This is a genomic window from Veillonella sp. AS16 (assembly GCF_000517785.1).
GTDB classification, from domain to species: Bacteria; Bacillota; Negativicutes; order Veillonellales; family Veillonellaceae; genus Veillonella; species Veillonella denticariosi.
On record NZ_AZYX01000013.1, the window covers coordinates 57,672 to 106,803 of the forward strand.

Annotated in this window: 47 protein-coding genes and 1 other annotated feature (1 of these 48 running past the window's edge); of the genes, 8 read left to right on the forward strand and 39 right to left on the reverse strand. The window is 41.1% G+C overall.

All coding sequences use genetic code 11. From position 1 onward, the window contains the following. The 5 genes from rbsK to rbsB form a co-directional block, all read left to right on the forward strand. On the forward strand, positions 1-839 hold the 3' portion of the coding sequence (rbsK, locus tag HMPREF1521_RS05085) for a ribokinase (RefSeq protein ID WP_038116662.1). 52 nt of this gene lie to the left of the window's left edge; 839 of the gene's 891 nt are visible here — the last part of the coding sequence; the start codon falls outside the window, past its left edge; it ends in the stop codon at positions 837-839. Between the two features lie 289 nt (positions 840-1,128). Further along, positions 1,129-1,542 (forward strand): D-ribose pyranase, encoded by a 414-nt coding sequence (rbsD, locus tag HMPREF1521_RS05090; protein ID WP_038116663.1) that lies wholly within the window; start codon positions 1,129-1,131, stop codon positions 1,540-1,542. 139 nt (positions 1,543-1,681) lie between these two features. Further along, positions 1,682-3,163 carry a sugar ABC transporter ATP-binding protein gene (locus HMPREF1521_RS05095; protein ID WP_038116665.1) on the forward strand — a complete coding sequence of 494 codons (1,482 nt, stop codon included), beginning with the start codon at positions 1,682-1,684 and terminating at the stop codon, positions 3,161-3,163. Further along, positions 3,163-4,098 carry an ABC transporter permease gene (locus tag HMPREF1521_RS05100; protein WP_038116667.1) on the forward strand — a complete coding sequence of 312 codons (936 nt, stop codon included), beginning with the start codon at positions 3,163-3,165 and terminating at the stop codon, positions 4,096-4,098. Before HMPREF1521_RS05095 ends, HMPREF1521_RS05100 begins: the two co-directional genes overlap by 1 nt. A gap of 9 nt (positions 4,099-4,107) precedes the next feature. Continuing rightward, on the forward strand, positions 4,108-5,010 hold the full coding sequence (rbsB, locus tag HMPREF1521_RS05105; RefSeq protein WP_038116670.1) for a ribose ABC transporter substrate-binding protein RbsB: 903 nt from the start codon (positions 4,108-4,110) through the stop codon (positions 5,008-5,010). Between the two features lie 269 nt (positions 5,011-5,279). Here rbsB and HMPREF1521_RS05110 read toward each other — a convergent pair whose 3' ends face one another. From HMPREF1521_RS05110 to HMPREF1521_RS05140, 7 genes are all read right to left on the reverse strand, one after another. Continuing rightward, positions 5,280-7,037 carry an S-layer homology domain-containing protein gene (locus HMPREF1521_RS05110; protein ID WP_051435756.1) on the reverse strand — a complete coding sequence of 586 codons (1,758 nt, stop codon included), beginning with the start codon at positions 7,035-7,037 and terminating at the stop codon, positions 5,280-5,282. A gap of 686 nt (positions 7,038-7,723) precedes the next feature. Further along, complete coding sequence (locus HMPREF1521_RS05115) at positions 7,724-8,911, reverse strand: MBL fold metallo-hydrolase (RefSeq protein WP_038116672.1); 1,188 nt, start codon at positions 8,909-8,911, stop codon at positions 7,724-7,726. A 231-nt stretch (positions 8,912-9,142) separates the two neighbouring features. After that, positions 9,143-9,685, reverse strand: a complete 543-nt coding sequence (locus tag HMPREF1521_RS05120) for a hypothetical protein (protein WP_038116676.1) — start codon at positions 9,683-9,685, stop codon at positions 9,143-9,145. A 439-nt stretch (positions 9,686-10,124) separates the two neighbouring features. After that, the gene (gene leuB, locus HMPREF1521_RS05125) at positions 10,125-11,195 is read right to left on the reverse strand and encodes a 3-isopropylmalate dehydrogenase (protein WP_038116681.1); all 1,071 of its coding nucleotides are present in this window, start codon (positions 11,193-11,195) and stop codon (positions 10,125-10,127) included. A 374-nt stretch (positions 11,196-11,569) separates the two neighbouring features. Next, complete coding sequence (locus tag HMPREF1521_RS05130) at positions 11,570-12,061, reverse strand: 3-isopropylmalate dehydratase small subunit (protein ID WP_038116683.1); 492 nt, start codon at positions 12,059-12,061, stop codon at positions 11,570-11,572. A gap of 1 nt (position 12,062) precedes the next feature. Then, the gene (gene leuC / locus HMPREF1521_RS05135) at positions 12,063-13,322 is read right to left on the reverse strand and encodes a 3-isopropylmalate dehydratase large subunit (protein ID WP_038116686.1); all 1,260 of its coding nucleotides are present in this window, start codon (positions 13,320-13,322) and stop codon (positions 12,063-12,065) included. Continuing rightward, entirely contained in the window at positions 13,323-14,861 is a 1,539-nt protein-coding gene (locus tag HMPREF1521_RS05140) for a 2-isopropylmalate synthase (RefSeq protein WP_038116688.1), read from the reverse strand. It abuts the gene before it with no gap. 153 nt (positions 14,862-15,014) lie between these two features. Next, positions 15,015-15,216: a binding site (T-box leader), on the reverse strand. A gap of 156 nt (positions 15,217-15,372) precedes the next feature. Here HMPREF1521_RS05140 and HMPREF1521_RS05145 point away from each other — a divergent pair. Continuing rightward, entirely contained in the window at positions 15,373-15,888 is a 516-nt protein-coding gene (locus HMPREF1521_RS05145) for a DUF308 domain-containing protein (protein WP_038116690.1), read from the forward strand. A 168-nt stretch (positions 15,889-16,056) separates the two neighbouring features. Here HMPREF1521_RS05145 and HMPREF1521_RS05150 read toward each other — a convergent pair whose 3' ends face one another. Further along, positions 16,057-16,710: a hypothetical protein gene (locus HMPREF1521_RS05150; protein WP_038116695.1), complete on the reverse strand. Its 654-nt coding sequence runs from the start codon at positions 16,708-16,710 to the stop codon at positions 16,057-16,059. Between the two features lie 251 nt (positions 16,711-16,961). Next, entirely contained in the window at positions 16,962-17,390 is a 429-nt protein-coding gene (locus HMPREF1521_RS05155) for a VOC family protein (RefSeq protein ID WP_038116699.1), read from the reverse strand. 428 nt (positions 17,391-17,818) lie between these two features. Between HMPREF1521_RS05155 and HMPREF1521_RS05160 the strand changes: the two genes are divergently transcribed. After that, positions 17,819-18,166, forward strand: a complete 348-nt coding sequence (locus HMPREF1521_RS05160) for a hypothetical protein (RefSeq protein ID WP_038116702.1) — start codon at positions 17,819-17,821, stop codon at positions 18,164-18,166. Between the two features lie 76 nt (positions 18,167-18,242). Here HMPREF1521_RS05160 and HMPREF1521_RS05165 read toward each other — a convergent pair whose 3' ends face one another. The 18 genes from HMPREF1521_RS05165 to HMPREF1521_RS05250 form a co-directional block, all read right to left on the reverse strand. Beyond that, positions 18,243-20,702, reverse strand: a complete 2,460-nt coding sequence (locus tag HMPREF1521_RS05165) for a S8 family peptidase (protein ID WP_038116703.1) — start codon at positions 20,700-20,702, stop codon at positions 18,243-18,245. A gap of 9 nt (positions 20,703-20,711) precedes the next feature. After that, positions 20,712-21,665: an AAA family ATPase gene (locus HMPREF1521_RS05170; RefSeq protein WP_038116704.1), complete on the reverse strand. Its 954-nt coding sequence runs from the start codon at positions 21,663-21,665 to the stop codon at positions 20,712-20,714. A 146-nt stretch (positions 21,666-21,811) separates the two neighbouring features. After that, on the reverse strand, positions 21,812-22,285 hold the full coding sequence (locus HMPREF1521_RS05175; protein ID WP_038116707.1) for an HXXEE domain-containing protein: 474 nt from the start codon (positions 22,283-22,285) through the stop codon (positions 21,812-21,814). Positions 22,286-22,334: 49 nt separating this feature from the next. Then, entirely contained in the window at positions 22,335-22,961 is a 627-nt protein-coding gene (locus HMPREF1521_RS05180; RefSeq protein WP_038116708.1) for a GyrI-like domain-containing protein, read from the reverse strand. A gap of 56 nt (positions 22,962-23,017) precedes the next feature. After that, the gene (locus tag HMPREF1521_RS05185) at positions 23,018-23,707 is read right to left on the reverse strand and encodes a hypothetical protein (RefSeq protein ID WP_038116712.1); all 690 of its coding nucleotides are present in this window, start codon (positions 23,705-23,707) and stop codon (positions 23,018-23,020) included. A 212-nt stretch (positions 23,708-23,919) separates the two neighbouring features. Continuing rightward, positions 23,920-24,195, reverse strand: a complete 276-nt coding sequence (locus HMPREF1521_RS05190; RefSeq protein ID WP_038116716.1) for a type II toxin-antitoxin system YafQ family toxin — start codon at positions 24,193-24,195, stop codon at positions 23,920-23,922. Between the two features lie 4 nt (positions 24,196-24,199). Further along, on the reverse strand, positions 24,200-24,481 hold the full coding sequence (locus HMPREF1521_RS05195) for a type II toxin-antitoxin system RelB/DinJ family antitoxin (protein ID WP_038116718.1): 282 nt from the start codon (positions 24,479-24,481) through the stop codon (positions 24,200-24,202). A 244-nt stretch (positions 24,482-24,725) separates the two neighbouring features. Next, on the reverse strand, positions 24,726-25,466 hold the full coding sequence (locus tag HMPREF1521_RS05200) for an ABC transporter ATP-binding protein (protein WP_038116721.1): 741 nt from the start codon (positions 25,464-25,466) through the stop codon (positions 24,726-24,728). A gap of 1 nt (position 25,467) precedes the next feature. Next, positions 25,468-26,235 carry an ABC transporter ATP-binding protein gene (locus HMPREF1521_RS05205; protein ID WP_038116723.1) on the reverse strand — a complete coding sequence of 256 codons (768 nt, stop codon included), beginning with the start codon at positions 26,233-26,235 and terminating at the stop codon, positions 25,468-25,470. Beyond that, positions 26,228-27,742, reverse strand: coding sequence for an ABC transporter substrate-binding protein (locus tag HMPREF1521_RS05210; RefSeq protein ID WP_038116725.1), 1,515 nt, complete (start codon positions 27,740-27,742; stop codon positions 26,228-26,230). The genes HMPREF1521_RS05205 and HMPREF1521_RS05210 overlap by 8 nt, the downstream gene beginning before the upstream one ends. Positions 27,743-27,808: 66 nt before the next feature. Next, on the reverse strand, positions 27,809-28,618 hold the full coding sequence (locus HMPREF1521_RS05215) for an ABC transporter permease (RefSeq protein ID WP_038116726.1): 810 nt from the start codon (positions 28,616-28,618) through the stop codon (positions 27,809-27,811). Further along, positions 28,611-29,561, reverse strand: a complete 951-nt coding sequence (locus tag HMPREF1521_RS05220) for an ABC transporter permease (RefSeq protein WP_038116780.1) — start codon at positions 29,559-29,561, stop codon at positions 28,611-28,613. Before HMPREF1521_RS05220 ends, HMPREF1521_RS05215 begins: the two co-directional genes overlap by 8 nt. A gap of 222 nt (positions 29,562-29,783) precedes the next feature. Continuing rightward, entirely contained in the window at positions 29,784-30,410 is a 627-nt protein-coding gene (locus HMPREF1521_RS05225) for a hypothetical protein (RefSeq protein WP_038116729.1), read from the reverse strand. Positions 30,411-30,521: 111 nt separating this feature from the next. Next, entirely contained in the window at positions 30,522-31,280 is a 759-nt protein-coding gene (locus HMPREF1521_RS05230; RefSeq protein WP_038116733.1) for an SDR family NAD(P)-dependent oxidoreductase, read from the reverse strand. Between the two features lie 401 nt (positions 31,281-31,681). Then, a complete protein-coding gene (locus HMPREF1521_RS05235; protein WP_038116735.1) occupies positions 31,682-32,683 on the reverse strand; it encodes an electron transfer flavoprotein subunit alpha/FixB family protein in 1,002 nt (333 codons plus the stop codon). Further along, complete coding sequence (locus HMPREF1521_RS05240; RefSeq protein WP_084214629.1) at positions 32,683-33,759, reverse strand: electron transfer flavoprotein subunit beta/FixA family protein; 1,077 nt, start codon at positions 33,757-33,759, stop codon at positions 32,683-32,685. The genes HMPREF1521_RS05235 and HMPREF1521_RS05240 overlap by 1 nt, the downstream gene beginning before the upstream one ends. 4 nt (positions 33,760-33,763) lie before the next feature. Continuing rightward, positions 33,764-34,042, reverse strand: a complete 279-nt coding sequence (locus HMPREF1521_RS05245; protein WP_038116739.1) for a ferredoxin family protein — start codon at positions 34,040-34,042, stop codon at positions 33,764-33,766. After that, the gene (locus HMPREF1521_RS05250; protein ID WP_038116741.1) at positions 34,039-35,346 is read right to left on the reverse strand and encodes an FAD-dependent oxidoreductase; all 1,308 of its coding nucleotides are present in this window, start codon (positions 35,344-35,346) and stop codon (positions 34,039-34,041) included. Before HMPREF1521_RS05250 ends, HMPREF1521_RS05245 begins: the two co-directional genes overlap by 4 nt. A 386-nt stretch (positions 35,347-35,732) precedes the next feature. Between HMPREF1521_RS05250 and HMPREF1521_RS05255 the strand changes: the two genes are divergently transcribed. Continuing rightward, positions 35,733-36,194 (forward strand): helix-turn-helix transcriptional regulator, encoded by a 462-nt coding sequence (locus HMPREF1521_RS05255; RefSeq protein WP_038116743.1) that lies wholly within the window; start codon positions 35,733-35,735, stop codon positions 36,192-36,194. Positions 36,195-36,290: 96 nt separating this feature from the next. Here HMPREF1521_RS05255 and HMPREF1521_RS05260 read toward each other — a convergent pair whose 3' ends face one another. From HMPREF1521_RS05260 to HMPREF1521_RS05315, 12 genes are all read right to left on the reverse strand, one after another. Beyond that, a complete protein-coding gene (locus tag HMPREF1521_RS05260) occupies positions 36,291-37,352 on the reverse strand; it encodes an NAD-dependent epimerase/dehydratase family protein (RefSeq protein ID WP_232203192.1) in 1,062 nt (353 codons plus the stop codon). Between the two features lie 5 nt (positions 37,353-37,357). Continuing rightward, positions 37,358-38,077, reverse strand: a complete 720-nt coding sequence (locus HMPREF1521_RS05265; protein WP_038116744.1) for a 2-C-methyl-D-erythritol 4-phosphate cytidylyltransferase — start codon at positions 38,075-38,077, stop codon at positions 37,358-37,360. A 32-nt stretch (positions 38,078-38,109) separates the two neighbouring features. Continuing rightward, positions 38,110-39,036, reverse strand: coding sequence for a polysaccharide biosynthesis/export family protein (locus HMPREF1521_RS05270; RefSeq protein ID WP_051435757.1), 927 nt, complete (start codon positions 39,034-39,036; stop codon positions 38,110-38,112). Positions 39,037-39,046: 10 nt separating this feature from the next. Further along, positions 39,047-40,585, reverse strand: coding sequence for a lipopolysaccharide biosynthesis protein (locus HMPREF1521_RS05275; protein WP_038116746.1), 1,539 nt, complete (start codon positions 40,583-40,585; stop codon positions 39,047-39,049). Positions 40,586-40,607: 22 nt separating this feature from the next. Next, positions 40,608-41,723, reverse strand: coding sequence for an EpsG family protein (locus HMPREF1521_RS05280; RefSeq protein ID WP_038116748.1), 1,116 nt, complete (start codon positions 41,721-41,723; stop codon positions 40,608-40,610). 8 nt (positions 41,724-41,731) lie between these two features. Next, positions 41,732-43,084 (reverse strand): GNVR domain-containing protein, encoded by a 1,353-nt coding sequence (locus HMPREF1521_RS05285; protein ID WP_038116749.1) that lies wholly within the window; start codon positions 43,082-43,084, stop codon positions 41,732-41,734. Positions 43,085-43,111: 27 nt separating this feature from the next. Next, positions 43,112-44,107 (reverse strand): glycosyltransferase family 2 protein, encoded by a 996-nt coding sequence (locus HMPREF1521_RS08830; RefSeq protein WP_051435758.1) that lies wholly within the window; start codon positions 44,105-44,107, stop codon positions 43,112-43,114. 61 nt (positions 44,108-44,168) lie between these two features. After that, positions 44,169-45,083 (reverse strand): NAD-dependent epimerase/dehydratase family protein, encoded by a 915-nt coding sequence (locus HMPREF1521_RS05295; protein ID WP_038116753.1) that lies wholly within the window; start codon positions 45,081-45,083, stop codon positions 44,169-44,171. Positions 45,084-45,224: 141 nt separating this feature from the next. Then, positions 45,225-46,019, reverse strand: coding sequence for a phosphorylcholine transferase LicD (locus HMPREF1521_RS05300; protein ID WP_038116756.1), 795 nt, complete (start codon positions 46,017-46,019; stop codon positions 45,225-45,227). Between the two features lie 11 nt (positions 46,020-46,030). Beyond that, the gene (locus HMPREF1521_RS05305) at positions 46,031-47,032 is read right to left on the reverse strand and encodes a polysaccharide deacetylase family protein (protein WP_038116758.1); all 1,002 of its coding nucleotides are present in this window, start codon (positions 47,030-47,032) and stop codon (positions 46,031-46,033) included. Further along, positions 47,022-48,119: a glycosyltransferase gene (locus HMPREF1521_RS05310; RefSeq protein WP_038116761.1), complete on the reverse strand. Its 1,098-nt coding sequence runs from the start codon at positions 48,117-48,119 to the stop codon at positions 47,022-47,024. Before HMPREF1521_RS05310 ends, HMPREF1521_RS05305 begins: the two co-directional genes overlap by 11 nt. A 9-nt stretch (positions 48,120-48,128) precedes the next feature. Next, positions 48,129-48,890 (reverse strand): DUF4422 domain-containing protein, encoded by a 762-nt coding sequence (locus HMPREF1521_RS05315; protein ID WP_038116762.1) that lies wholly within the window; start codon positions 48,888-48,890, stop codon positions 48,129-48,131. Positions 48,891-49,132 lie beyond the last annotated feature (242 nt).

The window sequence follows — 49,132 nt, forward strand, 5'->3', positions numbered from 1 at the left end:
CGGATAAACGTCCTGCGGCAGGCGAAACCATTATGGGCAACGAATTGCACATCGCTCACGGCGGCAAAGGTGCCAACCAGGCGGTGGCCGCTGCCCGTCTAGGTGCAAAGGTCACTATGGTCGGCTGCATCGGTCAAGATGCATACGGCCAGATGATTTTAGATAATCTGAAAGAAAATTTCATTAACACAGACTACATTGTCACTGTGCCGGACACTACAACAGGTACAGCTCACATCACGTTAGCCGAAGGTGACAACAGCATCATCGTTATTGCCGGCGCTAACGCAAAGGTCGATAAATCCATAGTAGATAATGCGTGGTCCGCTATCGAGCAGGCCGATCTCGTAATGGTTCAAAACGAAATTCCTGTTCCGACTATCGAATATATCGTGCGTCGTTGTCACGAGGCCGATGTGAAAGTCCTCTTAAATCCGGCTCCGGCAGCTGCTCTCAGTCCTGAATGGTTAGAATTGGCAACATACATCACTCCAAACGAACATGAACTATCGGCCCTCTACCCTGACCAATCTACGGAAGAAACTTTGTTGGCTAACGAAAATAAAATCATCGTTACCCTCGGCAGCAGGGGCGTCGGCTATGCAGACAAGGGCAAAATCCAAACAGTATCAGGCTTCAAGGTTGAGCCGGTGGATACAACAGGTGCCGGCGACACCTTCAACGGTGCCTTTGCGACGGCTATCGTCAATGGTAAAAGCCTCGCTGATGCCTTACATTACGGGAATGCGGCGGCCGCCCTCTCCATCCAGCGCCTGGGTGCTCAAGGCGGCATGCCGACAAAGGACGAAGTCGCTGCATTCTTAGCGGAACACGTATAGATTGAACAGGCCTTTAAAAGCTCCACTGGACGGGCGCCTTCGCAGGCCATAAGTAGGGTGTGAGCTAACAGAGGCGCAACGCGACGCATGGGAGCCACACATCACTTAGTCCTGAACGTAAGATTTCAAGAATCGAAATCCACAGTAAAGGTAAAGTCGCTTTGAAAGGCCTGTTCAATCCAAGCTATACGTTCTTCAATTAATAGATGCAACTATCCTCTTATAGCAGAGAGAGTTAATGAATAAGACTCTAACGCCTCACTCATGGGAATAGAAAAAGGAGTTATCTATGCAACGACACGGCATTTTAAATAGCCATATCGCCAAGGTTCTTGCGGATCTCGGCCACACAGATACGATTTGTATCGCCGATTGCGGCTTACCGGTACCTGAAGGAGTTCAAAAAATCGACTTGGCCTTAGAATTCGGTGTACCCGGCTTTGAGCAGGTGGTATCCATCATCGCTAAGCATATGAAAACAGAGGCGATTCACATCGCCCGGGAAATGAAACAGCAAAACGCTGATGCTCACCAGTTTTTAGCTTCTACCTTTCCACCGGATCAATTCGAGTGGATTGAAACGAGTCATGATGCTTTCAAAGAAGCGACAAAACAGTGTAAATGCATTATCAGGACCGGTGAAGTATCGCCGTATGCGAACATCATCTTACGTGCCGACTGTATTTTCAGCGACCGTCCGTAAATGATATAATCGATAAAGTCCTAAATATATGATGTAAATGCATATCTTTTTAATCATATATACAATACGTATTTAGGTCATATATACATATGATATATACGACGATATCGATACTTTCACCGGTAATATAGGAGTAGTTATGGAAATTGTTATGTCAGGCATTGCGAAGGCATTTGGTACGAACCAGGTACTGCGCGATGTGAGTATTACCCTCAAGGAGGGCGAGGTTCACGCCTTGATGGGCGAAAACGGCGCCGGCAAGTCTACCCTCATGAATATCCTCACCGGTATTCACAAGGCGGATGCCGGTACGATTACCATCGACGGCGTAGAACGCACCTTTCAAAATCCGCGGGAGGCGGAGCTGAACGGCGTCGCCTTCATTCATCAGGAGCTAAATATCTGGCCGAACTTAACATTGTTGGAAAACCTGTATCTGATGAGACCGAAGCGCACACGATTCGGTATGCTCGATAAAAAGGCCATGCTCAAGGAAGCGCAGGATACATGCCGCGAACTGGGCATCGAACTGCCGCTCACGACCGAAGCGGGTCTCTGCTCCGTCGGCCATCAGCAGATGACGGAAATTCTTCGTATTCTGATGTTAGATGCGAAGGTTGTCATCATGGACGAACCGACAGCAGCCCTTACGGAACGTGAAACGGCGACCTTATTCAAGATGATGCGCAAAATGAAAGAACACGGCGTTGCCATCGTGTACATTTCGCATCGCATGGAAGAAGTATTCAGCGAGTGTGACACCATTACGGTCATGCGTGACGGTCACACGATCATCACCAAGTCCACCGCGGATATTTCCGTAGACGAGGTGGTACGCCATATGGTAGGGCGTTCCATCGATGAATTCTACCCGGACCGCACCACAACACCTGGCGACGTCGTCATGAGCGTAGATAACTTGCAGCCGCACGGCTTCGACAATGATATTTCCTTCAATTTACGAAAGGGTGAAATCCTCGGTGTGGCAGGCCTTATGGGTGCGGGCCGAACTGAAATCATGCGCGCCATCTTCGGTGTGGACAAGCACAACGGCGGAACCATCACGGTAAACGGGTCCGTCCTCAACTGCAAAAAGCCGGAAGATGCCATCAAGGCGGGCATTGCTTTCATCACGGAAAACAGAAAGAGCGAAGGGTTGATCCTCGATTTTTCCATCGGTTCCAATATTACATTGCCGAACCTCGGCGAAATTTGCCCAACCCATGTATTACATAAAAATAAACTGGAGTCCTTTGCTGACGAATTATCTAAAAAACTGGGCGTTAAAACTCAGTCGATTCACGAGCCCGCATCGTCCCTTTCAGGCGGCAATCAACAAAAGGTTGTCATCGCCAAATGGGTCGGCAAAAAGCCGTCCATCATCATCATGGACGAACCGACGCGCGGCATCGACATCGGCGCCAAGCGTGATATTTACGATTTAATGAACGAATTAACGAACAATGGTGTGTCCATTATCATGGTGTCATCCGAACTGCCTGAAGTGCTGGGCATGAGCGACCGCGTCATGGTCATTCATGAGGGGCGCGTAGCAGGTATCTTGGACCGCAGCGATGCAACACCGGAATCGATTATGACATTAGCCACAGGAGGACAATAATGGACAGCAAAGCTCTGCAATATGTAAAAAAATTAGGCCCCCTCATCGGCCTCATCCTATTATTTATCATTATCTCTGTCATGAATGACAGTTTCCTTGAATTCTCTAACTTGCGTAACTTGTTGCGCCAAGTATCCATCAATGCGATTATCGCCTTCGGTATGACCTTCGTCATTCTGACGGGCGGCATCGACTTATCGGTCGGCTCCATCCTCGCCCTCTCCAGTGCGGTGATGGCCAACCTCATCGTAACTGGCACTGACCCTGTATTAGCCATCGTATTAGCGGCGGGCGCCGGCCTCGTATTGGGCGGCATCAACGGTCTCGTTATCACCTACGGCCGCGTAGCTCCATTTATCGCTACACTGGCGACGATGACAATTTACCGCGGTGCGACCTTGGTATTCACCGACGGGAATCCGATTTCCGGGCTTACGCAGGACCCTCTATTTCACGCCTTCGGCCAAGGGGACATCGCAGGCCTTCCGGTACCGGCTATCACAATGTTTCTGGCTTTCATCATCCTCTGGTTCGTATTGAGCCGTACCTCCTTAGGTCGCAAAACATACGCCGTAGGGGGCAGTGAAAAGGTCAGTTACATTGCCGGTATCAAGATTGACCGCGTTAAAATCTTCGTGTATGCCTTAACCGGTATGCTCTGCGGCATCGCCGGCGCAATCATCACTTCTCGTCTTAACTCTGCACAACCGACAGCAGGTGCGGGCTATGAACTGGACGCTATCGCGGCGGTGGTTCTTGGCGGCACAAGCCTTGCAGGCGGTCGTGGTCATATCGTCGGCACTCTCATCGGTGCCCTCATTATCGGTACCCTCAACAACGGGTTAAATATTCTCGACGTTTCCAGTTTCTATCAACAAGTCGTAAAAGGTATTGTCATTTTATTGGCGGTTCTTGCAGACCGCAAGAAAGCCTAGGAGGTTCCTATGAAAAAACTATTGTTACTTTTGGCGATGACCATTATGGTTATCGGTCTTGTAGCGGGCTGTGGTAAAAGTTCCGATAACGGCGGCGACAAAAAATCCGGCACGATCGGCTTCTCTGTTTCCACATTGAATAATCCATTCTTCGTGTCTATGAAAGAAGGCGTTGAGGCTCAAGCTAAAGCGCTCGGTCTTAAGGTTAAAATCGTTGATGCGCAAAACGATCCTGCAAAACAGGCAAACGATATTTCCGATTTGCTTGAAAGCGGCGTATCCGTATTGATCGTCAACCCTGTAGACTCCGCAGCAATTTCTACGTCCGTAGAAGCGGCAAATGCTAAAAACATTCCTGTAATCACAGTTGACCGCTCCGCCGACAAAGGCAAAGTAGTGGCTCACATCGCTTCCGATAACGTAAAAGGCGGCGAAATGGCGGCACAACTTATCGCGGATAAATTAGGCAATGGTGCTAAAGTAGCTGAGCTTGAAGGTATCCCCGGTGCTTCCGCAACGCGTGAACGCGGTCAAGGCTTCCATAATGTAGCTGACAAATCCTTAACAGTCGTGGCAAAACAAAGCGCTGACTTCGACCGTACAAAAGGCTTGAATGTAACAACAAACATGTTGCAGGCTAATCCGGATGTACAAGCTATCTTCGCCCACAACGACGAAATGGCACTGGGTGCTATCCAAGCCGCTAAATCCGCAGGTAAAACAATCTTTATCGTAGGCTTTGACGGTACTGCGGATGCAGACAAAGCTGTTCAAGACGGCACATTGGCTGCAACAATTGCTCAACAACCGGATCAGATGGGTAAAATCGCTATCGATACGGCTCAAAAAGTCATCAAAGGCGAAGCTGTAGAAGCAAAAATTCCTGTAGATCTTAAAGTTGTTAAAAAATAAGACTCTTGCCCCGCAAGTAGAAACGGGTGAACACCCCATCGATACAAATAAAATTATCGGAGTCAGCCTGTAGTGGCTAAACGCCTGTTGATTTTAACATGTATCTTGATGAATATATGGAAACTGGCATGAAAACAGCCGCAATGCAAATGCATTGCGGCTGTTTTATTTATCAGATACACAAAAAACCAACCGTATCCAAAGGATACGGTTGGTTTTGAAAGGAGAATGCATCTCTTCTATAGATAGCCAACGGCCATCTATAGAAATTATTTTGTTGGAGTGGTTGTATCTGTTGTAGTTGTTGTACTTGTTGCAGAGATACGGGAACCATATACGTCACGTTCGTTTTTAGGTTCGTTATTAACGCGAACACGTTCTGTCTTATGACGATCATTATCATCACCGGAAATACGATCAATGCGATAATGGTTAAGACGGATGTTTTGTAATTCAGGACCGAATTCATCCATTGCACGACGCATATTGTCATCGATTGGAGCACCGTTTTGAAGTGCACGATACAACATAGTTGCGAATTCATAGCGAGTCATCTTCACATCGCCCTTGAACGTACCGTCAGGGTAGCCCACAAGAATACCATTACCAGCCAATTGGCTAATGTATTGGTAAGCCCAGTGATTTTTAGGAACATCCGGGAATTCAGCAGTTTTGCTAGGATCGATAGCATGTGGATTCAAGATTTGTAACAAGTTATTGTATCTGTTTTCCATATCTTGAAGACGTGCATTAAGTTCAGCAATTTCACGACCCATAGCTACGCGGGAACGGGATTCCGGAGCACGTTTGCCAAGGCGTAAGGATATACCTGCATTTAATTGAGGATTACCGCTACCTACAGTACTTCCGATGGAAATCATTGTATCTTCATTAGGACGGTAGAAAGCACCTAAAGCACCTGCATTCGCGTTGCGGTAATGACCGTAACCTGCAGCGATAGTCCATTTATCATCCGGATTGAAGTCCAATGGATGCAAGGATGCCAATGCAGCAGAACCGGCACCTACGCGGTTAATACGTTTACCCAATTCACCGATACGGCCATTAACATTGGTAATTTCAGTACTGATACCGTTAGTGATTTGTGTTTGCAAATCATTTGCTACGGAGTACAATTGACTACCGTTTACAGCATCTGTGGATGTAGCGGAAATTTCACCGGCAGCCACATTATGAATTTGACGTTCCTGACCTTCTTTACCTACGGATACGGAACCTGTAGGAGAAGTACCGGCAAAGCCACCGAATGTGTGATTAGCAATGCTTGCACTGGATACATTGGTAGCCGCACGTGTAGCAGATAAATGACCTAATGCAACGGAGTTTTCAGTAGTGGCTTCCGCTTTATCACCGATAGCAGTTGCATAATTTGCAGTTGCTTTAGTATCAGAGCCGAATGCATTGGAACGTTCTCCCTCAGCATTTGCGCCGGCACCATACGCCTGTGCATGCTCACCATTCGCATACGCGGAAGACCCCATAGCGTTAGAGTGATTGCCAAAAGTGCGTGCATCAGAACCGATTGCATTAGCTTTATAACCACCGGAAAGTGCTTCATGACCGATAGCTATAGAACGATCAGCAAGAGCCCCTGAACGCGTACCGATTGCCGTGGAGGATACGCGATCAGCCTGGGCATTATGACCGATAGCTGTCGCTTCACTCAAATTTGCGTGAGATAAATCACCGATAGCAATGGCGCTACTACCTCGTGCGATGTTCTCATTACCAATCGCAACAGAGTCGGAACCAAAGTTACCTTCCACGCGAGTCGAATCATCCGGTTCATTAATATAATTACGATCACGGTAACTATGATCCGCAGGAATAACGCTGTTACCCGTACCGATAACAGTAGCATTACTTGTACCTCTAGCTATAGTATTTCCTGTACCATAGTCAGTACTTGCCGCCATTGTCACACTCGCAGGCACTACAGTCGCACCGACTGCAACAGCAGCCAATACAGCATACGCTAAATTTTTTGAATGTTTGTTTTCTCTCATTCTTACACCTTCACTTTAGATTAAACTTATTAACCTGATATACAGTCAATATAAATTAATACCACGGCTCTCATGATAAAACAGAGATTCGGAAATATAAAATTTCATCTCCATTTCACCATTCTTGGTTTAAGAATAATTTATATTGTTTATTGCCCGCACATCATATCAGATATCGGAAACAGATACAAGTATTTTCTTTACATTGTCTCATTAAGATTTCTTCATGAAGTCTGTAAATGCCGTTAAATTAAACTTTTCTACTATTTTCAGCAAATCGACAAATTCATGCTAAGGGTAGATTTTTCCTCATATTAAGAGTCATTTTTTACATATTATTTTTCTTAACTTATAAATAAACCAGTTAATTATAAGTTTATAAAAACACTATATGCTGCAAATCACATAATTTTCATTTAACAATGACCTATAAGCTGTGAATCTTTCAGCAGTTCTTCATAAACACACAGATATACGGAACTATATATACTTATATAATTTGAATATAATTGCAAAAATCCCTCTGTATGACCTGTGGTAGATACGATCTACACCTCACCCATTAATAGTGCTATATATTAACTATTAAAAAATGAACTTCAGTATACAGAGGGATTATTATATTATTTAATTTTACTGTTCCAAGAAAAACCGCTACGCAAAACCGTTACAAGGTTACATGATTACTATTTCAACAAAGCCGTTACGAGCGGTGCCGCCTTATCAAAATCGACCTGTTCCGGATTCCAGTTACATTTAATTTCCGGCTCTACTACGGCAAAGCCGAATTTCGTCAATTCTTCACGCAAAACCTTCGTCGATTCGCCGGACCAGCCGTATGTGCCGAACACAGCGGCCTTTTTATTCTTAAACTTTAATTCACGCAAGAAATCGAGCCAGCCCGCTACGGATGAAAGTACGCTGTTGCCCACGGTCGGCGATCCCACGGCGATGGCTTTCGACTTGAAGACTTCCGTCATAATATCGTTCTTATTCGTCTTGCTGATGTTAAAAATCTTAACCCGTGTATCCGGAGACTGTTTTGCAACTTCATCTGCAATCCGATGCGCCAGTTTCTTCGTGCCGTCCCACATGGTATCATACACGACGGTAATCTGATCTTCCTGATACGCCTGAGACCATTCGTAATACTTTTCTACGATTTGCATAGGATTTTCACGCCAGATGGCGCCGTGACTCGTAGCGATGATATCGATCGGCAGGTTGAGCTTTTGAATTTCCTCAACCTTAGCTTTCACCAATGGAGAGAAAGGATTCAAAATATTGGCATAGTATTTCATAGCCTCAGCCCACAAACGGCACTGATCCGCCTTGTCCGCCCACAGTTCCTCTACGGCGAAATGTTGCCCGAACGCATCGTTAGAGAACAAAATATTATCGCCCGTCATATATGTCGCCATCGAGTCAGGCCAGTGAAGCATACGCATTTCAACGAACACCAGAGACTTGCCGTTCCCGATATCCACGGAATCACCGGTCTTAACGGTCTTGAAATTCCATTCCGGATGATGATATTGCCCTACGAGGGACTTCACCGCATTTTCCGTACAGTAAATCGGCGTATTCGGAATCCGCTCCATCAACGCCGGCAACGAACCGCTATGGTCCACTTCACCGTGATTACATACGATAAAATCAATCGTATTCAAATCGATTTCAGACTCGAGATTATCGATAAATTCCGTAGAATGAGGCTTCCACACCGTATCGACGAGGACCGTCTTCTCCTCTTCAATCAAATACGCATTCTGACTGGAACCATTATTGATGGTGTAATCGGAACCGTGAAACTCCTGTAGTTCCCAATCAATTTTACCGACCCACGAAACATTGTTTTTAATGTGCTTTCTCATAATAACCTCCATCTACCCCGTGAAAGCTGCGCCTCTATAGCTACTTTCACGTGATTGTTTAACAACACATGGCCCATGTGTGCTACATCCATTAATACCCTAACGTCGCACATGATACACATCCTGATCACGTTGCGGTGATTAATACTATGCATTTAACACATATAGGTTATCTGATTTATTCTCATTATACTGAAAGCACATAGCTATGTCTGTATCTATAGGTACAATTTATTTACTTTCACCAAGTAAAAACCGTTTAGGAATCGCCCGATAGATATATAGCGAAATATAGCCGTCCACCAGGCTATGTACGATGGTACCGCCACCGACAAGGCCGAATACGACGTACACGAGATCGATATTCGGGAGAGTCGTCGTAGTGTAAAAGAGCAGACACGCCAGAACCTCGCCGATAGCATGAACAACAGCACAGCCGAGGTTAAACAAGGCAAACGACAAGCCGCCGGACAAAACAGCTCGATGGTTCCTGATATAAAGGGCCCCTAACATCGCAAATAGGATATGCGATGCGGCGCGCATAACGATGACAAGAGGAAAGCCGGCCACAAAGAATCCCAACGTCGACCCTAGAACTACGCAGGCCGTCATCTTGCGGGATAAAAACATGGCCAAAAAAATCGGCACGTGACTCGCCAAGGTATACGATGCCGGCGGTATCACTACCTTCAACGGCATCACGATAGGAATCATGATGGCTAAGGCCATTAATAATGCAGTAATCGTTAAATCTCTGTATGTAGATGATGTCATAAGTCCCCCTTTGCGCTCAGCTCAACAGAATCATTGCAAGTAATATTATTATGCTAAAATATAGAAAAAGCAACATTTGAATTTCTAGCAAACAGGAGCAATGCGCTATGAAAAAAGCAAGCGATTTAAAAACAATCCCCGGAATAGGTGTAAACGCAAAAAATAAGGCCTTTCAATCCGACTTGGCGCACGCAGTGGGTGGCATCCCTTTTTAGGTGATTGACGACTAAAAATTCTAAGAATAGAACAATAAGACTCCGATAAGCGACTTGGCGGCCTCGTGGAACGAGATAGGTGGCCTTTCTCTCTTTTCACGGTGAATTGATCGCCTATATACTCTCCACAGAGCAGAAAATAAGGCCTTTCAATCCGACTTGGCGCACGCAGTGGGTTGCCTGCGGGAGGATTGAAAGGCCTTATTTTTGCCTAAAGGTAGAATTTATAGGCGATCAATCACCGCTTGCGCCATTTCTGTTGTCCCCACCCGTTTCATTCCTTCACGGTAGATATCGCCCGTGCGATATCCGTCAACGAGTACTTGTTCCACTGCGCTTTCAATAGCGTCAGCCACCTGAGGTAAATCAAGGGAATGACGGCACATCATCGCGGCGGACAGGATTGTCCCCAACGGATTCGCCAAGTTCCGGCCCATAATATCCGGTGCGGATCCATGTATCGGTTCATACAAAGCGGTCCCGGTACCCATGGATGCGGACGGCAATAATCCGATAGAGCCGGAGATAACGGCGCCTTCATCGGAAAGAATATCGCCGAAGAGGTTCGTCGTTACGATAACATCAAACTGAGCAGGATTTACAACGAGCTGCATCGCCGTATTGTCCACATAGAAGTAATCCGTGCTGATATCCGGATTTGCAGCCGCTTTTTCCTGCGCAATTTTGCGCCATAAGCGGGAGGACGCCAGTACATTCGCCTTATCTACGGATACGACCTTTTTATTGCGTTTGCGAGCCGTCTCCATAGCGATATCCATGATGCGTTCCACTTCATAGCGGCTGTATGTTTCCTTGTCCCAGGCGAACTCGTCAGCACCTTCACCTTGTGCCTCTTCGCGTTCACCGAAATAAATTCCGCCCGTCAACTCGCGAACGATGACAAAATCTACATCCTGCACAAGATCCTTTTTAAGCGGAGAATATTCCTGCAATGACGGATAAATCTTAACAGGACGCAAATTACAGAACAATCCGAGCTCCTTGCGAAGACCGAGGATTGCCTTTTCCGGACGGATCGACGGATCTACATTATCCCATTTAGGACCGCCAACGGCGCCCAACAATACGGCATCAGCCTGCTTACAAGCCTCGACCGTATCCTCTGTCAACGGCACGCCGTATGCATCGATAGACGCACCGCCCGCCTTTTTATCAATCCAGTTAACCGCTACGCCTGCCTTTTCAAACGCCACGTCGCACACGGCCTTCGCCGCCGCAATAATCTCGGTACCGATACCGTCACCGGGAATCAATACAATATTCTTTTCGCTCATCTTACCTCTCCAAATCTCTATCTGAAAGCCCAAACAAATATCCAGGGACCTATCAGACTACTGCAGTCTATCTATACCACACGGTTTAATCTATCACCCTGTGCCACAATCCATTTAAGATTATAACCGCTAAAGGAATGTTAGCTTTGCTCAAATCCGTAAAACACTTAACAGGATGAAAGCTGGCATATGCCTTGAAACCGACTCAGCTCGTTCCCCTTATTCACTTTGCCACAATCCAGTCAAGATAACAACGAGAAGGCGGGGATTAAAATTTTGCTACCCCGAAAGCAGAATAGCTTGAAACGAAACACGTGTCGAAGCCGACTTAGCTCGCTTTGGAGGCTTGAGATACGTGTTTCGTTTTTTCTATACTACTTGCGGTTTTTCGCAAAGCTCACAAGACCGCCGGCCGCCGCAATATCTTGAATGAATTGTGGCAGCTCCGTCCCTTGGTATTGTTCATTTTTAGTCAAGTTATACACAATCCCTTTGGACAAATCCACGCCGATTGCATCACCTGCATCGATTCGGTCCACCTGATCTCCGATTTCAACAACAGGCAAACCGATGTTGATGGCATTACGGAAGAAGATTCGCGCAAAGGAATGCGCCACGATAACAGGCACGCCTTTAGCCTTAATAACGCCCGGTGCGTGTTCACGGGAGGAACCGCAACCGAAGTTCTTTCCGGCCACTATGATTTCTCCGGCTTTCACATTAGGGGCAAAAGTCGTATCAATATCCTCCATCGCATGTTCCGCCAACTCGTTCCAGTCGGAAATCGCCAGATAGCGGGCCGGAATGATCACGTCTGTATCCACGTCGTCGCCGTAGCGCCAGATTTTTTTACTTTCAAAATCCATATTAAACCTCCTCAGGCCCTGCAATACGGCCTAGTACAGCACTCGCTGCCGCCACATAAGGGCTTGCCAAATACACCTCGGAATCCACGTGTCCCATGCGGCCACGGAAATTACGATTCGTCGTGGAAACGGTGCGTTCCCCTTCGGCCATGATGCCCATGTAACCGCCCAGACAAGGTCCGCAAGTCGGTGTGGACACGGCGCAGTCAGCCTGAATGAAGATATCCAAAAGGCCGTCTTTCATCGCCTGGTCGTACACATCCTGAGAGCCGGGGATCACGATACAACGCACGAAGGGAGCCACCTTGCGACCTTTCAAGATTTCAGCGGCGGCCACCAGATCTTCGTAGCGGCCATTTGTACAGGAGCCGATGATGACCTGGTCGATTTTGATATCTTTATCGATATCCCCAATGTAATGCGTGTTGGAAGGCAAATGCGGGAATGCCACGACCGGCTGCAATTTAGATAAGTCGATGGTTACCGTTTGCGCATACACCGCATCAGGATCCGGATTGATAGGCTCAACAGGTCGATGTACGCGGTCTTTGATATACGCTTCGGTGATTTCATCATAAGGGAATACGCCGCATTTACCGCCCGCTTCGATAGCCATATTACAAATCGTCAAGCGGTCCGCCATGGTCATGTGCTTTACGCCTTCGCCGGCAAATTCAAGCGCCATATAACGAGCGCCGTCAACGCCGATACGTCCGATCAATTCAAGAATGATGTCCTTCCCGGTTACCCATTTATTCGGCTTTCCGATGAGTTCAACCTTGATGGTTTCAGGCACCTTGAACCATGTTTTGCCTTCCGCCATCGCCACGCCCGCATCAGTGGAACCGACGCCTGTGGAGAATGCGTTAACCGCGCCATATGTACACGTGTGGGAGTCCGCACCGATCATCATTTCGCCGGGACCGATAAGGCCTTTTTCCGGCAAAATAACGTGCTCGATACCCATACGCCCCACTTCAAAATAGTTCGTAATACCATATTCGCGTACGAAGTCGCGCATCACCTTGGCCTGTGTAGCGGATTGAATATCTTTATTCGGTGTGAAATGATCCGGCACCAGATAAATTTTATGACGGTCAAATACAGGTTTTCCGATTTTCAAAAACTCTCTGCGAGCCGGTGGAAACGTGATATCGTTCATCAATACAGCGTCCAAATGACATTCGATAATCTGGCCCGGCTTAACCACATCGAGACCCGCGTGACGAGCCATATTCTTTTCAGTAATGGTCATACCCATTTATTCTTCCTCCTGTTGTTCTAGCTCCATAGCTAGGAATACGGAATTCACCGCATTGATATATGCATTCACACTTGATTTAACGATATCGGTGCTGATACCACGACCATGGTACAGGCGACCGTTGTATTCCACCTTGAGGGTTGCTTCCCCGAGGGCATCTTTGCCGGCTGTTATGGCGCGGATCTGGTAATCTTTCAAGCTGATCGGCAAACCCACCACACGTTCAACGGCCTTGAGGGATGCGTCTACCGGACCGTCGCCGACCGCTGCATCCGCTCTTTCACCATCCGGAGTCATGAGACGGACATCAGCATATGCGTAACCTTTTTCGCCCAATTTGTAGTATTGAGCCACGAGCTCGAACGCTTTTTTATGGTGAATATTATCCACCACAAGAGCGATAATATCGTCGTCGTACACTTGTTTCTTGCGGTCCGCCAACGCTTTAAACTTCATAAACAGATCGTTGATTTTTTCCTCCGTGAAAGTATGGAACCCAAGGGATTTCAAATGATCATCAAAGGCATGGCGCCCCGAGTGTTTACCGAGAACGATATTCGTCTTCTCGGCCCCTACGGACTCAGGTGTCATGATTTCATAAGTTTCAGGATTGTTGAGCATGCCGTGCTGGTGAATACCGGATTCATGAGCGAATGCATTGGACCCGATAATAGCCTTGTTCGGCGGCACTACGACGCCTGTTAGACGACTTACGAGTTTGGATACCTTTGTAAATTGTTTCGTATCGATATGTACCTGAAGGTCGCCGAAGTAATCGTGACGCGTTTTAAGAGCCATAACGACCTCTTCAATGCCGACGTTGCCCGCACGTTCGCCAAGTCCGTTGACGGTACATTCCACCTGACGGGCCCCCGCCTCGATAGCCGCCAGGGAGTTCGCATTGGCGAGGCCCAAATCATCGTGGCAGTGAACGGAGATAATCGCCTTTTCAATGCCCGGCGTATGTTCCCTGATGTAGCGAATCTTATCGGCAAATTCTCGCGGCATCATATAGCCTACCGTGTCCGGCACGTTGAGAATCGTAGCGCCGCCGGCGATAGCTACACCGAATACTTCGCATAAAAAGTCAAGATCCGTACGGGATGCGTCTTCACCGGAAAACTCGATTTCATCGAATTTACCCTTGGCGAATTCCAAAATGGATTTCACCTTTGCCAACACCTCTTCACGAGTCATCTTCAATTTATATTTCATATGGATTTCGGATGTAGCGATAAACACATGCAACCGGCTGCGCTCCGCATCCGCAAGGGCCTCCGCCACCTTCTGCACGTCCTTTTCGTTGGCACGCGCCAAGCCGCAGATCGTTGCGCCCTTTACTTCCCGTGCAATGGTCTGTACCGCTTCAAAGTCCCCCGGAGATGCGGCAGGGAAACCGGCCTCGATTACGTCGATGCCGAGGCGTACTAGGCCTTTCGCAATTTCAATTTTTTCAGGAGTTTGTAAAGACACACCTGGTGTTTGTTCCCCATCACGAAGGGTTGTATCGAAGAAATATACGCGATTCTGTTCCATAATAGCCACCTTTTCTATCCTCATAAAACATAATACTTTATTATATCTATCCATCGTGAAAGTTTGTAACATCACCAATGTCGACACCATATATATCAGTGATTTACTAGACTTTCACAAATAAAAAAGCCCCTCAGAACAACCGTCGTTGCTCAAAGGGGCGTTATATTCATAACACGGTACCACCCTAATTGGGACTCGTTTCGGCGATAACGGAACCACCGTCGATGACTACTGACGTTCGCCATCGAAGCTCACGGGAGAGTGTCGGCGTACAACCTCTATTGCCTCGCACCGGCCGGCAACTCTCTGAAAGCAGGATTTGTAAACCTTTATACCCGTTCATCGCTTGATTTAAGATATAAGGGTATTATACGGCATTCTATAGAACTGTGTCAACAGGATGGACATGTGAGTTTTGTGAAAGCACAGTTTTATCATTACAATTTGACATAGTCCATGATTTCACGCATACTGAAAATAAGCAGTACCAAAGATTGGAGGAATTATTATGAGTGGTTCAAGCAAATTCTTCTTTATTATATCGGGTATTGTAAGCATTATCCTAGGGATATTCTTACTATTAAACCCCGTTATTAATCTCATGGCTTTTGCCTGGCTATTTTCTATTATCTTTTTTGTCAGTGCAGTCAGCTCCATTATAAATTATTTTATGTTACCCGCTGAATTGCGTAGCGGCTGGTATCTCATCGGCGGCATTATCAATGCTTTATTCGGTATCTTTCTCGTGTGCGGCGGATTTGCATTCCTACCGTTGGTATTCCCGATCACAATCGGTATCTGGATGGTAATCGATGCTATCATCATTTTCATTAAATCTAGAAATACCGACTCCATGGTATCATTACTGGGCGGCAGTGCAAAATGGCTCGCACTTGTTCTGTTACTATTAGGCCTGTTACTCATATTCAAGCCGATTGCTTCCGGTGAGGCATTTATCTACTTTATCGCTTTCGGTTTCTTGTTTGACGGCATTCACTCCATCGCGGAGGCTTTCAGAAAATAGAATAACCATACACTATTAGATTGACCAGTACTGCCAAATAGCTGTCACAATGGCGATTATATATCGTTCTTGTGGCAGCTATTTTATTTTGCCAACCGTCATGGTAAATGTACTCGCCTACTACATTTGCAAGTGGGTAGACGCTTTCCTATCCATTTTATTTAGCAACTAGCCTATCGCTCTATCATTAGCGTAATAATGTACACTCTTAATCATTTCTCTAGCCCTATCAATAGAAACTGGCTCATTAAATAAGAACACATGGTTCTGATTTTCATATTTCCACGATGCTAAATATACAGAATTATCTACCATTCTATAGGTCACCGGCATGCCTTTCACAACATCTGTTCTCTGAGGTAAGTAATCTTTATAATCGCCTGCGATATTACCTGATACTGTAGATACGCGATACTTAATATATTTTGGTATATCATTTACACTGTCAAAATATTTTCCTTTTGAAAGTTCATGATACGCATACACCACCTGTAGCACATCATGATCCACAATGGCTACATGTATAGGACGGAGTCCCTCTACCCCCATCGGCAACTGAGAATTAAAGTGCAAATGCTGTTTAGCCTCATATACAGAATCAAATACCTCTAACGTTTGATCCTTGCGAGTACTTCTATAATCTGTATCAGTCATAGCACAACTACCAAGTCCATCAGGACATGGAAACTCATTTCGATCACCATAAGGCTGGTCATAAATAGAATTGCCGTTAAGGCGTAACCGCATCAAGTCATCTGCGGAGGCGACATTGGTAGAACCTATGAAAGCTAATGCAGACAATACACACACAATCTTTTTCATGATACAATCCCCTATAAACAAACTACATCTATTAAGTAAATTATATCATTAAAGGAACAGATGCTCATATAATACTAGTTACAGCATGATTCTAAAGCCTATAGTTAGTAAATATAAAGGAGATTATAATGATGTACGCATAATTAACATAATTGTGCAAGCTTTATTAGATGCACACACAAGTAATCCAGCAGTAAAAAATTGCTCAATCATAAGCTGATGCCGAAGACAAGCCTGAGCAAGACTAACTACTAAAATTTCAGTAGTCCATTTTCATCAAACTCAAATTTTGGCCCCCATGCAACTTCCCAGTAATATCCATCCGGATCAGAAAAATATGCATGGTATCCACCCCAAAAAACATCTTGTGGTTCTTTTATAATTCTCCCACCAGCATTTCGTACTAATTCAATAACCCTATCAACCTCTTCTTTATGTTCAACATTATAAGCTAATGTAATTCCCGCAAATCCATTTTCCGCTGGTGGATTACTTTCATCAATATCTTTTGCTAATTGTTCCAAAGGAAATAGTTCAAATTTTGTCCCTGCCGTATCAAAAAATATTACCGGAGGATTATTTTCTTTACAGTCAGTCTTATATCCTAAACCATCTCTATAAAACTTTATTGATTTTTCCATGTCTCTAACACCTAAACAAATGCAAGTGATCTTATTCATTACTACCTCCATAAGTTCAAATTACTTTAATCTAATAAGCCGGGGTTTATTTGTATTTCCTTATAATATATTTCGGTTTAGAATTTCAATTACCTCGTAGAAGTATTTAACAATCTCCTTATTATCCCTCTTATCTCCTCCTCAATTTTAGTTTGTTTATATTATCCTAATCCTATCTTTTACAAATTCAATAAAACTACGTTGCGCCAATCGCTGATAATCCGCTTTTATTATAAAATTATATCAAAAAGTTCCTCAGTAATCATCACAAATCTATCACATTTAATAGTATCTATCACAAATCATTCTACTATTCAAAATAATCGTAAGTGCTATAATGAACTCAACAAAAGGAATATGTTCTCATATAATGCTAGTTACCGCACTATCATGAACAGATATAGTCAGTAAGTATATAGGAGGTTCTCATGACACACGCACAATTAACACAACTCGTACAAGCTTTATTAGATGCACCCACCAGCAACGAAACGGTAAAAGAGTTCGCTCAATCCTGGCTCAATGCGGAAGGCACGCCTAAACAAGCGGAACTCACAAAACAACTCGTATCCGTGGCGGAACAGAATATCGCCTTCATCGATGAAACAATCGGCTTTGCCGGCTCCGATCTGGCAAAACAAATGCTCGGTGCCGAAGTAGCTGCACAGTTATTGCAACACGCAAAAGACATTAAGGCAAAAGGCGCTGAATTCTGCGACTGTCCGGGATGTGTGGCAGCTAAGCATATTATTGATTTGAAAGCGGAAATTGCATAATAATATATTACGTAAAAAGTGGCTATCAACTTTATGTTGATAACCACTTTTTATATCACTATATAAGACATTAAGTTTATGATATTTCTATCTTTATAGGCATTTGAATCTCAGTAATTATTGGTGTATAGAAGTCTACTTCTGTATCTTTTGTACTCAATGAAATAATTAAGGAGTACCGGATTTTATCATAATATCTCTTTAAACGTTTTCGATTTTTCCACCAACCACTAACAGGATATACGGCTATATCATTTGCATTTGATAAATCGATAGCAGGTACACACATAAAATCAGAATGTATGGAACCAACATTTCTATTATTAACCCCCAAATACCATGACGAAGATCCTAGTTCATTACGCCAATTAGGATCTTCATCTCTTGCAATTTGATTCACCCGTTTTTTAAAATCATCAAGTGACTCCATACTATTCTTAAGTTCAAAGCGCAGCCCGCAAGATTGGTATGTATATTTCTCTTTCCAACCTATATGTCCTGGGCTCGGTTCAATATAGTATGACAACGTAACTCGTAACTCGACCTCTTTATCACCTAATGATTCTAACACTTCTTTGGGCCAAGGTAATTTATGGATATGAAGCTCATTCGTTACAACCCTTTGATCAAAATCAAAAGGCTGCAATTCTTCTTCGATAATCATATTAACATAATTGTTTTTACAGGATACCGCTCGTTCTAGATTAGGAATACCATATCCACAGGTTCGTAACAAAACACGAATGTCACTTTTTTTAGGTATTTCTGAAGGTAAAAACTGTTGTTTCATCTTATCGGTCCATCTAGCAGAATGCACCATCAGAGCACGTATCGTCTCAGGCCATGCATTAGGGTATTTACAGTAAATTTCTGCAGATAATTTACTAGCTTGAGCTGTTGCAGCACTCGTTGCCCAAATAGTGGAAAATAAATTTTCAGATAACTTATTATTAGTTGTTAATAGGGATAAATCATCACAATTACTATAAAAATTATCTTTACAAGCTATATTCCCACCATCCATAAGAATTTCAGGTTTAATGGGCCATTTATTATCCCATAAAACTGATGTACTACTATAGGGAGATAATTCACCAACATCTGCAACTGGTTGATAGCCTAAAAAGTCAGTATCATCAATATTAATTTTAGAATTATATGCTCCAACTGTTACTGCATTCCAAGATTGTCCTGGGTTTTGTACGTAAGAATTTATATTAACATCAGGATAATTTATTTCTATCAAGTCAGAAGATAAAGCATTTCCGGCACTGATAAGCATTAAACGTTTATTTTCATTACCCCCACTAGATACATTAACACCTGCTACAATCTCATCAATAGCCCCGGACCAAGATGTTGGGAGTCCATCAGTAGTATCAGCTGTTACGGCCATACAAATAGATCTATCCTTATCAGGATTTTCAATTTCATTAAAAAGAATCCCTTGGGCCGTAATAGCACCATATAACTCCGAATCATTATTCTGGCGTCTTAAGATTTTAGAGCTTTCTATTCTATAAGGAATACTAATAGTATCACGAGATAATAACGATAGATTTAAATCTTGATATAGTGCAATACCTGCCATACCTGTACCATGACCACCATAATCACTTAAATCACCATCATCAAAAACAGTATGAATACCTTGTTCTTGCATGAAAGGTTCAAGCAATGGATGCGCACTAGAAACTCCTGTATCTAATAAACATATTGTGGCATTACTATCCTCAGGCTGTAGACGATTTTTTATATCATCGACCCAATCATACTGCGCCGTTAAAGATTCTTTAATGAAAAAAGAGTTAGGCTCCTCGCACTTATTCAATTCTGCAATATACTTAGAGCATTGTAACAAGGCAACTAAATCATTATTATTCACAAAAATCAACATAACAATTCGTTCAGGAAAAGATATATGCTCATTTTTATATGTTATATCAAATTCATTTAATAATAATTTAAACTCAGTAAGTACATCACAATCATTTTGCTTTTCCGTACTTAACCAAACCTCACACCAAATTCGAATATCTGATGTAGGAATATTTTCATGAGGTCCCTGCCAGAAAGACGCAACATCTGCTTCCCTAATGATATCAATACTTCGAACTAAATCATTATTTTTAGGATTACCACCAGTGTCTAATGTCGACTCAAATTGATTAAATTTATTAAGTAAAATAGAGGTTTTATCTCGAGGTACAAATATTGTTGCTTTTGTTAAATCATCCTTTGACTGAATATTTAATAATTGTATACCAGCTCTTTCATCTTCTAAAGCTTTATAGTTTAAATCATATCCCTGTTTACCTGATATATCAAGATAAAAACCATCCTTTATCTTTATAGCAGCAACTTGTTTAGGACTAATAGCACTATTAACAATCGAATCCAACTCTTGCTTTAAATTACGTACATGCGCTAAAGGCTGTTCCAAAAGAGGGTAATTATTTTTTCCTCCACCACCCCTTATTGTTTTATATGGCATCGATTCTTTAGTATCACTTAGAAAAATATTTTCCTTCTCCATCCTTACATTCTAAGCCTCCATGATTCGAGAATATAAGCCTTTATCTTTCATAACAGCAATTAAATCAGCTTCATTAAATTGTTTATTATATAAAATAGCTGATTTAAAACAATCATCACAAGCACTAATAATTTCAGATTGGCTTAATCCCTTGGCTGCATCTATTAAGGATGTATTTATGTTCCCTATATAGTATTTTTTTATTAGTTTCTTTTCAAAAATAACTCTAATCTCATCTTCTTCAGGCATTGCATAATGTATTACATCATCAAACCGTCTAAACAAAGCTTGATCTAGTAGTTTATGATTATTAGTCGCAGCAATAATAATACTATTAGAATCATCTTGCTCTATAAATTGTAAAAATGAATTTAGTATTCGTCTTGCTTCACCAACCTCGTTATCTAGACTTCGGTTAGCACCTATTGCATCAAATTCATCAAAGAAATAGACGCCCATAGTCTTTTTAATATCTTCAAAAACGAGTCTTAATTTTGCACTTGTTTCTCCCATAAATTTGGTAACAATTTTATCCATTTGTACCACAAACAAAGGAATTCTTAGTTCAGATGCAATTACAGAAGCGGTAAAAGTTTTTCCCGTACCAGGAGCACCTTCCAACAAAATTTTACGACGATTAGATAAACCATAAGCTTGCAGTTTATCACGATTCTTAAACTCTTCAAGTATACGATTAATTTTAATCTTTTGATTATCGGATACGATTAATTCAGAGATTTTATCATTAGGCAGATACATTTCTAGTAAAGGATTATTATTGATCTGTACAATATTATTAGTGTTAGATAATTTTTCACTTAATTGTTTTATCTCTCTAGCTACTACCACATGACCTTGACGGGCTTCATTAGCAGCAATTTGAAGAACAATAGTTTTAAAGCGTGCATTATCTTGCTCTAAATGAGCACGAATTAGACCTTTAATATGCTCAGCACTAGCCATAATATCACCTCCTCTATTATGTTAGTATCTCACACCAGACTTGACAAAGTCAACAAACCATGATTTAGTTATCTATTTTCACCTCAATTAGACCTAGACACTAATTTCTTCAAATCGCCATAAAGCGAAAACTTTATTTTCACAATTTAATTAGATACTTTTAGCATATGAAGGATTTTATAGCACAAAACGATATTAATAACTATAAGCAGCAATGTTATAAACGAATACGCCAAGAGCCAACAGTTTGCCGATACCGCATCATAGATCCAGCAAGCACAATAACCGGCCGTGATGATACCGCTAAGAACGCCCGGTATATACTGTCGTAGAAAAATACTTTGGAATATATGACCAATCACATGGTATATATACGCTATGATGACAGTGATGTAAATGTCGAAGCTTTCAAAATACATACTCAAGCCCAGTACAATCAACAAGAGTATAAATTCCTGACAGACGATGGCGTTGAATCTAGACGGTGTAAATGCCCCCGCTAAAAATCGCTGTTGTAGTTTTGGATTCCTTCGCATAAATCTCGGAAATAAAAGAATCTCCTCAAATTCGTGCACCATAAAAATACTAGGGAATAATAAGAAAAAACTATTCAGATCCATAAGGCGCCTCCTTCATAAATCCGATTAAGTTTAATATGACAGCTTTATACTATCCCTTTTTCACCTGCACGCGCAATACAGTTTTCAATTTTGCGGGCTCCACCTTTCGTGCATCAGACAAGTAAATTTCCCGATGCCACTCGTCGTTAGTACGATGCAAATTATGAGCGGAGCAGAATTCATCTATTTTCATAAACGATTCCGGTTCATCATCATAAGGCCCGACATGCAATATCTGCACGCACTCTCCATCCTCTATCGATTCAAGCCGCACATCCTTAAATCGAGGCAACGATTTTTTCTTGGACACATTCATAATAGCCGCCTCCAACACGTCAGGCGTCACGAAATCAGGTTGTCTGATCATCACCCGATATTGCAGATTATTCTTATCAAACTGCTCCGTATGCTCAATCTGCTTCCAGAGCGCCTCCAGCGGATACACGGTGTAATCAAAGTACCCATCCGGCGTCACGCCCTTTTTCGGCAACATCTTTATCCCGTAGGACAACGAATATAACGCCTCAATATCATCGGCAAAGACCGCATGATTAGGATTTCCCACTCCGTCCAGCACGAGGAACTTCATGCTCGGCACCGTAACCTGCACCGCCTGCTGCTTCGGACAATACAATTCCTTTTCGTGCTTGCGCCATTCATGCTTTACTGCTGTCATAATCAGACCTCTCTTTCTGAAAGAAAACATATGATTTCTTTTATGGTAAGGGAGGATTATGAAGGTTGATTAAAGGGGGGATATCTTCTTCTCTTCTCATAGTTTACACTCACATATGGTTTTATGAAAACCCAATATATGCATAATCCAGCTACAATATATTTATTAATTTTTAACGATATTTCAATCCAACCCTTATGCGTGTTTGTAATATCAACAGGTAAAATATTAAATCCAAGAAGTCCTTTAATCGGATTAATCATATCCAGTGCCGAATTATAAACGTCAGTTGAAATTAATGCACCTACATGATTAACAGTAGCTAAAATATAATATATATTCCCCATATAAAAAATACCGAAAACAGTTACTATCATAATTAAACCAGAACTTTGAAGAAACAAAAAGTCTCCAAAAGTATTTACGCTTACCAAATTAACAGAATATTTCTTTTGCAAATAGTGTGTAGCACGTTCTACAATACCACTTACAATCAAAAAACAAAATAAACCTCCCCAAATACCATATAAAAATGGCAAAATCCAATACAAGAAAAACTCAAACCTTTGTAATAGTAATTGTATTACTTCTGGTAATAATGGTTGTAGATCTAACATATTCACATAATAATAGTCATACAAGTGATTTGTAAAAAGGGCCACGATAAATAAGATGGAAATAAATTTAGTGACCAAATCAATTCGCTTTACCACTAAATATACTATTATTTTAATTTTATTAACCATATATACCTCCAAGTTCTATAAACATGTATATTCTGTTAATAAATATAATACCAAATTATATGCGTATTATTTCACTCATTGTAAAACTTATAACCATAATAAGCGTATTTATAAGAGATCACTTCCTAAAACTTTCTACAAATTTAAAACTCTAAAACCTAATAATACACAAAAGACGACACCTCATCGGTGCCGTCTTTACAACTATATTCTTATGAAAATAAATCAGAATGTGTGCCTGTTCGAGAAGCAGTCAAAATTAATTCAATTTTATTGACCTTATATATCAACAACCAATCAGGCTCTATATGACATTCTCGAAATCCAATATAGTTACCAGTCAATGTATGATCGCAATATTTAAAATCTAAAGGCTCTTCATTCAATAATTTTTCTAAAACAGTTTTGAGTTTTCTTCTATCTTTGCCACGCTTATCCATTCGCCTTAGATCTCTCTTAAACTTAGGTGTATAAACCAGCTCCAACATTTACTCACTCCGTATCAATGTCTTTAAACATAGCATCTACCGTTTTAAAACGTTTTGCATATAGCTTTCCGGATTCAATATCTTTAGCCTCTTGTATCGCAGCTTCTGTTTCCTTATTATATCGCGGTTGTTTAGGTTGAAACGGAAAACCGCCTTCCATTAACGAAGCATGTAAGAATATATTAATAGCATCGCTCACAGATATACCGAATTGAGCATATAACTCTTCCACTTGTGCCTTAACGACAGGTTCGATCCGTAAGCTGATGGTTGCTGTTTTAGCCACAGTATCACCTCCTATAGTATTTACAATATAAAAGTACTCCTACCATCTTACATACCAATTATATGTTTATAGTATCTCTTTTGATTGCAAAATGCAAACTTTTGCAATCATTTGTAATATATCAAAGTATTATTAGGTACTCAGTTCTTTTTCTATTTAGATTACAAACAACAAGCCCCTACACCAATAATATGTCCCCCCTCTACTGGTTATCCAGTAAAGGGAGGACATAGGGGTACTTTATTTACACACTCGCTTCCACTAGTGCTTGTGTATACGGGTGTACCGCTTCTTTCAGTCGAATTGATTCTATATTTTCCACGATTTGTCCGTCTTTCATCACCAGGATTCGATCTGTTACGGCTTGTAGCAGTCCGATGTCATGGCTTACAAACACATAGCCGAAGGGTTGTTCTGTATATATTTTTTGCAATAGGTCTAGCACAAGTTTCTGATTCACCGCATCAAGGGCCGATGTAGGTTCATCAAAGAGTACCAGTTTCGGTTTCATCAGCATGATTCGCGCCAGTACGACACGCTGTAACTGACCTCCGCTAACTTCGTGCGGGTATTTTCGGATAATCGTTTCCGGTAAGTCTACATGTCGAATCCATTTGCGGATATCTTCCTTCGCTCCGGCCATGTCCATAAGACCATAGTTAATGTACGGCTCAAGCAGAAAGGCTTCCAAGTTCATCCGCGGTGGAATGACCGCTAGCGGATTTTGAAACATCATCTGCAGTGAGCGATAGATTTCCGTATGGTTCTTGATCTGCCATATATCTTCGCCGAAGAGTCGCAATGTGCCCGATGTAGGTTTTTCCAGCATTGTAATGAGTCTAAGGAGCGTACTTTTACCGGAACCGCTACCGCCGGCGATGCCTACCCGTTCATGTTCAGCAATGGTAAAGGACACATCATCAACGGCGCGCACCGTGTGATTATGGTTCGTATAATATTTACATATATGCTCAGCTTGTATCATATTACACCACTTTCATCACGGAATCCAACAATATACGCGTATAGTCATCTTTAGGATGCGCCATTACCTCTTCGGTAGCGCCCATTTCAACGAGGCGCCCCTTATTCATCACGCCGATGCGGTTAGCGATGCACGCAGCGGCCTTGATATTATGGATTACCAGAATCACTGTTGCCCCGAGGGCCTGTGTTACCTCTTTCAGCAAGTCCAACACCGACGATTGCACCAGCATATCCAAAGCACTGGTCGGCTCATCAGCAAATACGATGTCCGGTTTCAGAATCAGGCTTAACGCAATCGCCAAGCGTTGCTGCATGCCGCCGCTCAACTGGAATGGATAGGATTGTAAAATACGGTTTCCTTCCGTCAAGTGAACGAGCTGTAACATATGCAGCACGCAATTTACATCATACGGTTCATCATGGGCGCGCAACAAGTCTTTGAAATGGTTTTCCACGGTACGAGCCGGATTCAAATAGGCACCGGGGTTCTGAAAGATCATCGACACCTGCATGCCGCGCATTTGTCGCCAGTCCTTATCGCTCAACGTCGTAATATCCGTGCCGTTCAGCAAAATTTGACCGCTTATAGTGGCCTTCTTCAGCATACCGAAGGCGGCGCGAATCAAGGTCGATTTCCCGGAGCCGCTTTCACCGACGATGGAAAACACCTCACCGGTATGCACGGAAAAGGATACATCGCGTACGGCCTGTTCCGCACCGTATGAAATTGATACATTGTCAAATACTATGCAATCAGATTTATTCAATAGTAGAATCCTTTGTTAATAAGTAGTAATCGATCGGATGTACCGGTACATTTTTAACCTTGGATGTGGAGACCACATTGGCAGCAGGATACAACAAGTAGATATCAGCCACGTCATCAAGCAAAATGGACTGCACCTGCTTAGCCACATCAGTACGTTCATTTTGATCGAATGTAACCGCCAGTTTGTCGATTAGTGCATCCACCTGAGGATTATTATAACCGCCCACATTGGCTTTAGAACCGGATTTATAAAACAAGCTGAGGAACCAGTAAGGATCGTTTGTAGACATGGTTACCACATTGCGTTCCACCAAATCAAATGCGTCTGCGCCGAGGGTATCCACTTCATTAGGGCTTTGCAATTTTCTGAGTTCTACCGCGATGCCCGCCTGTTTCAATTCCTGTTGAATTTCTTCATACATGCTGGTATCTTTGCCCCAAATAGCGAGGGTCAATTTCAATTCCTTTCCGTCTTTTGCATAGATACCGTTGCCGTTCTTCGCATAGCCCGCTTGCGTCAACAATTCATTTGCTTTTGCAAGGTCAGTGACTGCCTTATTTGAAAGCCCATCATAGCCCAAGTTTGCGGAAGGAGGGAACGGAGCACCACCCGCCAATGCACCGCCGCCGATAACTTTCGCCATCGTATCATAATTGATGATATGAGCCACCGCGGAACGTACATTTTTATCATGTAGCGGAGAAGCTTCCGTATGATTAATCTTTAACATCATTACACGAACACCGGACACGTCTTGAATGTTAAATCCGTCTTTAAACAGGCTGCGATTAGCGGAATCCACCTTTTGAATGACATCCACATCTTTAGATTGCAACGCCATGGCGCGCTTATTATTGTCTTCAATATCCTTTACAGTTACAGAATCAAGGCCCGGTTTGCCGCCCCAATAGTCGGCAAATGCCGTTAACTCAATGCTTTCACCCTTTGTGAAAGAAGTGATTTTGTACGGTCCTGTAAGAACCGGTTTAGACGCCACATCCTTAAGATCTGCCGTATCCATGATAACGAACGCCGGCTCAGTCAAGCTGGACAATAAGGAGCCGTTAGGTTCCGTAGTTTTAATAATCAAGTTTTGACCATCAACGGTAATGGATTCGATTTTAACGGCCTTCGCAGAGCGAGGACTTTGTTTCATTGTATACTCGATGGACTCTTTTACCTTTTGAGGTGTCATCGCGGTACCGTTATGGAATTTTACATTTTCTCTGATATGGAATTTCCATGTGGTGGGATCGATGTTTTCCCAGGAATCGGCTAACTGTCCGGTAAATTTCATATCCGGTGTCACCGTAGCCAATGTTTCACCTGCACCAATACGTGTCAACGTCCACGCATCCCATTCATGCGTCGGATCTAATGTTTCACCGAACCAATATAGACCGACATTCAAATGCTTGCCTTGTTTAGCCGTATCATTGCCGCAGCCCACCAAAAGAGCTACCATACACAGCATGGACACACATGCCAATAACCAACGTTTCATAAATACTCCTTTTCATACACCCCATCGTAATGAGGCTTTCACTAAAAACATTCATATTATACGCAGTCATCGTGATACATCGAGGGCATCACGCAACGCATCGCCAATATAGTTAAACAGAACAACGGTAATAAAAATCGCCAGCCCCGGATAGATCAACAGCCAAGGCGCGGTTTGCAGAAAATCGCGGGAGCTCAACAGGATCGCGCCCCATTCGGGATCAGGCGGTTGCACACCGATGCCGATGAGCGAGAAACTGGCCACCAGAATAATGGCGTCCCCTAAATGTTGAATAATGACAATTAATAGCGGCGGCAGTACATTCGGCAGAATATAGCGCCATAGGATTCGAATCCTCGAAGCGCCGGACATGCGAGCAAAGGTAATATACTCGGCATGGCGTTCGATATGGACAAGGCCCCTCGTGATGCGCGCATATTCCGCCCATTTAGTAATGCACAGCGAGATAATGACATTCGTTATGCTTGGCCCCATGATGCCGATGAAAGCAATGGCGATAACCATATTCGGAAATCCCAGCACCAAATCGATCAATCGCGACAGCCAACGGTCAACGCGCGGCGTGGAGAATCCCGCCAGCCCGCCGATAACGATGCCTATCGCTCCGCTGATGCCGATAATGGTGAAAGCAATCCACAGCGACGCCTTCCCTCCATAAAGGATACGGGACCATACATCGCGACCCAGCTGATCGGTTCCGAGCCAATGAGTGCTGCTGATATCCTGCAACCTGTCGGCTACATTCGTCGCCTCCGGATTATAAGGCGCAATATACGGAGCGCAAAGAAAAAATCCAATCCACAATGCCGCCAGTACAAGCATGATATATAGGCCGTAAGGCTTTCGTCTATTCATAAGAGCCTCCTTTTATAGCGGCCCTTCGCTTCGGATTAAGCCAGATACTCAATACATCGATGATGATGTTAATTACGATGAACACCATAGTAATCCAGATGATATACCCTTGCATCAATACATAATCGCGGGCGGTTATGCCCTGTACCATCATATAGCCGATGCCTTTGATGGAGAACACCGTTTCAATAACCGCGGAGCCGCCTAACATGGCCCCCATCGTAACGCCCATCATAGGTAATAACATAAGGCCTACATGAGGAAAGATATAGCGACAGTACACCATCCACTCCGGTAAGCCGAGAGCTCTGGCCCCCTGTACAAAGGGCTGTTTCTCAACCTCCAGAATAGCATTGCGCAAACGGCGAATGTATAAACCGCAAATCCACAGAGCAATCGTCAAAGCCGGCAGTATATACACGGTAAAGCCCTTCGTATTCGTCACCGATACAAGCTGCAGCTTCACGCCGAATAAATACAATAGCAAGAGCCCCACCCAGAACCCCGGAATCGCCAAGGCGAAGAACGTAAATATCCGAATCACATGATCGGCCCAGGAATCCTGATACCGTGCCGACAACATGCCAAGCGGTATTGTTACAACTACGCCCATCAAAAGCGCGAGGAATACGAGTCCCAATGTATTTGGCAATGCACCGCCTAAAATAGTTGCTACCGGTAGCGAATACAATATAGATTCACCGAAGTCTCCTCTCACGAGTTGGCCCAGCCAGCGTACATATTGCTGCCACCACGGGTCGTTGAGGCCGAGCTGCTCCCGCATCTGCTCTACTAATACAGGATCAGGTGTAGCCCCTACCAGATTAAACTTCATCGCCACGGGGTCGATGGGGGATACCTTCATCAGTAAAAACGTTCCCAAGGTGACGGCTAATAAAATACCTGCAATACTGACCAGCCGTTGCAGTACCAATCGATACAATCCATCACCTTCTTTCATTTATGAATACTCATAATAATATTTTAGCAAAAACGGCGTGGACATATGTATACCCGTGGCGGTATATTAGAATTATTCTCATTATGAAAGTTTGGCATAATATAGAAACGACGTTTCATATTAAACCGCAGCAAAACTAAATACTTATGCTATTATAATGCCACAAAAAAACAGCCCCTACTAAAAGAGCTGTTTCATTATAAATTATTTTGTATGCTGTTTTTGCGCCACCGTATTAGCAATGATCGCTTTTGCCATATCGCGTGTCACAGGGCGTTCAAATGACATCGAATGGTTTTGTCCGTCCTTAGCCCAATTTACGAGATACACCATTTTCTCGCCGCCTCTGAAAGTCACTTTCACGCCGTCAACCTTTTCAGTCGCGGTCACTTTGTGCTGTGTGTACTCACCGCTGATGTCCTCTTTCAGCGTGGAAACACGATAGGTAATGCGTTTACCGTTCGCCTGATTGCGTGTTGCATCCTCGCCGTCCTGATATGTATAAATCACTTGAAGGATATCCTTATTGATGGTGCTCACAGATTCAATATTATAGCCCACCGGCAATACCTTCGGCATCTGCGGAACTATATTCATATACTGAGCCGCTTCATCAACGGTTTTAAATTCATGCATCGGATTCGGCATGCCTGTCTTAGGTGCCGCAGCTTCATTAGCCACCTCCACGGACTGAGACATGTCAGCCTTTACCGCATCAGCTTTTGACATATCGGAACCGATGCCCGCCGCATCAGCCGTGCAATACGAAGCCGTGCCCACACAAGCACAAGCCACAGCTGTTAACAAAAATTTTTTCATCGTAGATTTCATTATTACTCCCTCACACAGCAAATTGCATAACTTTACATTATTAAAATTTTATTAAATTTTCTTTAACAATATTAGTATAACTTAAAATGTAAAGGAATTCAATCCGGCTCTTTATTTCTTATGCACCATAAATCCCGCCGCCTGCTGATTCGCCATGATGGTTACGTCCGAAATCTGCATCCGTTTCGGCTGGTTCGTCACATACACGACGACGTCGGCCACATCCTGCGGCTGCACCGCATCAATGCCGGCATAAACGGCTGCCGCTTTTTCCTTATCCCCGTGAAAGCGCACTTCGCTGAACGGCGTTTCCACAATGCCCGGCTGAATGGTGGTCACCTTGATATCCGTGGCGATTGTATCCATGCGAATACCGTCACTGAGGGTCTTAACCGCCGCCTTCGTAGCGCAGTAAACGGCTCCGCCCGGATACGCATAAATACCGGCTGTTGAACCCATATTCACGATATGCCCCTCATTTTTGGCGATAAAGAACGGCAATACCGCCTTTGTTACATACAGGAGACCTTTCACATTCGTATCAATCATCGTTACCGCATCATCGATATCACTGTCCTGAAACGGATCCAGCCCCTGCGCAAGACCTGCATTGTTCACAAGAATATCAATGCCGCCGAACGATTCAATGGCAGCGGGCACATTGGACATGACATCATCACGATTCTGTACATCAAGCACCAACGTTTCCACGCGCACACCGTACTGTTCCATCAACTGAGACTGCACCGTATCGAGCAATTCGGTACGACGCCCCGAAATCAATACATTATCGCCATTCTTGGCATACGCCTCTGCAATCGCAAGACCGATGCCGGACGTAGAACCGGTAATAAATACATTACGAGACATAATAAACACCTCACATTCTCACAATTCATATACACCCTATCCACATCAAATAATGTGTAGGCGCATCAAAGTATATAACGCCTATAATATAACACCCTCATATAGGTAATAAATGATATGTCGACACGGCAGAATATAATGCCTATGATATAACGCCTATGATATAACGGCCTCACATATAATAATGAAAAATAGGACTACCTTTCCATCAGCAATAGTCTCTGAAAAAATAGAAATGAGGGCGCCCTTCCGAAAACGACTTGGCGCACGAAGTGGGTGGCCTTGGAGGCTTTCGGGAAGGGGACCTCATACAAAAACTTACAAAGGATACCCACAAGGTATTTCTCATGTATTAAATTGTCTATCGGGGACGGTAATCCTTTACAACGAATCTATATGGCTTATTTCAGATGCGCCAACATATCATGTAAGACCTCCATGCAATCCCCCACAATCCCATAGTTCGCGTGTTGAAAGATTTCCGCATCAGGATCGTTATTGATGGCCACAATGGTATCTGCACCGGAGATGCCGCTCACATGTTGAATGGCTCCGGAGATACCGAATGCCAAATACAACTTAGGACTTACGGTCTTACCGGTCTGTCCCACCTGATACGGCAGCCCAATCCAGCCTTTTTCAACGAGAGGCCGAGTTGCACCTACGACGCCTCCGATGGCATCCGCCAGTTCATAGAGTTTATCAAAGTTTTCCTTCGAGCCCATACCTCGGCCGCCGGCAATGATGATATCCGCCTCCTGAATATTATAGCCGGACTTGCTGAACGGAATGAATTCAAGACGTTTCGTCCGAATATCTTCAGGTGAAAGTTCAAACGCTTCATATTGAATGCGTCCCCAGCTCGCATCATTGCGTTCCGGTTTCTTAAATACGTTAGGGCGAACGGAGCCCATTTGCGGGCGATGATTCGGGGAAATAATCTCCGCCAATATATTACCGCCCAGTGCCGGACGAGTCCACTCAACGAGCCCTTCCTCCGTATCGACAGTCAAAATTGTACAGTCCGCAACAACGCCGTTCTTCATGCGTCCCGACATGCGAGGCGCCAGATCACGGCCGTTATTCGTTGCGCCGATCAAGAGAATATTCGGCTTATGATCTTCAAAGAAATCCGTCAATACCTTCGTATAGCCGTCAGTTGTGTAGTATTTCAAAAGAGGACTTTCAAAAACATGGACAATATCCGCCCCATACGCGACGAGTTCCTCCGCCTGGGACTGAACATTTTCGCCGAGCAGCATAACCTGCACCAGCTGCCCCATTTCCTTTGCGATGCGGCGGCCTTGTCCGACGAGCTCGAATGTGACCGGATGCACCACGTCATCGATGGTATCGGCCACGACAAAGACGTCTCTATATTCATCAAAGTTTGTTACAGCCATTACCGGTCACCTCCCTGCACATCTGTTGAACCATCAGTACGTGTTTCGCTATTATCTGGATCAGAAACGGTCCCATTGCTCTTCGCACCGGCGGCCCGAGCCGCCTCCCTGTTCTGATGAAGCGCCGCCACGACCTTGAAGTCACTAGGCGATACACTCTCTACGGATGCCGCACGCTGTACGGGATCCTTTACATCTACACCGTCATCAACGTCATCCGGTGTCTCTGGTTCCTCCGGAACATCTACGGAAACAAGTAGATGGGCGAACTTCTCAGGCTTAATAAGGTACGCCAGTTCAAGAACCTTTTTAGCACCGTCTTCAACGGAATTGATCATTTCCACCTTGCCACGAAGCGGCGGCTGATACACCTTGCGCACCCGGGTAGGCGAACCGGTGAGCCCGATTCTGCTTTCATCGATGCTCGGCATATCCCGCAACGTAAGATTTGAAATCTCATAGCGTTTTGCGTAAATAGAACTCCAGAGCCCCGGTTGACGCGGCTCGTTAAGCTCCGCCGTAGCCGTCACCAATAACGGTAACGGCACTTCAATCACTTCATAACCGTTTTCGTGCTCCCGTTTGACGATGGCCTTTTGCGCCCCTTCATCAACGGATAATTCACATGCATAGGTAGCCTGCGCGATGCCGAGTTCCTCCGCAATCTGAGGACCTACCTGTGCCGTATCACCGTCAATCGCCTGCTTTCCACAGAAAATCATTTGAAACCGGCGATTCATATTTCTTTCAACGTGACGGATAGCCATCGCAATGGTATAGCTCGTCGCCAATGTATCGGCGCCGCCGAACGCACGGTCCGTAACCAGCACCGCATCATCCGCACCGAGGGCCAGACACTCACGAAGCGCGGCCTCCGCCTGCGGCGGACCCATGGTAATAACCGTTACACGACTGCCTTCGTACTGATCCTTCACGGATAGCGCCGCCTCAAGGGCATGCATATCGTACGGATTGACGATGCTCGGAAGGCCGGTGCGGATCAGATTGTTCGTCTCCGGATCCAGCCTGATTTCAGATGTATCCGGCACCTGTTTTATACATACTAGTAATTCCATGCACTCACCCCTGTCTAAACTCAATGCCTTTGCTGTTGCGCGGATACTTCCAGGATTTCACAATCGTATCACCGCACAGAACGCGGCATGTGCCGCACTCGAGACAACCCGCAAAATCAAAGACCAAGTCGCCATTTTCCTGCAAGGTATACAGCCCCGCCGGACAACCGTTGACGAGCTTCATTTTCTCTTCCTTGCTGAACCCCGAACCATCCACCTGAATGTGAGGACACGTTTCATCTACATAATATTTATTGGCACCCAGCCGTTCTTCCAATCTCATAGGGAACGCACCCCTTTCCATGCATCACGAATCAAGTTGGTTAAGCCTACGTCGCCCACGCGGTGCATTAATTTTTTCATCATCGGCACCGCACCGTCGCCATTGACGGTAAACACATCGCGCATCAGATGATTAACAAACTTCGGATATTCATTGAAAATACGCGGATGAGTAGCGAGGAATTTCGGCATATCCTTATAGAGCTTCAAATCCTTATGAAGCCACGAATTCTTGATATTCTTTTCGTATAGTTTCGGAACGCGATCCATATTTTCGTCGCGCAATCCCACATTGACGGCCTCCGCCGCACAGATACCGGACTCGATAGCGAGGTCCATGCCGCGAATCGTATACCCCAGATTCATGCACATCCTAGCCGCATCACCGATGATGATATATCCCGGGCCGCCCAGCTTCGGCATCGAGCGATAACCGCCCTCCGGCACGAGATGAGCGCTGTGTTCCTTCAACTGTCCGTTCTTCAGTAACGGTGCAATGCGAGGATGGCTTGTGAAAGCAGTGAGCATATCGTCCACGGAACGACTAGCGGCCCCGATGTCATCAATGCCCACAACCATGCCTACAGACAAACTGTCTTTATTGGTGTAAATAAAGCCGCCGCCCAGCAGCCCGTCCGTCATGTCGCCCAAGGTGAGCCATGCCATACCGTCATCACCGGTCAGCATGAGGCGATTTTCAAGGTCCTCTTTCTTGAGTTTATACACCTCTTTAACACCTACGGCCATCGTCTTCGGATCCGTAGGCCCCGTGAGCCCCGCTTCTTCCAACAGAACCGTATTGGCACCTTCAGCGATGATGACGAGCTTTGCATAGACTTCGTCATCGTGACAGCGCACGCCCACAACGCGGCGCTTTTTGCCTTCCCCTTCGGTGATGAGTTCCGTCACCTGTACGTTCGTTACGAGAAGGGCTCCCTTTTTCTCCGCCTCTTCCGCAAGCCATTTATCGAATTTCGCACGCAATACGACATACGACTCCTCGTTCGGTTTCACATCCTGATAACTATATTCAACAGTCGTCATTTCATCGCCTGCACCGATGGAAATGCGTTCTTTCGTCACCTTTCTCTCAAGAGGTGCACGGTCTCTGAAATCCGATACGATGCGTTCCAAGGAATGGGTATAAATACGTCCCCCCATCATATTTTTAGCACCCGGTGCGATACCTCGTTCGATGAGCAACACTTTCACCCGTTTCTCCGCCAGACGCAACGCCGCGGCAGCCCCTGCAGGCCCTGCACCGACGACGATCACATCAAATGTTTCATTTCGATCAATTGCCATATACTCAGCTCCTTTTGATGAAAGCTTGAACTTACATAAGTCTATATAATATATATTCACGATAAAGACCTAAAATACCTGCCCAACATACCACAAAAGTATGAAAGTAATCTGTATTCATGAATATAAAATGTAAGATTCCGTCAAAATTACATAACCGGAATATACATTCACATACTTATTCATGCGATACATTTTTAAAGTGTGCAATAAAATTCATCAATTCGTGAAATTTATAAATTTTTCTAGCTTTCACAAATAAAAAGGCGTATGATAAAGGTAGAAAAAACCGTATACGGAGCAACACGCGTATAATTCGACCGCATAATGCAAGACCACGGTCAAGGTTAGGCACTCATTATTTTGGAATTACCAGAGGAGGCCATATGGACCCGTTAAGAATCTTGAAAGCATTATCAAATCCACATCGGTTAGACATTATATTGTGGCTGAAGCACCCGGAGCAAGAATTTGGTGTACAGGTACACGCTAACACCCTCATCGATTTCCCGCACAGCGTCAGTGTTAAAAGCATCCAGAAGCGCTGCGGCGTATCGCAATCATCTATTTCTACATTCATGAGCATCCTGGAAAGTGCGGAACTTGTAGAATCCCGAAAAATTGATCAATACACGTATTTTCGTCGCAACGAACCGGTTATCCGCGAGTTCGGCAGCTGGTACAACAAGGAAGTATCCATCCAGAACGACGACGTCGAAAAATTGCTGCAAACCGTGAACCTGGAAGACACATCGTACCCCATCGCAGAGGAGTCGGCCCTCTCTAGTGAACGTCCGGCTATGGAACTGCGTACTAAGGGGAGTCGCGATGAAGATGAGAATAGATAAATCCATACGAATGATACAAACAAAAGAGCAGTAGCAATGAGAAATATCTCATATGTTACTGCTCTTTTCATATTCACAAGCATCAAAATAATTTATTTAATGAAATTCTTTCAAATACTCAATCAGCAATCGATATGCATCTTTCATACCAACTTCTGCCTTCCACCCAAGGTTTTCTAATTTATCCGTATTCAAAAAATACTTTACAGTCGGTGCATATCCATAATTATTTACCGTTGGAATATCAAATTTAACCGAAATCTCCCCGTTTGCCACTTCATCAGCAACCAAACAGGCAATTTCATATATACTTCTTGTCTCCTTAGCATTACAAATATTATAAGCCTCACAAGATTCACCGGACTTCAACAATACTAAAAGAGCCGTTAACGCATCTATAATATAACAAAAATTTGATAAAGATTCACCTTTTGTGTGTAATACAATGTCTGAACAATTCAAAACACTCTTAGCAAACTGCATAGAAACTCGATTATCTTCAACCGGTATTCCCGGCCCAAATGTCTGAGCCAGTCGTGCAATCGTGACAGGCACACCATATTCTTCAGCATAAGCATTACAATAGCATTCGCAAATACGCTTTCCCTCAGAGTAAGAACTGCGGACATCTAAATGGTTAATATATCCTAAATCCGCTTCTGTCATTTGTTGATTATCAACTAATTGAATACCATACTGCTCCATGGATGATAAATAAAGCATTTTTATAATGTTTTTTCGTCTACCTAACTCAAGACAATCAACAGTATTACCAATAGATGCATACAATGTCTCAACCGGATTTTTAACAAAATATTTGGACTGTGTCGGTGAAGCCGTATGCACAATATAATCAATAGATTCATTTATACATGATAACGCTTCCGAAGTATATGTAAATTGATCATTATCATGCATATCCCAGTATAGTTGTCGAGCCTTATCAATATTCCTTACATGCCCAATAATTTTTATATCAATAGACAGCAACCTATTAGCCATAAGCATCGATTTGATCAGCATCGAACCTATTAATCCCGTCGCTCCGGTTACCAATATCGTCTTATCACTAAAATATCTATATAAATCTACATTTTTACAGACAACACGTTCCAATTCATGTATCAAAACAGTATCCATACCTAAGCCTTTATCCATACCAACTATAAACCGATAACATTCAGACTATCTTTTACATCCAGATAGGCTTTAAATGTATAGAAATCTATAGGAGTTGTAATTTTAATATTTTCAGCCGGTCCTTCAACCAAAAATAAATCGTTATTATAATATTGCATCATAGAGGCAGAATCTATAAATTCCAAAGATTCTTTATTAGCATTCATATGAGCGTTATAAATATCGCGAAGAAAAAAGCATTGCGGAGCCTTGGCTATAACGCATTGCGAACGTTCTAAAATTCTACCGATTTGATTCGTATCCTCTTTTCTTATGAAAGTTGTCTCTGTTGCAGGTGCTACTGTTATAGCATTTCCATGATCTTCAACAGAAGTGATACAATTTTTAATTAATATATCGTCGATAATAGGTCGTACTCCATCATGAAGCAATACTATATCGGTTTCCGAAAATAAGCGTCGACACTCGGTCAAGCCTAAAAAGATAGATTCTTGACCTGTATGCCCTCCCGGCACCACGGAGGCTACCTTAGTCAAAGAAAACTCTTTGACTAAGGAATTTACTTGCTGAATAGCCCGTTCTAACGACACAATAATAATATGATCAATACTTGCACTCTTTTGAAAATGCTCCAATGTATGTACTATTATGGGTTTTTGATGCACTTCTAAAAATTGTTTTGGTGTTCCCGAAGAGCTCATACGCTGTCCCGTACCGCCGGCAAAAATAACCGCTATATTCATACACCTGTCCCTCTTACAATTATACGAATCTATCAATCAGTTGCACTGTGAATCATATATGCAAAGGATGCAAACGGAGCAATATCACTCGGAATGAGACGATGCGATTTAGGAACATAAATCATATCTCCATCCTGCAATGCGATATTTTGTTTAATATCCTGTTTCTTTATGAAGCTTTCCAAATCAACTTCACGTACATATACAGTATCATCAATGACACGAACGACCTGAATATGGCGAGGTCTAGCCTTTCTCGCCGTCCCTTGTGCACTTGAAATCGCCGCGAATACATTCATGTAATCGGCTCCCAATTTGTAAATACCAGGTTTCGGCACTTCACCCATTACATAAACCTGTCGGCCACCGTATTCCGATACATTGACGGTCACATCCGGTTTATGAATATAATGCGAGAATTTTTCGCTTAATAACGCCGATGCTTCTTGCAATGTTAATCCTGAAAGCTTTACAACTCCCGTATACGGCGTATTAATACGACCATCCGGTCCAATCATTAAGGTAACACCGGAATTACTAGTATTGTCACTAGTCGAGTCAGTAAATCCTAACTCACTGCTAGTGTAACCTAGAACATGTAAATTAATCTTGTCATACTTCGACAGGCGATATTCTCCGATATCTGGACGCGCTATGGAGAACACACTATCTTTTGGGTCGATATACTCACCGTTTTCCAAAACCATCTTCAATTTCTGCTCTTTAGTCGGATGTTTAACGGCATTTGTTTTGAAAGTAACAACTTCTTTACCCTTTACACCACTATCGACAACAGAAACATCTTGCACGTCCGGCATATACGGAACAGAAACCTGTCCCATATATTCTCCGGCGCCGCTACCACTGCCGTTATTCATATCTGTATTAGTAGCCGCCATAGCCACATTACATGCTAAACATGTCCCTACAAGAGCCATTAACAACTTACGTTTTCTCATGCTTATCTCCTTAGCAACTCTTCTTTATTAATCCTACTTTCGACAGAAATGAATAAAAAAGATTTTTCTCATAAGAATCAAAATTACTAATCCATTGAACACCAAAATAAATGAAAGAATATAACAGCATACTAATTACAAGAATGTAAATAGAGCTGTTTAAAGCGATATGAGGAATCACATACAGGCCTAGAACCGTTAACAGTATCATAACTACGGATAGGCGTGCAATTTGCTTCCAAAAATGAATAATGTTTAAGTTCATATACCGATGATAATACACGTTCATGATAATACCATTGCCCAAAAACATGGAAAGACCTGTAGCAACGGCACCACCGGCAATACCATACATATCGATCCAATAGTATGCCAATACGACATTAAGGATACCGACAAATACGTATACAGCGGCCCTCACATGATATACATTACGAGCCTGCATAATCGCAAGGCCCACATTCTGAATGAGATCAATCGTGAAAGGGACAATAATAATCAGTGTAATCCAATATACTAAATCAAATCCATCACCGACCCAGTAATGAAGAAAACTATGTCCGAACAATATAAATCCGCTCAAAATCAGCGACAATAAATAAAATTGTAATCTACCAACTTTCAGAAATAAATGCTGAAATTTCTCATCACTACATCGATTCGTCACCATAGCCGTAATTTTAGGCAACAATGTACTGGATACGGCTAGCGAAATATTCATATAGTTAATATAAATCTGGCTTGCAATAGCATACATGGCAACGGATTCCGCCCCGATTTTTATACCAATCAGCAACTGATTACTTTGCCAAAACACTTGGTCAACTACAGATACTACAAATAAACTGAGTGAAAGGTTTCGCATAGCCAGGAGAATCTCTGAATCCCAGCCATGATAGACAAAGCGAACCTGCAATACACGCCTGCAATATATAACCTTTACGAGAACCAGCAGCAAATTAAATACCGTTTGTACCAGTACTACACTTAACGCTGTGGGATAAAAGATCAGCACACCCACAATAGCAAAGGGCTGTAATAAAATCTGTATCAAACTGATTGACCGATGAAAGATAAACCGCTCTTCAGATATGATAACCGCATCGAAGACTTTAGATGCAAATAACATCAATAGATTCAACAGTAACAACAGAAATATTTTCTTTGCACTATCAATCATATCAGGAGCTAAGCTGTCCTTAAATATGTAAGGAATACAGTAATACACAACGAGTCCGCAAAGGCTCAATATGACGCCTATTCCTACATACAGCAGCAACGACATAGTTAACAACTTATCAATTCTAACCTGATCTTTCAGCGTTTTATACTTCACTAAAAAACGGGTAATCGTCGCAGACAGACCGAAATCTAACACGTTAAAGTAGGCGATGATAGAACCCAATAGCCTATAAAGGCCAAATTCAGCCACACCGATAAAGGATAAAAGAATAGGTACATAGGCTAAATTAATAACTGTATTCCCCAATAGTAATGCGTAAGATAGTAAAGTACCTACTTTTCGTTGTGTAGAAGAATTCTGAGACATGTAACCAATCCCCTATTTACAACTATTCGAAAATTTTAAAATTAAAATCATACTCTATATTCATACTGGATGGATACGGATTCCGCCAACTAGTGAAGTAATCATGTGGAATTCCTTCAATGCCACGTAAAAACACAAAAAGAAAAAATACTAATACTATATAACCCCATTTAAAATTATATATTCTATTCTTAATTTGAAGCTGAAAGACAGTATTTAAATATTGTATTGTATATGGCATTATCAAAATAATGAAATACTCAAAATATTTAGTCAATCTTGTAATAGGTAAGGAAAATGAAAATAAAAAATGTCCCAGTATACTAATAAACCATATATTAATCAAACCTTTATATTCCGGTTTTAATTTCAAAATAGCCAACCGAGATACAGAAAATAATATAAATTGATATACCATATATAACCCAGTCATATTAACAGAATCTATATCCGAAACATACCCCAGATATCGCCCATCTATATGCAGCATACCTAATATAACAGACAATAAAGATAATACTATATTCAACTTAAATATACAAAATGCAAGTACAAATACAATAGCATAGATGTACCAAGAATATACTTTTCTAGGAACCCAATACAATACAATTGCCACTATAGCACTATAATGAAATACAACAGCGGCGGCAACAACTAATAAATATCTCCAAAACTTTCGTTGTAAACAGTATTGATATCCCCAAAATATTAAAACTAAACTTAACGCTTGTCGTATACCATTAAGAGAGAAAAAATATTCTGCACATAAAAACAAAGTCAAAATTAATATTTGAATTTCGCTATCTTTAGTATATCGTTGAATTCCTTTCCATAAAAATATCATAATCAATAATTCATAAACAATAAACATTGCTTGATAAGACATATGAAAATAACGGAGGACTTCAACAATAATTAAAAATAACGGCTCAGGATATGCATCATTAAGTGTTACTTGATTAAACAATACAACATACCAGTCATAATCTGTACCGATTTCATATCTAAACATCCCTAAAAATGTAAGTACCCCAATAACAATTATAGGAATAAATTTCTTATATTGAATCGGTACCAAGCGTTCCGCAATGACAGATGAAAACACAAAAATTGCAAGGCCAATCCAAAATACCATAGGATCACCTATTCTTTCATTACACTCATACGTCTAGTATATTGGAAGTAAATAAATCCACCTGCAATTATTAAATATAATAATCCGCCTACAATCATAACATATAGTTTACGCGGCCAAGAATGTTTAACAGGATAAGTTGGGCTATTAAGAACACGAATATCCATAGCATCAAGATTTTCTTTAATCTTCAATTCTTCAAGACTTTTAGTTAAAAGATTATATGTATCGGTAGATACCTTTGCATTACGTTGTAACTCTAAAAATTTAACGGATTTTTGTGAAAACTGATTCGATTTTTCAAGGTTTTGTTTACTTAACTCCTCAAGCTTTGTAAGCGCTGCATTAGCTGATTCAACATTATTTTTAGCAACAACTCTTTTTTGTAACAAATCCATTTGTACAGGACTAAGTGTAACATTTTCAGAAGAAATAGACTGCGCTACCGTTTTAGCCAATTGTTTTTCTAAATAGCTGATATTTTCTTTTACCTTAACAACTTCCGGATAATCATCGGTAAACTTGAATTGTAATTTAGCCAATTGTTCATTAGCATTAAATAATTCTTTACGTATAGATTGAATCTCAGGATTATCCGCCATCTGAGAATCAATAAGATTTTTATTTTGTGTATCAATCTGAGCTTCAATAGAACTTAAAATAGCTGTATTAGTATTTAATTTAACAGTCTCATCAGATTTCGCTTTTTCATAACCAGCAGCTTGTTCCAATAGCATTTTTTCTTGTTCATTAGGTATGAATACGCCATTTTCTTGTTTATATTTTTCAAGTGCAGCTACATCTGCATCCATTTTATGTTTAGCATCTTCATTCTTTTTTCCCAAAATTTTAATTAACGTAGAATCTTGAGCAGAGCCGACTCCAGCTATAGTATCTTGTAATGAATCCACTACATCTTGCGCTATTCGTTGTGCATTTTCCGGTGAATCGGCTGTAATTGTAAAAGATAAAATAGAAGTTCCTCTCGGATTATCTATTTGCATATATTTCTTTACAAAATCATCTGCATCAAATTTTTCATCCTCTGCATCTGCATTATCCAACTTTTTTATAACAGGATCAATAACTCTACTACTCTTTAATAAGGACATATAATCTAATACAGAATCCCCCGCAGAAATGCCTGCCAAAGATAATAGTGCGGAGTTATTAGCCAATGTACTTAATGAACCATTTTGTGGCTTAACTTGAATCATTACACTGGAGGTATATTTTTTGGGAAGTAGAAGTGCTAGCAAAAGAAATATAATTAATATCCCCCCCATCAAGCATAATAAAAGTTTTTTGTACTCTTGAATAATTGCTTTTATAAGTTGATATGAGATAACTTGTGGTTCCATACTAATCCTTTCTAATAATTAATTTAATTACCATATATCTTCACATATACTTTTAAATCGATAGTATATCATTATGAGCCAATACATTTTATATTGTAATAAATATAATATTATTTTTCTCTTAAAACTCAATCTCTTATCGACTACTAAAGGATTTAAATTCGCTAATTTTTTTACTAATTCATAACTTGACTTTATAGTACTCGCATCTTGAAGCTTTATATATTTATTTAATATTCCTATTAACTGATATATATATATAGCATTATAATTATTAATATTATATGTTTTAAGAAATTTATACTCCATATTTAATTTAAAGATTTCATCTTCTAACGTTTTTTTATTCACAGATAAAGTCAATGAATTACTATTCTTACGATGATAATATCTATATATACATTTAGACTCAATTACATATGATTTAATACAACAATAATAAGAAAAATTAAAGACTTGATCCTCCGCAACAGATAGATTTTCATCAAATCGTAAATGATATTTATCTATAATCTTCTTCTTATATAATTTAATAACTGGACCACGTAATAATTCTAAAAGATTATAATATTCTTGCTGTAAAAAACCAGATTGTTTTGAAAAATAGTTTCGTATTTTTTGTTTATATACAAAACTATTTTCATCGATATATATATCTTCTATAACTCCAATTATAAGATCTGCATCATAAATCAATCTTACAAACGATTCAACATAATTCAAAGATACAGAATCATCACTATCTATAAATAATATAAACTCCCCTTGCGCAATGTCCAAGCCTCTATTGCGAGCAGCGCTGACACCGCTATTTTTCAAATGCACTACATGAATATTAGCATACTGTTCTTCAAAACGATCACACAGTCCGGACGAACCGTCAGTGCTACCATCATCAATTAAAAGTATTTCAAGATTCTTATAAGTTTGATGCACTATAGATTGAATACAGCGTTCTAAATAAGGTTTAGTATTATAAACTGGAATAATAATACTAACAAGTGGATTTTTAACTATTTCCATTATTTATTACTCCAATAAATATTAACATTATAACAACTCATACTCTTTTCATAAAAAATACTCATATATTACTAAAATACTCATATGTTTTACATAATCCATTATGTAAACTATAGTTCACCTTAAATAATAATTCTTTTTCTGCTTTTTGTGCATTGAGTCTAGAATGCTTAATATCGCCTAATTTTGGTTTTTCATATAATACCTCAATATGTTTACCACTAATATTTTTAAATTCTTCTACTAACATATTTATCGAACTCTCTATATTAGTACTTATATTATATGTCCCAACAAAACTACTATTCATGCCAAGAATATTAGCATCAACTACATCCTCTACATATATAAAATCTCTAGTTTGCTTACCATCACCATAAATAGTAATCGGCAAATTCTGTGTTATAGCCTTAGCAAATATGCTAATTACACCACCTTCTCCACCATTGCCTTGCCTTGGTCCATATACATTAGAATAGCGATAACATATATAATTTAAACCAAATGACTCATTATAAATACGAAGATAATGTTCTGAAGTTAACTTTGTTAATCCATAAAATGATGATGGCACTCCTACCATAGATTCGTTTAAAGGCAAAATGTCAAGATTACCATAAATAGCAGCTGATGAAGGCATCAAAAATTTTTTTACTCCACAAGCAACTGCTGCATTTAGAACATTAATCAGCCCCATCAAATTTATATCACAATCTAAACTAGGATTATTCATAGAAACAGATACTTCAGTTTGAGCCGCCTCATGAAAAATATAATCCGGTTTAAACATCTCTATAACCGAATTCAATTTAGAGTCTCGTATATCCATTTCTATAAATTCCGCTTTTGGATGAACAAAGGCCTTATTACCACTTTGTAAATTATCTATAACTTGCACAATATGTCCATCTTTAATTAATCTATCTACTAAATGTGATCCGATAAATCCTGCACCACCAGTAACGCAAATTCTCATTAAAATTCCTTTCTTTTAAACCGTTTCTACTATCTATTTTATCAACGCCAATTAATATAATAATCTACACATCAAAACTCATATATTTTCCGATACTGCAAAAATACATTTATAACCTTCATTATTCATACATCCAATACTCTAACTCTTAAAGGCTTTTATAGTAGATATCTTTCGTTTCTCAACAGGCGGAATCTGCATATAATCAGCACCATATAAATTAGTCAAATATGAATCATAACAAGAAAAAACTTCCAATCTCAAATCTTTAAAGGAAACTAATACACGTTTTTCAAAATCAGATTTAAGCATCCGTTCCTTAACGCCATACACGCCACCTGTAATAGCCCCAACATACTTTGATTTTTTATAATCATATTTCTTAGCTAAAACATCTAAATTACGAGACCAATAACTAGGTCCAAACAACTTAGCAATAAATATTAAACAAGACTTAACAACTGCTCGCCATAAGGTCTTACCTTTTCCTAATTTCGCATCACACAATTCAAGCATTTTACTATAAACTTTTCTCTTTTTATAAATACTTGAAACCTGATTTAAATCATCCGGCAAACCATCAACAGGCATTATATCCATAAATAAATATTTATTTGAATTACTATATGCATCTTCTATATTAATATCTAGCTTTTCGAGTCTAGCAAAAGGGTAAATAGAATTTTTACGCTCAACAGATTTAAGAACATACAACTCATTTAGCACTGTCGGGAATATAGAAACTAACCTATCATAATCATTTCTACTCATACACACATCTATATCATCATCCCAAGGAATAAAATCATGATGTCTTATAGCCCCCAATAATGATCCGCCTGAAAGAGAGTACTTAATATCATTCTCCTTACAGAATGAATCAAACTCTTTGAGCATAATATATAGATGGCTCTGAATTTCTTCTATAGTTAGCATCTCAGTATCTCCTAATTCTCAAACCAAACTAATTTCATTTGCTTATGAAATTCCATCTCAGACCAATTCTCTACACCAAATCTAGGTAAAGAAAAACAATTAGTATTAGTATGCACTTGAGCCCTATTAGTACTAACAGAAAAAGAAAAACCTAACGCTTCAACAATTTCTTCAGTCACCTTATCAAAACTATGTTTATGTCCGAACGGATATGCAAACAAGTCAATATTAGTACCTAATAATTTTTCCAAAAATAATTTAGAAGATTGAATCTCATTATATTGCTCATTATAACTCAATAACTTTAAAGCAGGATGATTAATCGTATGTGCACCTATAGTAATTAATTTACTATTATATATCTCCAATAACTCAGAAGACGACATTGTCCTATTTTCAATATTAGGTTCTAAACTGTATTTATCATAAAAATTATTTAAAATCTGATCACGATAATCAGGTTTCAAATTAAATAATAATTTATGTGCTGCATAAAAAGATTTTTGCCGGACTAATTTACTTGAAACATCAAATAAATACGTTTGATTAAAAATATCAAACGATATTGAATCAAATAATTTTTGATTTTTAAAAAATATTGTTTCCAGTCGATCCCACCAAAATTCTTTTATTGAGTCAATTCCAGAGGTAGTAACAAAAATAGTCGCTGGTATATTATATTTTTTCAAAATAGGAAAAGCATTTTTATAATTATCAAAATATCCATCATCAAATGTGATAATCACAGATGGTTCTTTAATCGACTTATACTTTAAATCTTCAAAAGAAATAACATTATACTGTTCTTTAAGATGTTTTATATGTTTATCAAAATTATCTGGAGTCACATTAATATTGAACAAATCATAATTTGTATTATTTATTCTGTGATATAACAAAATTACAACAGGTTTATCTATTATATTATGAATCAAATTAAACGGCGCTTTTCGTTTTCTATAAATAGATCGAGTCCAAGGCATCTTTGCCTTTATATAATTTTTAAAATCCATAATATCTCCTATATAACTGCTCCACAGATTTAATTGCTTCCTTTAAATCATAGCCAGCTGCTTTAATTTGATTTTTATAATCACATGTATTATTTATATGACTTTTTTCTAAAATCTTATTAACCCATATGAGTTCATCATCTATTGATAAAAAATTACATAGCTCAGTTATAGCAACTTCATTTGTAATCGTATCTGATAACAATATAGGAATCCCTAGTGCCTGCGATTCTATAGCTACCAACGGCATACCTTCAAATAAAGACGGTAATACTATCACATCCATAGTCTGCATTATTTCTACAGGATTACTTACATATCCCATAAAAATAACATTTGATTCTATTCCTTGCGCATTAACCAATAACTCTATTTTTTTTCTTTCTATACCATCTCCAAGCAGTAAAAGATAACTATTTGGGTTCATTTCCAACAGCTTTCTAAACATACTAATAATAAAACTATGATTTTTTACAGGTGTAAACCTCCCTATATGCCCTACAACTAAAGCATCTTTAGGAAGATTCAATTTCTGTCTCATTTCAATATATTTATTATGATCTTTATTATACTCATCTAAATCTATTGAATTATTAAATAAATAATAAGAATCACTATTAATGCATTTATCAGAAAACATCCATCTACTTGCCTTTTGAGAGCACCCTATATAAGCGTCAACGATAAAAGGTATAAATAATTTTCCAATCTTATGTAATATGGTTTTTAAATATCGAATTAAAAATCTATTATCATCAATACTAGAACTATGCGCATGTAAAATTATATTATTAAATCCCGCCAATTTTGCTAATAATATAGGCACAATATTAACATATGACTGATGAAAATGTATAATATCATAATTCAATTTTACTAAACGCTTCATGGACTTATAAAAGCTCCAAATTCGATACGGCCTATCAACTTTCATTACATTATTTAAATCATCAAAACAAGCAATATCATCATAAGTTAATAACATTAAATCAAATTCTTTTTTATCAATATAGCTATATAGTTGAAGTACATATGATGTTAATCCACCCATGTCTTTATCTATAGGAAGTTCAACAACCTTAATCATATTCTTCTATTATCTCCCTAACAGCTTTCTCTTTAAAAAGCTTCCTCCTTTTTTCACCCAATTTTGCGGCTCCATAAAGGACACATTTTGTTCCTTATACTCAATGTGATTCGCTTCGAGCCATACATCGAGCAAAATTTCGCTGACAAATCCGTAAATACGCGACTCATACACATCATAACCAGAAATATCCACGCGCTTTTCTAGCTCCTCCAATATGGAAAACATCCATTCACAATACTGATTATACAAATCCCGACGCATCACAAACATATTGAACATGTGCGCCCATGTGCGATTGCAGACCGTCGTGAAAGCAGCGCTGTATTCAGGGTACCGCTCCGCGATAATCTGCTCCGCCACATCAAGCCCTTCACTATGATGAGCATTATTATAATGAGACCTGTTCGTTTCAATATAATATTTACGCTTATCCGCTACTATTACAGAGTATTGTGAAAGCAACGCTTTCCATTCCTCACCCGTGAGGATCTGGTTCTTTTTATCCTCTACAGAGCGCACTTCTTTACGCGTAAAATACCGTCTGTAGTGAACAAGACCGATATAGTCAGCATCAAGATTCTTCCATGCCCAATATAAACCGGTCAACTCGCAGTAATTTGCATTTTTCTCGGAGATATTGTCCCCCGTATGATCCCCGATATAACCAATGTCAGATTTGCCCGCTCTCCCCACATGGATGGGCATGTAGATAGAATCTGCCGGCATCCAATATTGCTTATGAGTGGCTACTAAAATTTTTATATTCACTGTTGTGCTCCTTACACACACTATATATTTTTTTACACACGTTCATACGGTTACAGCATATCAAGATAACTACAACTCACAATTTACAAATCAAGGTAATACATCAAATATATTTGTAACCTGTAAGAAGATAATTAACCCAATTCTCTTTCAACCAGTGACAACGCGCTCACAATGACCTTATCCATATCGTAATATTTATATTCCCCTAAGCGGCCTCCGAATATTACATTCGTTTCTGC

Excerpts from the sequence above, each read along its gene's own strand:
- HMPREF1521_RS05260 (WP_232203192.1), bottom strand. The coding sequence starts at position 37,352 with ATGGATAAAGGCTTAGGTATGGATACTGTTTTGATACATGAATTGGAA.
- HMPREF1521_RS05265 (WP_038116744.1), bottom strand. The coding sequence starts at position 38,077 with ATGAATATAGCGGTTATTTTTGCCGGCGGTACGGGACAGCGTATGAGC.
- HMPREF1521_RS05255 (WP_038116743.1), top strand. The coding sequence starts at position 35,733 with ATGGACCCGTTAAGAATCTTGAAAGCATTATCAAATCCACATCGGTTA.
- HMPREF1521_RS05240 (WP_084214629.1), bottom strand. The coding sequence starts at position 33,759 with ATGGAATTACTAGTATGTATAAAACAGGTGCCGGATACATCTGAAATC.
- rbsD (WP_038116663.1), top strand. The coding sequence starts at position 1,129 with ATGCAACGACACGGCATTTTAAATAGCCATATCGCCAAGGTTCTTGCG.
- HMPREF1521_RS05140 (WP_038116688.1), bottom strand. The coding sequence starts at position 14,861 with ATGGAACAGAATCGCGTATATTTCTTCGATACAACCCTTCGTGATGGG.
- HMPREF1521_RS05270 (WP_051435757.1), bottom strand. The coding sequence starts at position 39,036 with ATGAGAAAACGTAAGTTGTTAATGGCTCTTGTAGGGACATGTTTAGCA.
- HMPREF1521_RS05185 (WP_038116712.1), bottom strand. The coding sequence starts at position 23,707 with ATGGTTAATAAAATTAAAATAATAGTATATTTAGTGGTAAAGCGAATT.
- HMPREF1521_RS05250 (WP_038116741.1), bottom strand. The coding sequence starts at position 35,346 with ATGGCAATTGATCGAAATGAAACATTTGATGTGATCGTCGTCGGTGCA.
- HMPREF1521_RS05100 (WP_038116667.1), top strand. The coding sequence starts at position 3,163 with ATGGACAGCAAAGCTCTGCAATATGTAAAAAAATTAGGCCCCCTCATC.
- HMPREF1521_RS05245 (WP_038116739.1), bottom strand. The coding sequence starts at position 34,042 with ATGAGATTGGAAGAACGGCTGGGTGCCAATAAATATTATGTAGATGAA.
- HMPREF1521_RS08830 (WP_051435758.1), bottom strand. The coding sequence starts at position 44,107 with ATGGAAATAGTTAAAAATCCACTTGTTAGTATTATTATTCCAGTTTAT.
- HMPREF1521_RS05280 (WP_038116748.1), bottom strand. The coding sequence starts at position 41,723 with ATGGTATTTTGGATTGGCCTTGCAATTTTTGTGTTTTCATCTGTCATT.
- HMPREF1521_RS05200 (WP_038116721.1), bottom strand. The coding sequence starts at position 25,466 with ATGATACAAGCTGAGCATATATGTAAATATTATACGAACCATAATCAC.
- HMPREF1521_RS05170 (WP_038116704.1), bottom strand. The coding sequence starts at position 21,665 with ATGGCTAGTGCTGAGCATATTAAAGGTCTAATTCGTGCTCATTTAGAG.
- HMPREF1521_RS05130 (WP_038116683.1), bottom strand. The coding sequence starts at position 12,061 with ATGGATTTTGAAAGTAAAAAAATCTGGCGCTACGGCGACGACGTGGAT.
- HMPREF1521_RS05230 (WP_038116733.1), bottom strand. The coding sequence starts at position 31,280 with ATGTCTCGTAATGTATTTATTACCGGTTCTACGTCCGGCATCGGTCTT.
- HMPREF1521_RS05190 (WP_038116716.1), bottom strand. The coding sequence starts at position 24,195 with ATGTTGGAGCTGGTTTATACACCTAAGTTTAAGAGAGATCTAAGGCGA.
- leuB (WP_038116681.1), bottom strand. The coding sequence starts at position 11,195 with ATGAGCGAAAAGAATATTGTATTGATTCCCGGTGACGGTATCGGTACC.
- HMPREF1521_RS05160 (WP_038116702.1), top strand. The coding sequence starts at position 17,819 with ATGACACACGCACAATTAACACAACTCGTACAAGCTTTATTAGATGCA.
- HMPREF1521_RS05210 (WP_038116725.1), bottom strand. The coding sequence starts at position 27,742 with ATGAAACGTTGGTTATTGGCATGTGTGTCCATGCTGTGTATGGTAGCT.
- leuC (WP_038116686.1), bottom strand. The coding sequence starts at position 13,322 with ATGGGTATGACCATTACTGAAAAGAATATGGCTCGTCACGCGGGTCTC.
- HMPREF1521_RS05115 (WP_038116672.1), bottom strand. The coding sequence starts at position 8,911 with ATGAGAAAGCACATTAAAAACAATGTTTCGTGGGTCGGTAAAATTGAT.
- HMPREF1521_RS05305 (WP_038116758.1), bottom strand. The coding sequence starts at position 47,032 with ATGGATTTTAAAAATTATATAAAGGCAAAGATGCCTTGGACTCGATCT.
- rbsB (WP_038116670.1), top strand. The coding sequence starts at position 4,108 with ATGAAAAAACTATTGTTACTTTTGGCGATGACCATTATGGTTATCGGT.
- HMPREF1521_RS05165 (WP_038116703.1), bottom strand. The coding sequence starts at position 20,702 with ATGGAGAAGGAAAATATTTTTCTAAGTGATACTAAAGAATCGATGCCA.
- HMPREF1521_RS05095 (WP_038116665.1), top strand. The coding sequence starts at position 1,682 with ATGGAAATTGTTATGTCAGGCATTGCGAAGGCATTTGGTACGAACCAG.
- HMPREF1521_RS05145 (WP_038116690.1), top strand. The coding sequence starts at position 15,373 with ATGAGTGGTTCAAGCAAATTCTTCTTTATTATATCGGGTATTGTAAGC.
- HMPREF1521_RS05285 (WP_038116749.1), bottom strand. The coding sequence starts at position 43,084 with ATGGAACCACAAGTTATCTCATATCAACTTATAAAAGCAATTATTCAA.
- HMPREF1521_RS05180 (WP_038116708.1), bottom strand. The coding sequence starts at position 22,961 with ATGACAGCAGTAAAGCATGAATGGCGCAAGCACGAAAAGGAATTGTAT.
- HMPREF1521_RS05310 (WP_038116761.1), bottom strand. The coding sequence starts at position 48,119 with ATGATTAAGGTTGTTGAACTTCCTATAGATAAAGACATGGGTGGATTA.
- HMPREF1521_RS05295 (WP_038116753.1), bottom strand. The coding sequence starts at position 45,083 with ATGAGAATTTGCGTTACTGGTGGTGCAGGATTTATCGGATCACATTTA.
- HMPREF1521_RS05225 (WP_038116729.1), bottom strand. The coding sequence starts at position 30,410 with ATGAAATCTACGATGAAAAAATTTTTGTTAACAGCTGTGGCTTGTGCT.
- HMPREF1521_RS05155 (WP_038116699.1), bottom strand. The coding sequence starts at position 17,390 with ATGAATAAGATCACTTGCATTTGTTTAGGTGTTAGAGACATGGAAAAA.
- HMPREF1521_RS05110 (WP_051435756.1), bottom strand. The coding sequence starts at position 7,037 with ATGAGAGAAAACAAACATTCAAAAAATTTAGCGTATGCTGTATTGGCT.
- HMPREF1521_RS05215 (WP_038116726.1), bottom strand. The coding sequence starts at position 28,618 with ATGAATAGACGAAAGCCTTACGGCCTATATATCATGCTTGTACTGGCG.
- HMPREF1521_RS05235 (WP_038116735.1), bottom strand. The coding sequence starts at position 32,683 with ATGGCTGTAACAAACTTTGATGAATATAGAGACGTCTTTGTCGTGGCC.
- HMPREF1521_RS05275 (WP_038116746.1), bottom strand. The coding sequence starts at position 40,585 with ATGTCTCAGAATTCTTCTACACAACGAAAAGTAGGTACTTTACTATCT.
- HMPREF1521_RS05300 (WP_038116756.1), bottom strand. The coding sequence starts at position 46,019 with ATGCTAACTATAGAAGAAATTCAGAGCCATCTATATATTATGCTCAAA.
- HMPREF1521_RS05150 (WP_038116695.1), bottom strand. The coding sequence starts at position 16,710 with ATGAAAAAGATTGTGTGTGTATTGTCTGCATTAGCTTTCATAGGTTCT.
- HMPREF1521_RS05120 (WP_038116676.1), bottom strand. The coding sequence starts at position 9,685 with ATGACATCATCTACATACAGAGATTTAACGATTACTGCATTATTAATG.
- HMPREF1521_RS05175 (WP_038116707.1), bottom strand. The coding sequence starts at position 22,285 with ATGGATCTGAATAGTTTTTTCTTATTATTCCCTAGTATTTTTATGGTG.